Raw genomic sequence first — 57671 nt, forward strand, 5'->3', positions numbered from 1 at the left:
ATCCGTTAAAAGATAAAGTTGTTCCGCTTGCACCAAAATCGCCACCAATGCCGATAAATTATCATTATCCCCTACTTTAATTTCCGCCGTCGCCACCGCATCATTTTCATTAATGACCGGGATAATGTGATTATCCAAAAGGGCGTGTAACGTATCACGGGCATTGAGAAAACGCTCGCGATCTTCAATATCCGCACGGGTCAATAAAATCTGCCCGATATGAATATCGTAAATTGCAAATAATTTTTCCCAAGCCTGAATAAGTTGGCTTTGCCCGACTGCCGCTAATAATTGTTTGGAGGCAATGGTCGGAGGCAACGTAGGATGATTCAAATAATGACGACCTGCGGCAATCGCACCGGAGGTCACGATCACAATCCGAAAGCCCTCATGATGAAGTTGTGCGATCTGTCTGACAATTTCCATCATATGTGGCGAATTTAATTTCGGTGAACCTTGAGTTAAGGTGCTCGTACCAAATTTGACAACAATGGTTTTCTTGTTCATTTTTTCTCTATTTTAGCCTTAAAAAACGGCGTTTACGTTATCACTAAATTTATTAAAAAGCATTAATTTTATGCTGTGCTATGGTATATTTCCCAACTCAACAAGGAGTTTTTATGACATTCAGTTTAATTGTTGCCACCACGCTCAACGGCGTAATTGGCAAAGATAACCAAATGCCCTGGCACCTGCCAGCTGATCTTGCTTGGTTTAGAAAAAATACCACGGGGAAACCGGTCATTATGGGGCGTAAAACCTTTGAAAGTATTGGTCGCCCTCTGCCAAAACGGGTCAATATCGTATTATCTCGTCAGCCTTATAAATATGAAGGCATCATCTGGAAAAACAGCCTTGAAAGTGCGGTTGATTTTGTCAAAGATTCTGAAGAAATTATGCTGATTGGCGGCGGTGAACTCTTTAAGCAATATTTACCCCAAGCAGATAAACTCTATTTAACCCAAATTCAAGCCGAAATGGAGGGCGATACCTTTTTCCCAGTCTTAAATTGGGCAGAATGGCAGATTGAATTTGAAGAATACCGAGAGAAAGACGAGAACAATCCTTACGATTGTCGGTTTTTGATTTTAGTGAGAAAGTAAAAAAGTGCGGTAAAAATGACCGCACTTTTTGTATTTGAAATTTATTGTCTTGCGACAACTTTGCCATCGGCATAATCCACAGTAACAAGGCTGCTTGGGAGCAATTTACCGGAAAGGATTTGTTGTGCCAACGGATTCTCGATCTCTTGCTGAATCGCACGTTTTAACGGACGTGCGCCATAAACCGGGTCATAGCCCACTTCACCAATGAAATCAATGAGTGCTTCACTGAACACAATCTCATAACCACGGGTTTCCATACGTTTTGCCAAGCGTTCTAATTGGATACGAGCGATAGCTCGAATATTTTCTTTCGCAAGCGGATGGAATACCACGGTTTCATCAATACGGTTGATAAATTCCGGACGGAAATGTTGCCCCACCACCGACATCACGAGGTTTTTCATTTCATCATAGCCTTCACTTTGATGCTCCTGAATTAAATGGGAACCCAAGTTAGAGGTCATAATCACCACCGTATTACGGAAATCGACGGTTCTGCCTTGTCCATCGGTTAAACGCCCGTCATCCAACACTTGTAACAAGATATTGAAAACATCAGCGTGTGCTTTTTCCACTTCATCAAGCAAAATCACGGAATAAGGGCGACGGCGGACAGCCTCAGTTAAATAACCGCCTTCTTCATACCCCACATAACCCGGAGGCGCACCGACTAAACGGGAAACACTGTGTTTTTCCATAAATTCCGACATATCAATACGCACCATGGCATCGTCGCTGTCGAAGAGGAATTTTGCCAAGGTTTTACACAATTCCGTTTTCCCTACCCCCGTTGGACCAAGGAATAAGAACGAACCAATCGGACGATTCGGATCAGACAATCCTGCACGGCTACGGCGAATAGCATTGGCAACGGCATCCACCGCTTCATTCTGACCGATTACGCGTTTGTGTAATTCTTCTTCCATGCGCAACAGTTTTTCTTTTTCCCCTTCCATCATTTTAGACACAGGTATCCCTGTGGCTTTGGAAAGCACTTCTGCGATTTCTTCATCGGTCACACGATAACGCAATAAGCTCATTTCTTTGCCTTCGCTGGTTTCAGCTTGAGCCAGTTGTTTTTCCAATTCAGGAATACGTCCGTATTGGAGCTCCGACATTTTACTTAAATCACCGGCACGGCGGGCTTGCTCCATTTCGGTTTTCGCCGCATCAAGTGCTTGTTTAATATGTTGTGAACCGGAAAGTGTGGCTTTTTCGGATTTCCAAACTTCTTCCAATTCCGCATATTCACGTTCTTTGTCAGCCAGTTCTTTTTCTAAGGTTTCCAAACGTTTACGGCTCGCCTCATCTTCTTCTTTTTTCAAAGCTTGTTGCTCCAATTTCAGTTGGATAATACGACGTTCAAGACGATCGAGCGGTTCCGGTTTGGAATCAATTTCCATACGAATACTGGATGCCGCCTCATCAATTAAATCAATGGCTTTATCTGGTAATTGACGATCGGAAATATAACGATGTGAAAGGGTCGCCGCCGCCACAATCGCCGGGTCGGTAATATCCACATGGTGATGAATTTCATAGCGTTCTTTTAAACCACGCAAAATCGCAATGGTGTCTTCCACGCTCGGTTCGTCCACAAACACTTTTTGGAAACGGCGTTCCAATGCGGCATCTTTTTCGATATATTGACGATATTCGTCCAAGGTTGTCGCACCCACGCAATGCAATTCACCACGCGCCAAACTCGGTTTTAACAAGTTGCCGGCATCCATCGCACCGTCGGTTTTTCCTGCGCCCACCATGGTATGAATTTCATCAATAAACAGAATGACTCTACCCTCTTCTTTTGCCAATTCATTCAATACCGCTTTCAAACGCTCTTCGAATTCACCACGATATTTTGCGCCGGCAATCAACGCCCCCATATCTAAAGAGAGGACACGTTTATTTTTCAATCCTTCCGGCACTTCTCCATTGACAATACGCTGTGCCAAACCTTCTACAATCGCCGTTTTACCCACGCCCGGTTCACCAATTAAAACCGGATTATTTTTAGTCCGGCGTTGTAAAACTTGAATAGTGCGGCGGATTTCTTCATCACGTCCGATTACCGGATCAAGTTTGCCGCTTTCTGCCCGTTTTGTTAAATCAATGGTATATTTTTCAAGAGCTTGTCTGCTTTCTTCTGCATTTTGATCGTTCACGCTTTGTCCTCCACGAATTTGTTGAATCGCTTGCGCAATTTGTTCTTTTTTCGCACCGCACTTGGTTAAAATATCTTTTAACGAGCCCCGTTCTTCTAATGCGGCAAGCAAAAACAATTCACTTGAAATAAACTTATCTTGTCTTTGTTGAGCGAGTTTGTCGCATAAATTCAATAAGTTAAGTAATTGGCGGGAAATTTGCACATCGCCGCCATTGCCGGAAACCTGTGGCAATTTATTTAGCTCTTGATTTAATTCGTTACGCAATAAGGCAACATTTACCCCACTTGCGGTTAAAATCGGCGCAACGGAGCCGTCCTGTTGGTTTAAAAGTGCGGTCAATAAATGCACCGGTTCAATAAACTGATTATCTTTGCCAAGCGCAAGCGACTGTGCTTCACTCAAGGCTTTTTGGAATTTTGTGGTAAATTTTTCTATATTCATTTCTCTTTTCCCTATTCATTGATATTCAATTTGGCTTTCGCCGTTCACACAGGGTAAGTAAGATCATTTGAGATGATTTCAAGGGGAAAAATGAAATATTTTTGATTTTACCTATCAATTAAATTGAGATGATAGGTTTATCCAACCAAAATATCAAAGAGAGGCACATCCCAATGTTCAATAGGCAAAGCGTCAATTTGCTGACAAGCATGTGCCAAACCAATAGGAAGAAAGAATTTTTGTTGCCAATTCTGCAAGGTTCGATCATAAAAACCTCCACCCATACCGAGACGATTACCTTGTTTATCAAAGGCAACCAAGGGAGTAAAAAGAATATCCAACTCATTGATTGGTAAAACATTTTGAACATTCAATTTTGGCTCCCAAATACCAAAATGATTTTGCATCATCGGCGTGTCGGGCAAATAACGTAAAAAGAGCAAATGATTTTTCGCAAAAGGATGTAAGACGGGCAAAAATACCTTTTTATTTTTATCCCAAAGTTTTTTTATCAAATCTTGAGTGGAAATTTCACCGTCAAAAGAAAGGTATAATGCAATATTTTCTGCCTGACGACGTTCAATTAAATCAAGGGCTTGACGTGTAACGGCTTGTTCTGCCTGTTGCTGTTGAAGTGCGGTTAAACTCGCTCGCGTTTTTCGGATTTGACGACGAATTTGTTGGCGTTGTTGCTGAATGTTCATAGAGATAAAAAGAAAGAACCCGGAATGCCGTTGTGGGTGGCAGTCCTTGAACCCGATGGTTCAAGGAAATCGATAAGGTCATTTTCAGGTTTCTTAATTCCTTTATTTTTCAGGAGAAGAATAAAGGCAAAGCCTACACACCAATGACGGGAAACCGATTTATAAGATTTTAAGTATCGGCTCAGGGACATAACCCATTAGCGAACATTCCAGGAAATCTTTATGAGGTTATACTAACGAAAAGTAGGCATTTTTGCCAGACTTTATTTTTGAAATCTGCGATCTTGCTCACAAATTATTCTCTTGTTGAGAGAATGCTCCCCAATGAATGATCCAACTGCTGAATACGCGTTTTCAAAACATCTTCAATTTGCGCATTTTTATTTTTTTCCTGCGTAAGCTCAAAACTTAAATTCAACGCAACAATAGACAATACGCGATCAAGCTGAATCAATCCCGTTTTTTCTTTCATTTCGGAAACCAAGGCATCTAAATGGCGTGCGGCTTGGCGCAACGCATCTTCTTGATCCTGAGGTACATTTAAACGTAATACTTGCCCTAATACGACAATTTCAACCAGTTTTAATGACATTGTATTCCCTTTAATTGGTATTTTTGAGTGGGAAATATTATGCCATAGGCAAACTTTCCCGTCATATCTTTTACACGCAATCAGTGAGCCTAGCTGTTCGCGCCCTTTCTGAATTTACGTTATAATGCGCTCACTTTATCACATTGAATGAGATTTTTATGGCACAGATCGCAGCAAACCCACTGGTCTTAGTGGACGGTTCTTCTTATTTATATCGAGCGTTTCACGCATTCCCCCCATTAACCAATTCTGCCGGCGAACCAACCGGCGCAATGTATGGCGTATTAAATATGCTCAAAAGCCTGATTTCGCAGGTACAACCGAGCCATATTGCGGTGGTGTTTGATGCCAAAGGGAAAACTTTCCGTGACGAACTGTTCGAACAATACAAATCCCACCGCCCGCCCATGCCGGATGATCTCAGAAAGCAAATTCAACCTTTACACGATATGATTCGCGCCCTTGGCATTCCCCTTTTAGTGGTGGAGGGTGTAGAGGCTGACGATGTCATCGGAACCCTCGCCACGCAGGCTTCCCAAAAGGGTAAAAAAGTGCTGATCAGCACAGGCGATAAGGATATGGCGCAGCTGGTGGATGACAATATTATGCTCATCAATACGATGAACAATAGCTTATTAGATCGAGAAGGTGTCATTGAAAAATATGGTATTTCGCCGGAACTCATTATTGATTATCTGGCACTGATGGGCGATAGTTCGGATAACATTCCCGGTGTAGCCGGTGTGGGTGAGAAAACTGCGCTTGGGCTGTTGCAAGGAATTGGTAGTATGGCCGATATTTATGCCAATCTCGACAAAGTGGCCGAATTACCTATTCGTGGGTCGAAAAAGCTCGGCGAGAAATTATTGGCAGAAAAGCAAAATGCGGATTTGTCTTACACCCTTGCCACCATTAAAACCGATGTGGCATTAGATATCACGCCAGATGAATTATTACTCGGTGAAAGTGATAATGACCAGCTGATCGAATATTTCGGGCGCTATGAATTTAAACGCTGGCTGAGTGAAGTAATGAATGGCTCAGATTCTATCACACAGGCTAACGAGCAAGCGGTTAAAATCAATCCATATCAAGCCACACCAACTGTTTCTGCTGAAAGTGCGGTTGAAAATCAGCCTAAATTTCAAATTGATCGCAGCCAATATGAAACCCTTCTAACAGAAGCGGATTTAACCCGTTGGATTGAGAAATTATCAAAGGCTCATTTATTCGCCCTCGATACGGAAACAGATAGCCTGAATTATATGATAGCCAATCTCGTTGGGCTTTCTTTTGCCCTAGAAAATGGTGAGGCCGCTTACCTTCCGTTGCAATTGGATTATCTCGGTGCGCCAAAAACTCTTGAAAAAACCACCGCACTTTCCGCCCTCAAACCCATTCTTGAAAATGCCGACATAAAAAAAGTGGGACAAAATATCAAATATGATCTCACCATTTTGGCTCGCAACGGTATTGATGTGCGAGGTGTGGCATTTGATACCATGTTGGAATCCTATGTGTTGGATAGCACCGGTCGCCACAACATGGACGATCTCGCCAAACGCTATTTAGGACATCAAACTATCAGTTTTGAAGAGATCGCCGGCAAAGGGAAAAATCAACTGACTTTCAATCAAATCCCCTTAGAACAAGCAGCCGAATATGCAGCGGAAGATGCGGATGTCACCATGAAACTCCAGCAGGTTTTATGGGAAAAATTACAAGATAAACCGAGCCTAACCGCACTTTTTGAAAACATTGAATTGCCATTACTCAGTGTCCTTTCACACATGGAACGAACCGGTGTGTTAATTGACAGTGATGCATTGTTTATACAATCCAACGAAATCACCGCAAGATTGACCGCACTTGAAACGCAAGCCTATGAACTCGCCGGGCAAACCTTCAATCTCGCCTCCACCAAACAATTACAAGAGATTTTGTTTGATAAGTTGGGCTTACCGGTTTTACAAAAAACGCCAAAAGGTGCGCCATCCACAAACGAGGAAGTATTGGAAGAATTGGCTTATAGCCATGAATTACCCAAAGTCTTAGTGGAACATCGAGGCTTGAGCAAATTAAAATCCACCTACACGGATAAATTGCCGCAAATGGTGGATCCGAACACAGGACGTGTCCATACCTCCTACCATCAAGCCGTCACAGCCACAGGGCGTTTGTCCTCCAGCGATCCGAATTTACAAAATATTCCGATCCGCAATGAAGAAGGTCGCCGCATTCGTCAGGCTTTTATTGCGCGTGAAGGTTATTCTGTGGTGGCGGCCGACTATTCTCAAATTGAATTGCGTATTATGGCGCATTTATCTCAGGATCAAGGGTTGATTAACGCCTTTGCGCAAGGTAAAGACATTCACCGCTCCACCGCCGCGGAAATTTTCGGTGTGCCATTGGATAACGTCACAAACGAGCAACGCCGCAACGCCAAAGCTATTAACTTCGGCTTGATTTACGGTATGTCATCTTTCGGGCTTTCCCGCCAACTTGGAATTTCCCGTGCCGATGCGCAAAAATATATGGATTTATATTTCCAGCGTTATCCGGGCGTACAAACCTTTATGCAGGATATCCGCGAAAAAGCGAAAGCACAGGGCTATGTGGAAACCTTATTCGGTCGCCGTTTATATTTGCCGGATATTAACTCTAGCAACGCCATGCGCCGTAAAGGGGCAGAACGGGTTGCCATCAACGCGCCAATGCAAGGTACGGCGGCAGATATTATTAAACGAGCGATGATTAAACTTGATGAGCTTGTTCGCCACGACCCTGATATTGATATGATTATGCAAGTGCACGATGAATTAGTGTTTGAAGTGCGGTCGGAAAAAGTGGAATTTTTTAGCCAACTCATCAAACAAAATATGGAAACCGCCGCCGAATTGGTCGTGCCGCTTATTGTGGATGTAGGCGTAGGGAAAAATTGGGATGAAGCCCATTAATGTTCAATAAAGGCAAAATTATTCATAACTTAGTTTTTTGAAAAAGATGATGTACGAAGAAAGATTACAGCAAATTGAAAAACCACTACTTTATATTGTCAAACGTGATGTTGTCCCGGCACTTGGCTGCACCGAGCCGATTTCCCTCGCCCTCGCTTGTGCTACGGCAGCAAAATACTTAGGCAAAACCCCTAGCAAAATTGAGGCTAAAGTTTCCGCCAATTTGATGAAAAACGGTTTAGGTGTCGCCGTACCGGGAACAGGTATGGTGGGCTTGCCTATTGCAGCGGCAATCGGCGCCTTAGGTGGAGATCCTGACGGCGGGCTGGAGGTGTTAAAACAGATCACCGCACAACAGGTTTCAGCTGCAAAAGCCATGCTTGCGCAAAAACAGGTGAGTGTCGATATTCACCCAACGGAGCATATCCTCTACTCAGAAGCGGTGCTTTTCGCAGATGACGATTGGGTCAAGGTCGCTATTCAAGATCAACATACCAATGTGATTTTGATTGAAAAAAATGGCGAAATCCTCTTTGAAAAAACTGAAAATGAATGTGCCGATACTGATCCTTATGAAATTTTCAAACAAGTCACCGCACGTGAAATTTTTGAATTTTCCTGCGAAGTTGCCTTAGATAAAATTCGCTTTATCGGACAAGCCGGCGAACTCAATCGTGCCCTTTCCAATGAAGGCTTACGGGAAAATTACGGCTTACATATTGGGCGAACCTTGCGTAAACAAGTAGGGAGCGGTTTAATTTCAGACGATTTACTTAGCAAAATTATGATCGAAACCACGGCAGCTTCCGATGCCAGGATGGGCGGCGCTACCTTGCCTGCCATGAGTAATTCCGGTTCAGGAAATCAAGGTATTGCGGCGACTATGCCTGTGGTGGTCGCTGCCGATTATTTGAACGTCGATGAAGAAAAACGCCTCAGAGCCTTATTTTTATCACATTTAATGGCGATTTATATTCACAGTAAACTGCCGAAATTATCCGCACTTTGTGCCGTCACCACAGCTTCGATGGGAAGCTGCGCCGGCATTGCCTATTTGCTGACGGGGAAATTTGAAACCGCCAGCATGGGGATTTGCAGTATGATCGGCGATATCAGCGGCATTATTTGCGACGGTGCGGCAAATAGTTGTGCAATGAAAGTCTCCACCAGCGTGGCATCGGGTTATAAATCCGTGTTGATGGCAATGGATGAAACTCACGTGACCGGCAATGAAGGCATCGTTGAACACGATCTCGATCGCACTATCGACAACCTCTGTGCCATCGCCTCAAAAAGTATGCAAAATATCGATCGCCACGTCATTGAGATTATGGTGAACAAACCTTGCCCTTAGTTTTTTGTAAAAAATATCCCCAAAGGTTATATAACCAATTAAGGGGATTTTCCCAATAATGTTTGCAAAAGTTTAATTTATCCTACTAATCCAATTCACTGAGTAACTCTCAAGATAAACATTTCTCAATTTACGATAGTTTTTATAAATTAAAACCGTTGTTTTCTCTTGCAAAAGATTATTTTGTTTATTCATAAAATTGAAACAATTATTTTATATAAAACAAATGATTTATTGGCTTTATCTTTTTTAATTAATAGGAGTTATTATGAACAGAAGATCTTTTTTAAGTACCGCAGCTTTATTAGGCAGCTCAAGTATATTGACCTCCCCAACATTTGCAAATGAGCCCCAAAAAAGTATTTCTCAAAATGAATTTTTACCGACCGTAGGTACAGGCTATAAATTTGATTATGACGGGCAAGCGCTACGTTATCCCGGGAATTCAATTGTCAGCCATGTTCCTCAAGATACACAGTTTTATAAAAATTTAGTCGAACTTCAAAATGAGATTAAGCAAAGTGAACTTGGCGCATTACATACTTTCTTACCTAAAAATAGTTTTCACATCACTCTATTTAATGGCACAAATGAAAATCCGGCACAGCGAGAAAAAGCCGGTTTTTGGCCACGAGATCTAGCGAAAACAGCCTCAATAGAAGAAGTACATCTACACTATGTACAAAAACTCCAACAATTTAAGCCTGATTTACCTAAAGTCCTAAAATTTGCACCAACCGAATTATGGGGACCTTTTGATAAAGAGATGATTATTTTGGGAGTAGAATTAGTTGAAGGTCGAGAAAAAATTATCCAATTTCGTCAGCAATTAAGTGAATTATTACAAACTACGCGTAATCAACCGGATAAATTCCGCTTTCATATCACCTTAGCATACAACTGGAAAAAATATACACCGGATCAATTAGCCCGTGCTGAAACCCAAAGAAAAATTTGGTCTGACACGTTTAAACAACAAAATCCGTTACTTGAAATAGATACTGTGGAATTTACTATTTTTAACGATATGTTGGCTTATTCCCCATTATTAAAATACCACTTAAATACCTTAATCTAAGCGTATTTAGCAATAAAACGTATAAAAAACTATGGAATGATGACACATAATTTCTCTATGTTGTTCAAATAGTTATATTAGTACGAGAATTTGTAAATCCTATCTCAAGGAACAAATAGTGATGGTCTCACAATCTATATTTGAAAAGTGTAACAAGTTGAAGCCACACGGCTAAAAACAAATGATTTTCTAGCATAGTAAAATCCCAATTGAGCTAACACTCAATTGGGATTTTATCGGCTTTAGTAGGTTAAAAAACTAAATTAACGAAACCGGCACTTTCACCACAAGTTTCTTAATTTTTTCCGCTCTTCCGTTCACTAGGCAACAAGGTTTATGCGGTTCGTAAGGATAGAATACAGCAAACATTTTAGGCGTTAATGTTAGCGTAAATTTATTTTCAATTTCCGATGAGGTAAGCTGATAATCATCAGCCTCATTGTAGGCTTCATACTTTGTTAAATCCGGGTAAGTTGCGCCGACTTCGATGTTTTCCGTTCCACGAATCAGCACTTGTACGTCTAGATAGTCATGGTGCAATTCTGCTTTTTTACTGCTTGCATCTGCAGTTTCCGGTTCCATCACGTTCATATAAATTTGATCGTTAATATCATGACGACCGGTTTCTAAGGTATTGAGGTCTAATGTATTGAGATAATCGCACACTTGTGCAATCACTTTTGGCAAACCCACTTTAAAATTCGGGTTAGTTAGGCTGCTGATAATCATCTTCTCTCCTTATGAATGAATAAAACTCAGGCTATCATAACAAGTTGATGTTATGAAATAAAGTTACCAATCACTTAAAAACATCTGTATAATGTGCAAGTTTTATTTTCTGTATTAGCGTGCGGCTAACAAAAGAAATTTTTTCACAAAAGTGCGGTTAATTTTCTTAAAGATTTCTTTTGCTAGTCGCAATCTGGAAAATAAAGCATTGTTTTTAATATCAAAATCAAAGGAAAACATAGTGAATCCAATTGTTAAACAATTTAAATATGGTCAACACACTGTAACATTAGAAACCGGTGCGATTGCCCGTCAAGCCACTGCCGCTGTGATGGCAAGTATGGACGACACTAGCGTGTTCGTTACCGTTGTGGCGAAAAAAGATGTGAAAGAAGGTCAAGATTTCTTCCCATTAACCGTTAATTATCAAGAGCGCACTTATGCGGCAGGTCGTATTCCGGGTGGATTCTTCAAACGTGAAGGTCGCCCATCCGAAGGCGAAACCTTAATTGCCCGTTTAATCGACCGTCCTATCCGTCCATTATTCCCAGAAGGTTTCTTCAATGAAATCCAAGTTGTGGCGACCGTTGTTTCCGTCAACCCGCAAATCAGCCCGGATTTAGTGGCCATGATTGGTGCGTCTGCCGCATTATCCCTATCCGGTGTACCGTTTAACGGTCCTATCGGTGCGGCACGTGTTGGTTTTATCAACAATCAATTTGTGTTAAATCCAACCATGTCGGAACAAAAACAAAGCCGTTTGGATCTTGTTGTGGCAGGAACGGATAAGGCTGTATTAATGGTGGAATCCGAAGCGGACATTTTAACAGAAGAACAAATGTTATCTGCGGTGGTATTCGGTCATCAACAACAACAAGTGGTGATTGAAGCGATTAAAGAATTTACCGCAGAAGCGGGTAAACCTCGTTGGGATTGGGTTGCACCTGAGCCAAACACCGATTTAATCAATAAAGTAAAAGCCATTGCACAAACCCGTTTAGGTGATGCCTATCGCATTACTGAAAAACAAACCCGCTATGAGCAAATTGATGCGATTAAAGCGGATGTTATCGCACAAATTACCGCAGAAGATGAAGAAATCAGTGAAGGTAAAATCGTTGATATTTTCACCGCACTTGAAAGTCAAATCGTCCGTGGCCGTATCATTGCCGGTGAACCACGCATTGATGGTCGTACAGTTGATACCGTGCGTGCTTTAGATATTTGCACCGGGGTATTACCACGTACTCACGGTTCGGCAATTTTCACCCGTGGCGAAACTCAAGCCTTAGCGGTTGCCACGCTCGGTACTGAACGTGATGCACAAATTATTGATGAATTGACCGGTGAACGTTCCGATCATTTCTTATTCCACTATAATTTCCCTCCATATTCTGTGGGTGAAACCGGTATGATCGGTTCGCCAAAACGTCGTGAAATCGGTCATGGTCGTTTAGCAAAACGTGGTGTGGCTGCTGTCATGCCAACCCTTGCAGAGTTCCCTTATGTTGTGCGTGTAGTATCCGAAATCACTGAATCCAACGGTTCTTCTTCAATGGCATCGGTATGTGGCGCATCATTGGCGTTAATGGATGCAGGTGTGCCAATTAAAGCAGCGGTTGCCGGTATTGCAATGGGCTTGGTGAAAGAAGAAGAAAAATTCGTGGTACTTTCCGATATTCTGGGTGATGAAGATCATCTCGGTGATATGGACTTTAAAGTAGCAGGAACACGTGAAGGTGTGACCGCACTTCAAATGGACATTAAGATTGAAGGGATCACCCCGGAAATTATGCAAATTGCTTTAAATCAAGCGAAAAGTGCCCGTATGCATATTCTTGGTGTGATGGAACAAGCGATTCCGGCACCTCGTGCAGATATTTCTGATTACGCACCACGTATTCATACGATGAAGATCGATCCGAAGAAAATCAAAGATGTAATTGGTAAAGGCGGTGCGACTATCCGTGCACTAACCGAAGAAACCGGAACGTCAATTGATATTGATGACGACGGTACAGTGAAAATTGCCGCAGTTGATAACAACGCTGCGAAAAACGTGATGGTACGTATTGAAGAAATCGTTGCTGAAGTTGAAGCCGGTGCGGTTTATAAAGGTAAAGTTACCCGCTTGGCAGATTTCGGTGCATTCGTTGCTATCGTTGGCAATAAAGAAGGATTGGTTCACATTTCGCAAATCGCAGAAGAGCGTGTAGAAAAAGTGAGTGATTATCTTCAAGTCGGTCAAGAAGTCAGCGTAAAAGTAGTGGAAATTGATCGCCAAGGCCGTATTCGTCTGACAATGAAAGAACTTGCACCAAAACAAGACGCTGAAATAAACCAAGAAGATTCTACTGAAGAAGAACAAGAATAATCTTGGTAACACGATCAAAACTTGACGGTAAATGCCGTCAAGTTTTATAACTTCCAACAAATATTAGTACACAAGAAGAAAGCCAATGCAGTGTTTTCGACTATCTCGCCATTATTTAGCCTATTTATTTGGCTTATGTGCGGTATTGTTTCTTGCCGGCTGTGTCCAGTATAGAGGCGCTTTTGTGTCTAAAAATCATGTAATACTTGCCGAACAAAATCCGAACTTACACTTTGAACAAGAAGTGATGATTGTACGAATTAGCCAAGTATTATTAGTTGGAAAAATGAGTAATGAAGAACATGCCTCGCTGCATTTTGAACGTGGCGTTTTATACGACTCCCTAGGTTTATGGGGACTCGCACGTTATGATTTTACTCAAGCCCTTGCATTACAGCCTAGAATGGCTGCCGTGTATAATTATTTAGGGCTTTATCTATTACTTGAAGAAGATTATGACGGTGCATTGGAAACCTTCAATGCCGTGTTTGAATTAGATCCAAGTTATGACTACACCCACCTTAATCGTGGTTTAAATTTTTATTATGTAGGGCGTTATAATCTTGCCGAACAAGATTTCTTACGGTTCTACCAAACCGATACAACCGATCCTTATCGTGTTTTATGGTTGTATTTGAACGAACAAAAATTAAAACCGCAAGAAGCCCACAAAAACCTTGTCGAACGATCAAAAGGGCTATCAAAGGACTTCTGGGGTACAAATATCGTTCAATACTACTTAGGACATATTTCTTTGGAGGAATTACAGCAACGTGCCAGCGAATTCGCTGAAAATGCACAACAATATGCTGAAATTCTCACAGAAACCTATTTTTATCTAGCAAAACAAAAACTCAATGTAGGGCTGGTTGATGAAGCTGCGGCTTTATTTAAACTGGCTATGGCGAATCAGGTTTATAACTTTGTTGAGTATCGTTTTGCCTCTTTTGAGCTAATGAAACTAAAACCGGCTCAAACAGAACAGGAAAAAGAAGTACAAAGTGCGGTTACAAAAACAGAAAATTTTTAGACCGTACTTTATTCAACAGTTAAACCGAAAGCCCTCTTGAGCTTTCCTTTTTATATTCGAGTATTTTAATGACTGACAAAATCACTTTTAATGACTTAGGCTTACCTGAGTTCATCTTAAAAGCCGTTTCAGACTTAGGTTTTGAAACTCCCTCTCCAATTCAACAAGCCTGTATTCCTCACTTGCTCAACGGTAAAGACGTATTGGGTATGGCACAAACCGGCAGTGGTAAAACAGCGGCTTTCTCATTGCCTTTATTGGCTCAAATCAATACTAAAGCCAAACACCCACAAATGTTAGTAATGGCACCGACACGTGAACTTGCCATTCAAGTAGCGGATGCCTGCGATCAATTTATAAAACATATTCAAGGCATACGTGTTGTAACCCTTTACGGCGGACAACGTTACGATATTCAACTACGCGCATTAAAACAAGGTGCACAAGTGGTGGTGGGAACACCGGGTCGTATTCTTGATCATATTCGTCGGGGTACCTTAGATTTATCCGAACTTCGTTTCATTGTATTGGATGAAGCCGATGAAATGTTGCGTATGGGCTTTATTGACGACGTTGAAACCGTTATGGCTGAATTACCGGAACATCATCAAACCGCGCTTTTCTCTGCCACCATGCCGGAGCCGATTCGTCGTATTACTAAACGCTTTATGAATAATCCTGAAGAGGTAAAAATTAAAGTCAATAATGAGAATGCGCCGGATATTGAACAAAGTTGTTGGTATGTTAATGGTGTACGCAAAAATGAAGCGCTTCTTCGTTTCTTAGAAGTGGAAGATTTTGATGCGGCAATTATCTTTGCCCGCACCAAAACCGGCACATTAGACATTACCGAACTTTTGGAAAAAAACGGTTTCCGTTCCGCCGCACTTAATGGCGATATGACCCAACAACTACGTGAACAGACCCTTGATCGCTTACGTAATGGTAGCCTTGATATTGTTGTCGCCACAGATGTTGCTGCTCGTGGTATTGATATTGAGCGTATCAGTCTTGTAGTGAACTACGATATTCCGCTTGATGCCGAATCTTATGTTCACCGTATTGGCCGTACCGGTCGTGCCGGTCGTTCCGGTCGCGCATTATTATTTGTAGAACCACGCGAGCGTCGCTTACTACGCAATATTGAACACTTGATGAAAAAACCGATTAATGAAGTGGAACTACCGAATCATTTAATATTGCAAGAATGTCGTCGTAAAAAATTCGTGGCGAAAATCACCAAACAACTTGAGCATCATGATTTAGAGCAATATCGCAGTTTATTGGAAGATTTATTTACTGCTGATCAAGATCAAGAAGATATTGCAGCGGCAATGCTTATGTTGCTTCAAGGTAAACAAAAATTAATCCTTCCACCGGATCCACCAATGGAAAAACGCCGCCGTAATGATCGTGGCGAACGCCGTGATAACCCTCGTTCAGCAGAACGTCGTGGCGAGCGCAAAGGCTATGGTAATCCACAACCGATGGATTTATACCGCATTGAAGTCGGCAGAATGGATGGCGTTGAGGTTCGTCATATTGTTGGTGCAATTGCCAATGAAGGGGATATTAATAGTCGTTACATCGGTCACATTAAACTTTACGATGACTACACCACCGTGGAATTACCACAGGGTATGCCAAAAGAATTGCTCCAACAATTCGGCAAAACCCGCGTGCTAAATAAACAAATGAGAATGTCATTCTTAGGTGCGGTGAAATCAGAAGGTCATCGTAATAATGATGATTCCCGAGGTAAACGAAAAGGTCGTGGCAATGATTTTAGTCACGATGATCGCGGGCGTAAATTCAACGAAAAAAACAACCGCTCTTTTAACGAGAAACCGCGAAGAGAACGACGCGGTTAATCCTAATATCGGTAAGGGTAGAGATAGAATATATCCCTACCCTTTCTATTAGGAATAAAGAAATGAAAACATTCATTGCTATTATTCCAAATCAAGACTTAGAAGAAAAATAGCAAGAAGAACAATATAAAAATTGCGCTTGGTTGTTGGAGATTCACATCTATGAAAAATTAAATTATGATAATGAACCAAACTATGATGATAAAGTCGTTTCCAATATGAATAAAACACAGAAATTTATCAATGAAGTCTTTGATTCCATTGATTTTAAATACCATCTACTTGATGAATATGATGATATCAATCAGAAAAAACGTTGGCATCATTCATCGGATATAGATTAGCTATTTGATACGCTTATAAATAGGAACACATATTTGAAAGGTTTATTTTTACGTATTATCGCTGCACTTGCTCTGCTACTTTGGGCGGTTGATATGGTTTTTCCTTGGCAGAAAATAATGCAATCGGAAGAAAATCACTATACTACCATTAAATCACGAGGCAGCCTTATTGTTGGAACAATCAATAATCCTATTTATTATTTGATCGGTCCTGAGGGAGAATCCGGCTTAGAATATGAATTGGCAAAAAATTTTGCTGATTATTTAGGTGTTAAGCTGGAAATTAAAACCCTTGAGAATACAGATGCACTTTTTAATTCTCTCGAAAATAACCAAATTGATTTTGCCGCCGCCAATTTACTCTACCACCCTCGCCGCGCGGAACAATTCCAAATCGGTCCGGCTTATACCTCTGCATCTTGGCAACTGGTCTATAAAAAAGGAGAAAACCGACCAAAAGATTTAAGCCAAATACAACAAGAAATCACGATTGCCGGCGGGGAAGAACTTAATGAGTTATTGACCCAATTTAAGAAAAAATTTCCAGAGTTACAGTGGAAAAACAACAAGCAGCTCACACAAGAAGAATTATTAATTCAAGTTGCAGAAGGGAAAATTCCTTACACTATCGCCAATTCCATTGATGTCGCAACGACACAACAAATCCGCCCCAATCTTGCGATAGCCTTTGATTTAACAGATGAGGCTACCGTCCATTGGTACCTCGCCAATAATTCCTATAATGAACTGCAAGCCAGTTTATTAGATTTTATGAACAATGCTTTAGATACCGGTTTAATTGATCGCATTGAAGAAAAATATTTCCGTCATATTGCTCAATTTGATTATGTCGATAGCCGAGCCTATTTAGATGCTATTGAAAAAATTCTTCCACAATATCAACCGCTCTTTGAAAAATACAAAGGCTCGTTGGACTGGCGTCTATTGGCTGCGATGGCATATCAAGAGTCACACTGGAACCCGGATGCAACGTCGCCTACCGGAGTACGGGGAATGATGATGCTGACGAGAGATACCGCTGAACGAATGAAAATCAGCAATCGAACGGATCCGGAACAAAGTATCAAAGCGGGATCAGATTATTTACACTGGTTATTGACCCAAATACCTGACAGTATCGCCCAAGAAGATCGAATTTGGTATGCCCTTGCCGCCTATAATATGGGATTAGGTCATGTACTGGATGTACGTCGTTTAACAAAAAAATTAGGGGGAAATCCGGATAATTGGCTTGATGTAAAAAATAATTTACCCTTATTGGCAGAAAAACGTCATTATAATACTCTGAAGTATGGCTATGCCCGTGGTTATGAGGCCTACCAATATGTAGAAAATATCCGTCGCTATATGAAAAGCATTGTTAACTATCATCGTGTTCAGGAAAATCAGAACAATAATGATACTGAAACTGAAAATATCATGGAAAACAAACAAGAATAGGAGAGTAAGATGTTAAAACGCAAAACTTTTTTAAAAAAAATAAAATCCCGTGATATCTCCACTTCACGTAACTTACGTTTAAGACGATTAAAACATCGTAAACAAAAGCAATTTGAGCGCCATGCGATGCAATTTGTTATACAAGAAATTTATTGTTAAATAAAAACCGCACGCTTATTTCCAAAAGTGCGGTTGAATTTTAAGGAATTTACAAATAAAAGCCCCGATACTGATATCAGGGCTTTTATTCAATTATTTTGTTGCAGTAGGTACAACCAATTCAGGCTCTTCCGGCTTTTCTACTTTTGCAAACTGTTTATCCTTATTTGCATCAATAATTTGTTGGGTTTGGTTTGCCAAAGTGGCTAATCCCATTTTTTGATAGGCATCACGCATCAAGAATAAACCTTCATAAGTCGCTTGTGCATCAGGATATAATTGCAACATTCCTACTACTCGATTCGCCACCGCAACATCCGCATTACGCTTGGCATAGAATTTCGCAATTTCTAATTCGTGGCGTGCTAAAGAATCTTTAATATAAACCATACGGGCTAAGGCATCTTGTGAATAAGGACTATTAGGAAACGCACGTATTAAACTTTGGAAATTTGAAAATGCGGTTTTTAAAGAAGTCGTTTCACGTGTTGCGCGATCGATTCCAAAGAAATCCTGAATAGCATTATCCGCTGTTGCAACATTCGTTAAACCTGCCATATACACTGCATAATCACGATTCGGGCTTTGCGGGAATTGGTTCAAGAAATTATCTACCGTCACCAATACTGCAGTATATTCTTGCGACTTATAGTTTGCATAAATGAGATCCAACATGGCTTGTTCTTGATATGTGCTTCCCGGGAAACGTTCTGTTGTCGCATTTAAATAACGAATAGCTTCAGAATACCCTCCTTCTTGTAAAGAAGTGGCGCCTTTATTGTAAAGCTCATCTACCGATAATTGCTCAACTTCTTTGTTACCGCTTGAACAACCGATCACAGCAAATACTACAGCAAGCAAAGCCAATGATTTCATTTTACGCATTGTTTTTTCCTTAATTTTTACGAAAACTAATAAATAAGATACAATTAGCTGACATTGTATAGAACATTAATAAATAAGCCAACTTTTTAAACTTATTGAGATAAATTTTTATGCCACAAATAACCCTTTCGGCTGAAGTACAACCTGAACACATCGGACAGCGCTTAGACCAAACCCTTGCCGAGTTGTTCCCTGAATACTCCCGATCACGTCTAAAAACTTGGATTGAAGCAGATCTTGTGAAAATCAACGATCGCATTGCCAATATACCTCGTGAAAAAGTATTCGGCGGTGAACACATCAAAATCACCGTAGAGGTAGAAGATGAAACACGCTTTGAACCTGAGAACATTCCACTTAATATCGTCTATGAAGATGATGATATTATTGTGATTAATAAACCGAAAGATCTTGTTGTTCACCCCGGTGCGGGCAATCCGAACGGCACGGTATTGAATGCCCTGCTTTATCACTATCCGCCAATTGCCGAAGTACCACGGGCAGGTATTGTGCATCGTTTAGATAAAGATACTACCGGTCTAATGGTAGTGGCAAAAACAATTCCCGCCCAAACAAAACTGGTACGTGATTTACAAAAACGAAAAATTACCCGTGAATACGAAGCCGTTGCCTCCGGCATTATGACCAAAGGCGGTTCGGTTGATCAGCCAATGGCACGCCACGCGACTAAACGTACGCTTATGGCGGTTCACCCAATGGGAAAACCGGCGGTAACCCACTACCGTATTATGGAAAATTTTCGCAACTATACCCGCCTACGTTTACGTTTAGAAACGGGAAGAACCCATCAAATTCGTGTACACATGGCACATATTGCCCACCCACTATTAGGCGATCAAACTTATGGCGGTCGCCCTCGTCCGCCCAAAAATGCCAGTGAAAATTTTATGGAAGTCTTGCGTAATTTTAAACGTCAAGCTTTGCACGCCGTCATGTTACGTTTAGCACATCCTATTAGCGGTGAAATGATGGAATGGCACGCTCCTCTACCGGAGGATTTTGTCGAATTGCTTAATGCCCTAAAAGCGGATTATATTGAACACAAAGACAACTTGGATTATTAATATGCAAGCGATTTTTCCAAAATGGCAAGTTCCCTCTAATATTCGCGCTTTTACTACTACACGTGAAGGCGGGATAAGCAAAGCACCCTTTGAAAGTTTTAATTTAGGTGATCATGTGGGCGATGAAAAAAGTGCGGTCAAAACAAACCGCACTTTATTGGTGGAAAAATTCCATTTACCCCATTCCCCGTTATTTCTCACTCAAACCCACAGCACCAATGTCATTCAATTGCCCTACTCCGGTAATAATTTTGAAGCCGATGCGGTTTATACCAATCAACCTCATCAAGTATGCACGGTGATGACCGCCGATTGTTTGCCGGTACTTTTTACAACCAAACAAGGCAATGAAGTTGCTGCGGCTCACGCAGGTTGGCGTGGATTATGCGATGGAATATTGGAAGAAACAGTAAAATGTTTTCAAGCCCGGCCACAAGATATTATTGCTTGGCTCGGCCCTGCCATCGGACCTCGTGCATTTCAGGTGGGAAAAGAGGTGATTGAACAATTTATGTGCGTTGACCCTATTGCAGAGACCGCTTTCATCGCAGATCCATCTCAACAGGGAAAATATTTCGGCAATCTTTATCAGCTCGCTACACAACGCTTAAATAAATTGGGTATTACGGAAATTTCCGGTGGAGACTATTGCACCTTTAATGAAAAAGATCGCTTTTTCTCTTATCGGCGGGAAGGGAAAACCGGCAGAATGGCAAGTGTTATTTGGTTCGATTAGACATTGAGAGGTTTTCATTTAAACCTCACTCTCTCATCAAAAATCCGGGTTATTCTCAAACCAACTCTCTAAAATCAAACAGGCTGAAATGCCATCCACTTTACCCTTTTTCAATGCACGGAAACCGCCACGTTCAAAAATTTCACTCCGCGCTTCCGTTGTTGTAAGACGCTCATCTTGTAACGCCACTTTCACACCAAATCGTCCATTTAAGCGGTTGGCAAATTTCTTTGCTTTTAACGTGAGTTCTTGTTCGGTTCCGTCCATATTGAGTGGCAGCCCAACCACCACCACATCCGGTTTCCACTCTTGTAGGCATTTAGCAATGGCATCCCAATTAGGAATGCCATCTTGTGCTTTAAATGCCGGCAATGCTTGAGCCGTGCCGGTGATACTTTGCCCCACAGCACAGCCGATACTTTTCATCCCAAAATCAAAAGCGAGAGCGGTAATGTTCATTAACTATGCCCTACTTGTGAAGTCGCAAAATTATGCATATTGATGCCGAGCAATTGATTTGCCGCAAGATAGCGCTCTTCGTAAGGGGTATCAAATAAAATCCTATCATTTGACGGCACGACAAGCCACGCATTATCAGCGATTTCTTGTTCTAATTGCCCTGCCGACCAACCGGCACAACCCAATGCCACAAGGTACTTTTCCGGTGCTTGTAAAGAACCGAAGGTATCCACCACATCTGCCGAAGTAGTTAAGCTAAGATCATCGGTGATCTTATAGCTGTGCTGAAAATCAACGAGACTATTTTTATGAACAATAAAGCCACGTTCAGTATGCATTGGACCACCCGCCACCACCATCGCATCATCAAAAGTGCGGTCGTTTTTCATCATAAAATTTAATTTGTTATAAAGCTCCGCAATGCTGAGATCGGTGGGTTGATTAATCACAATTCCCATAGAACCTTGCTCATTATGTTCACAAACAAAAACGACCGTACGGTGAAAATAATCCGCCAGATGTGGCATGGCAATTAAAAGTTGTCCTTGTAAATCCATCATTCACCTAAATCTCCAAAACAAATTTGCAGTGCGCTAATCGCCGCTAAAGAGGCGGTTTCTGTGCGCAACACACGCTTTCCTAATAAAATTTCAGTAAAACCTTGCTGTTCCGTTTGGGCAATTTCATGCGGAGATAATCCGCCTTCAGAACCAATCAACAAGCGTACCCCTTCTTTTGGGATTATTGGCAAGGTTCTAATGGAATATTGGGCTCGGGGATGTAAATTCAACTTTAATGCGCCATCGTTTTCTGCGCACCAATCTTGTAATTTCATCAATGGACGAATTTCCGGGATCACATTTCTGCCACATTGCTCACAGGCAGCAATCGCAATTTTTTGCCATTGTTGGATTTTTTTATCCATGCGATCGCCATCTAATTTCACGCCACAGCGTTCCGACCAAAGCGGTGTAATCACATTCACGCCCAATTCAACGGATTTTTGAATAGTAAATTCCATACGCTCGCCACGAGAAATCACCTGCCCCAAATGAATTTTGAGGTTTGATTCTTTATCGACAAATTCACGCCCTAGAATGTCGACTTTCACCGATTTTTTACCGGCTTCAATAATGCGGGCAGGATAAATGTGGTTACTACCATCAAAAAGTTCAATTTGTTCGCCTTCAGTCATACGGAGCACTCGCCCAACGTGATTTGCCGCCTCATCAGAAAGTTGGCATTGAGTGCGATTTTCAAGAGCTTCGGGGTGATAAATTCGGGGTATGCGCATAATATATTGAAAGAGATAAAGTAAAAAGTGCGGTTGATTTAACCGCACTTTCTTGGGTTAATTAGAAAAACTGTGCGGTAAACGTTCCAGAATCGCACTCCAATAAGTGGCAGAACGCAAATTATGTTTGCGGATGCAATCTACCACAGCATCGGCATTACCTGCTTGGCAAATTTGCTGCAATTCCACATAAAATTGTTTAGTGAGTTCACGATGTTTTTCACAACTAAAAAAGAGTAAACCTATTTTTTGATATACACCTTTTAAACTATTGAAAATTAAACGATAAAAAGGTTTATTTGCCAATACGGTAAATTGACGAAAAACACGATAATCAAATTCAGTATAATCTTCCGCCGTATTTTTTAATTCATTTAAGTCATCAAACAGCATGGCAGATTGCTGAGGGGATTTTTTCACCGCTTCATAAATATAAAATTCCGACATTTTACTACGCAGCGATAGCATATTATCAATAATCAAAGGCGCTGAGCTTTGATCAAGCGTGATTAACGTTTCAATAATGCTCGGACTGGCGGTGTCCCAAATATTGTTTATTTTTGTCGGCTTGCCATGTTGAATAGTCAGCCAACCGTCACGTGCCAAACGCTGCAACACTTCGCGTAATGTCGTGCGGGTTACACCGATTTTCTCCGCAAGATCGCGTTCTGAAGGTAAATGAGTCCCGGCGGGAAACACATCCTCCCAAATACTTTTCACGATATATTCCTCAGCCAGTGCTGCCGGGCTTTGTGCTTTTAAAAGTGTATTTTCTGTATTCATAATCATCAGATGTTAGGAAAAAAACCTAACAAGATCAAAAAAATGTGACTTATTCAACAAATTTTTATTTTCGTTATTATCCTTTAAAGCACTCTATATTACAATGAGCGCATTATAAAAAAACAGGAGCCATTTATGACTTACACACAGGCCTTAATGAAAAATTTTCTTGGTGCAAGCCCGGATTGGTATAAGCTCGCCATCATCATTTTTCTAATTGCCAACCCAATTATTTTCTTTTTTATTAGCCCTTTCCTTGCCGGTTGGGTTTTAGTTGCCGAGTTTATTTTCACACTCGCCATGGCATTAAAATGCTATCCGTTGCAGCCGGGTGGATTACTTGCGATTGAGGCAATTATCATTGGCATGACAAATCCGGCCCATGTAAAAGCTGAAATTATGTCAAATTTTGAAGTTATCTTATTGTTGATGTTTATGGTTGCCGGCATTTATTTTATGAAACAACTCTTGTTGTTTGTGTTTACCCGATTGCTGGTCGCCATTGAATCTAAAATTACCCTTTCTTTAGCCTTCTGTCTCAGCGCCGCATTTTTATCCGCGTTTTTAGATGCGCTAACGGTCGTTGCTGTCATTATTAGTGTCGCTATGGGCTTTTATGGTGTCTATCACAAAGTCGCCTCAGGGAATAAATTAAATGATCTCGTTGACATCACTAACGATGATAAATTAGGCGATAAACGTGCTACATTAGAACAATTCCGTGCATTTTTAAGAAGTTTAATGATGCATGCCGGTGTCGGAACCGCACTCGGCGGTGTGATGACGATGGTGGGTGAACCACAAAATTTAATTATCGCAGAACAAGCAAATTGGAACTTTATTGAATTTTTCTTCCGTATGGCGCCCGTTACCTTGCCTGTTTTAGCCTGTGGTTTGCTCACTTGCTACTTAGTGGAAAAATTTAAATTATTCGGTTATGGCGCAAAACTTCCCCGTAAAGTCTGGGCTGTGTTGGCACGTTTAGATCGTAATAATACACAAAAAATGTCAAAGCAAGAGAAAATGAAGTTATTCTTCCAAGCTCTCATTGCGCTTTGGTTAGTTATTGGTCTCGCTTTCCACTTAGCTGCCGTAGGTTTAATCGGTTTAAGTGTAATCGTCCTCGCCACAGCGTTTACCGGCATTACAAATGAACACATTATCGGTAAGGCTTTCCAAGAATCCTTACCTTTTACCGCATTACTCGTGGTGTTCTTTACCGTCGTTGCCGTGATTATTGATCAAAAACTTTTCTCACCGATTATTCACTATGTGTTATCCGCAAGCGAAAGTACGCAACTTGTTTTATTCTATGCCTTTAACGGCTTACTCTCCGCTATTTCCGATAACGTTTTCGTAGCGACAGTATATATTAACGAGGTTAAAGCAGCGCTCACTAACGGTGTGATTAGCCCACATCAATTCGAATTACTTGCTGTGGCAATCAATACTGGAACAAACTTGCCATCTGTCGCAACGCCAAACGGTCAAGCGGCATTCTTGTTCTTATTAACCTCATCGCTTGCCCCATTAATTCGTCTCTCTTATGGCAGAATGGTTTACATGGCATTACCTTACACCCTTGTGCTATCCTTAGTGGGCTTATTTGCCATTGAATATATTTTACCGGCTGCCACCGTCTGGTTGGCAAATTTAGGACTAATTCAGCCAATTTAAGGAAAACATATGCTCGCATTATTTAAACAATTTTCAGAAAAACGCTCATCGTGGTTATTACTTGCATTTTCAAGTTTAGCCTTAGAATTGACCGCACTTTATTTCCAATACGGTATGGGGTTGCAACCCTGCGTGCTTTGTGTGTATGAGCGTTTGGCAATGAGTGGTTTATTTTTTGCGGGCATTATTGGTTTTCTCGCACCTCGTTCACTAATTGTGCGTTTAATCGCCCTTGCGTTAGGTTTATTTAGTGGCATTAAGGGGCTGATGATTTCCATCCGCCACCTTGATCTCCAAATGAACCCAGCCCCGTGGAAACAATGTGAATTTATCCCGAATTTCCCGGAAACCCTGCCCTTCCACCAATGGCTCCCAAGCATTTTCAACCCAACCGGTTCCTGTGATAACAGTCAGTGGTCGCTCTTCGGTATCACCATGGTGCAATGGTTAGTATTTATCTTTGCAGTATATGTGCTTATCCTTGTGGTCATACTGATTGCTCAGGTGAAGAAAAGCAGAAAGCAGAGAATGTTGTTTAATTAGGAAGTTTAAAGTATTTCTAAATTTGACGTTCCTAAAATTGTTTATTTTGGGAACTCATTAAGATAATGATATTTTATGAACTTAATCTTATTTATAGGCAAAATTTATGCAAAATATAGCACAACGCAATTATGTCATTAGTTTAACTACAGCACAAAAACGCCGAAAGCACATTGAAAATGAATTTGGCAAACAAAATATTCCTTTTGAATTTTTTGATGCTATAACCCTTGAGCAAATTCACCAAAAAGCTAATGAATTAAATATTGATATCTCAAATACTACCTTAACAAAAGGAGAAATTGCCTGTGCATTAAGCCATATTGCTTTATGGCATTTGGCAAAAGATCAAAAATTAGAGTACATCTGTATTTTTGAAGACGATATTTATCTAGGTGAAGATGCCAATAAATTACTTAATATTAATTACTTACCCCCAAATACACATATTTTAAAATTAGAAACAAATAAATATGATCGTTTACCTACAATATTTAAAACAGAAACTAAAATCCTTAATAGAAAATTGTTTAGATTAAAAAAGAGACATGCTGGTGCGGCAGGATATCTTGTAACTTCAAAGGGAATTAACTTCCTTATAGATTGTATCCATCAAGAAAATTTAACTATACCTATTGATGATCTTATATTTGGAAAATATTTAGCAGATGATCATTATCATGTCCTACAAATGACACCGGCTTTATGCATACAAGATTTTATACTGAATAAAGAAATTAAATTTGAAAGCTATTTAGAAAAAGAAAGACAAATCCGATACAAAAGTGAAGAAAGTGAGAAAAAAAGAAAGAAAATAAATTTATTTTTTAAAATATATAGAGAATTAACAAGACCTTTTAGAAAAAAGTTAGATAAAATTTTAAATGCCTATATCCCATTTAAATAAAATAAGAAGTTCTTATTCGCAACATAATTACACCATTAGTTTAACCAAGGTATAAAAACACCGAAAACACATTGAAAATGGGCTTGGTAACCCCATTCCCTTTAAATAAAGTGCGGTCAAAATTGACCGCACTTTTTATATCTCTCAAAAATTTTAATCGCTTTCCACATCGCCCAACAAGGCGGCATATTTCACCGTGTTCGGGCTGGATTCTAAGGCGATTTTTAGTGCCATCGTCAGGGGAACGGAGAGTAACATTCCCACTGTCCCCAACAGCCAGCCCCAAAATAAGAGGGAAAGGAAAACCACTAAAGTGGAAAGCCCAAGACGTTGCCCCATCATTTTGGGTTCAAGAATATTCCCAATCACCATATTGATGACAATCACTCCGGTCGTTACAGCAAAACCAATACCAAAACCATTCAATAATAGAGCCTGTACGATAATAGGAATGGCAGCAATGATCGAACCGATATTCGGAATATAATTGAGTAAGAAACTTAATGTTGCCCACAAAATGGCATATTGCACGCCACAAACCTCCAACAGAATAAACACTGCAATCCCTGTCAACAGGCTTGTGATCGTTTTAATTCCAAGGTAGCCAATCACCCCTTGTAAAATGCGATCAATATGACGCTCTTCCTTTTCCACATCATTCGGTGTAGAGCTTATCACTACAGCAAATTTGTGTTTCATTGTAGGGGCTTCAGAAAGCATAAAAATGACGACAAGCACTAAGACGAACACATTGCTCACCACACCAGAGAAATTAAGTAACACACGACTAACAAAATTCATAATGATACTTGGGTCGAAATGTTCCTGAACGGTCTCTCGTGAAAAAGAGAACGGTAAATTGAAACGTTGCGCCAACGCCATCAGGTCGTTCACTCGTTCGGAAAGCAAAATTTTATATTGAGGAATAGATTGGGTAAACTCCCGTGCGCTGCTATTAATCAATCCCAGCAAAAAGAAGAAAATGAGGGAAATCAAGATAAATAGCAATACCATCGCAAGCCAGTGGGGAATTCGGCGGACGGTCATTACCTTAATAATAGGAGAGCAAATAATAGCAATAAAAAGTGCCAACAAAAACGGCACTACGATTTCAGCTGCTAATTTAACGCCGGCTAAAATAATAATAACGGCGGCAATCCCCAACAAAGTGCGGTATAAATTTACATTATTTTCCACTAAATGGCTTCCTCATTTTCTTCACCGGTACGAATACGGATCACCCGCTCAACATCATAAACAAAAATTTTTCCATCGCCGATTTTGCCGGTTTGGCAGGTTTCAACAATGGTTTCAAGGCATTGTTCGAGTAAATCATCCGGGACGACGATTTCCATTTTCACTTTTGGTAGAAAATCCACCATATATTCTGCCCCACGATAAAGTTCCGTATGCCCTTTTTGGCGACCGAAACCTCGTACTTCGGTCACTGTCATCCCGCTAATGCCGATATCGGAAAGGTTTTCACGTACATCATCTAATTTAAAAGGGCGAATCATTGCTTCAATTTTTTTCATTTTATTTCTCCAAATTTTCCCGTCTTGCCGATTTTGGGCGGAAACTTTCAATCAGCTCAGGGTGGGTATCAATATACACTCCGTTAATGAGCTGTAAACAATAAGGCACAGCGCTGAAAATCCCTTTCACCAGCACGTTGCCTTCTTGGTCTTTCACCCCTTCTAAGGTTTCTTTAATTGCTTTAGGCTGTCCCGGTAGGTTTAAAATCAAGCTTTCTTTGCGAATCACACCAACTTGGCGGGATAAAATCGCCGTAGGAACAAAGTGTAAACTCACTTGACGCATTTGCTCTCCAAAACCGGGCATTTCACGATCAGCAACCGCTAAGGTGGCATCGGGGGTCACATCACGTTTTGCCGGTCCCGTTCCCCCTGTGGTTAACACAAGATGACAACCTTGTTCATCGACCAATTCTTTGAGAGTTTGCTCAATAATGCTTTGTTCGTCAGGAATTAATCGGGTTTCCACATAGAAAGGATCGATTAATGCCTTTTCTAACCAAGTCTGTAATTCGGGGATGCCCTGATCTTGATAAATGCCTGATGAAGCTCTGTCAGACACGGAAACAAGGCCGATTTTTAAAAGTGCGGTCATATTTTTCCTTAAATTTTTGTATCAAATCTTAATGTTTAAAATGGAAATAAAAGTGGAATTAAAAACACACTGACAACCATGACAATCAATGTAAAGGGCACACCAATTTTTAAAAAGTCACTAAATTTATATCCACCCGGCCCCATCACCATCGTATTCACCGGTGAAGATACCGGCGTCATAAAGGCAGCGGAAGCGGCAATGGCAACCACCATAGCAAAAGGAATAGGCGATACTTGAAGCTGTTGGGCTAACGAAATAGCAATAGGCGCAACCAAAATTGCCGTCGCAGTATTGGAAATAAACAATCCGACGACCGCGCAGAAAATAAATAACATCATCAGCACGAGGTGCATTCCCCAATTACCCATCAGCTGTAGCATTCCTTCCACCGCAAGTTGAATCCCGCCGGTTTTTTGTAATGCTGTGGCAAAGGGCATCATACCGATAATCAAAATTAAACTTGGCCAATGAATGGAATCATAAGCACTTTTTGCATCGACACAACGGAAATAGCCCAACATTAAACAACCGATGAGCGCTGCAATCACATTGGGTACAACACCGGATACCATTAATAACACCATCACCAACACGGAAAGGAGGGCTTGCGGTGCTTGGCTTTGTGCTGGTGCAACACGATCCATTTCTTTCGGATAGGTAAGCACCACAAAATCCTTGGTGCGGTTACGCATTTGTTGAATCACTTTCCAATCGCCAATAACGAGAATTAAATCACCAAGTTTATAAGGGGTACCGGAAAAGCTGTCGGAAATCAGCTCGCCATCCCGTTTGATCCCCACCACATTTAATCCATAGCGAGAACGAAATGCCAGCTCTTCTGTGGTTTTATCAATTAATGCAGACCCCGGCACTAAAGCTAACTCTGCCATTCCAATAGATTTCGCCTGCTCATCAAATGATTGAGATTTAATTTCTGCCGGTTCTAAATTATGGGTTTGACAGAACTCCGCTAAATTAAATTCTTGTTGACCAATATCAATCATCAAAATATCTTTTTCGTGAATTTCCGAGGTCGCAAGAGGCATCATATAAGTTGGGCGAAAACGTTTCCAGCGTTCAATCGCCAATACATTCAATCCATAGCTGGAGCGTAAATGTAATTCATCTAAGTTTTTACCGATAAAAGGTGAACCGGTACGCACTACAAAACGTTTAGTACGGTTACGCAGACCGTATTCATCAATCAGCTCCACCATGGAACGTTGATCATTTTCTTGATTTTCTGTCGTAACATTCGCACCAAGCCATCGGCGAGTGAGTAACATATAACCCATGCCTAATAATAAAATCACTAAGCCAATTGGTGTAAAGTCAAAAAAGTGTAAGCGTACGCCGGCATCTTTAATCAACTCAGCATTTACGACTAAGTTCGGTGCAGTGGCGATAAGTGTCATCATACCGCTTATCAAACCCGCCACACTCAACGGCATCATTAAACGTTTTGGGGAAAGATTCATTTGGCGACAAATCATCAATACGACAGGGATGAAAATCGCGACGACTCCGGTGGAACTCATAAACGCCCCTAACCCAGCCACGGCAAGCATCAGTAATACCAAAACTTTAGTTTCACTATTGCCGGCAAGTTTTAAGATCCCTTCACTCACTTGATAAGCCACGCCGGTACGCACTAGCCCTTCACCGATAATGAATAATAAGGCAATCAAAATAATATTCGGGTCACTAAAACCAGCGAAAATCTCATTAGTGGTTAAAATACCGCTCAAATAGAACGCCAACATCACCAAAAGTGCGACCGCATCCATTCTCACTTTATTTCTCACGAATAAAATCACGGCAACCGCTAACAAAGCAAGGGTCCAAAAAAGCGGGCTGACCCAAAGTGCATTGGTAAATATGGTATTCATCTCCTTTCCCTCATCTTTAGCGATTTTCTAATACTTTGCGAACCGGTGCGAAACTACGGCGGTGCTGTGGCAATGCGCCCAATTCGGCTAATTTTTCTAAGTGTAACTTGGTCGGATAGCCTTTATGTTGAGCAAACGCATATTCGGGATATTGACGATCTAAGGCTTCCATTTCCTGATCCCGTGCCACCTTTGCCAGAATGGAAGCCGCACTTATTTCCGCCACTAGACTATCGCCTTTCACAATGGCTTGGGCGGGAATAGTAAGATCTTTTGGAATTTTATTGCCGTCCACCAGCACAAAGTGCGGTTGAACTTTTAAGGATTTTACCGCCCGTGTCATCGCAAGTAAGGAGGCCTGTAAAATATTCAGTTCATCAATTTCTTCCGCTTCCGCACGCCCCAATGACCATGCAAGGGCTTTTTGTTTAATTTCTTCAGCAAGCGCAAGACGTTTTTTTTCCGTCAATTTTTTAGAATCGGCTAAGCCTTCAATGGGATGATTCGGATCTAAAATCACCGCCGCAGTTACTACCGCCCCTACTAAAGGGCCTCGTCCCACTTCATCAACACCGGCAATAAGTTCATAGCCTTGCGGATAGTCAAACATTTTGCTTTTCCTCTAATAAATCAATCACTGCTTGGGCTGCCTGTTTATCCGCATCACATTGGATTTGTTGGTGTAAATCCGTGAAACGTTGAATTAAAACGTGGCGATTTTTAACCGCACTTTCTTCGTCAGATAAATATACCGCCAGTTTTTCAGCAAGTAATGTGGGTTCACAATCTTCTTGAATCATCTCCGGCACGAGCATTTCATTAGCAAGTAAATTTGGTAGGGAAATATAGTCCGTTTTCACTAAGCGTTTTGCTAATAAATAAGTGAGAGGTTTCATTTTATAGCCCACCACCATCGGTGATTTACATAACATTGCCTCAAGAGCAGCGGTGCCGGAAGCCAATAATGTTGCTTGTGCGACCATCAACACTTGGCGTGCATTGCCGTCGATTAGATGTATGGCTAAATCCGGTGCAACTCGTGCCTTAATGGCTTCAAATTGTTGGCGACGCTTTTCATTCACTAAGGGAACAAGAAACTGTAAATCAGGAAATTGCGCCTTCAACAATAAGGCGGTTTTCAAAAAAGGATCAGCTAGAAATTCAACTTCCGAGCCCCGACTTCCTACCAGTATCGCTAAATAACGTTGCGTCGGATCAATATTGAGAAATTGGCACGCCTCAACTCGATTCGGTTTAAGGGGAATCGCATCTGCCATGGTGTGACCAACAAAACGGCAAGGCACGTTAAATTTATCATAAAAGGCTTTTTCAAAAGGCAAAAATGCCAATACTTGGTGGGTGGCTTTGGCGATTTTGTGAATTCGATTCTGACGCCATGCCCACACGGAAGGGCTAACATAATGAATCGTTTTAATGCCGTTGGCTTTGAGTTTTAGCTCAACATCTAAATTAAAATCCGGTGCATCAATACCGATATACACATCGGGCTTTTCATGCAACATGGTTTGAATCACCTTTTTACGGATTTTTAGCAAACGAGGTAAATGTCTCACCACTTCAGCCAATCCCATGACGGAAAGTTCTTCCATATCCACTAAAGTTTCGCAACCTTCGGCTAACATTTTAGGTCCGGCAATACCGATAAAACGGGCATTAGGATAATGGCTTTTCAGCTGGCGAATCAAGCCGGCGCCGAGAATATCACCTGAGATTTCGCCCGCAACCAAGGCGATAGTAAGATTTTCTTTATTCATTAAATTTATCCTAAAAAATAACCGCACTTTTAAGATTAAAGTGCGGTTGATTTAACACTAATTTCTTGGAAATCTCCGTTTCGAAAGGAGGATAAAAGTTCGTGATTAACGAATAATACCGCGCGTTGAGCGTTTGAAAAAATCGGTGAAAAAACTAATTGCGGAATCGGTTTCAGCGATTTGTTCAATCTCAGGGATGATTTCCTCAAGGGTTTTACCGCTACGGTAAATCATTTTATACACATTACGAATGGCGTGCATTGTCGGTTTATCAAATCCACGGCGTTTTAACCCTTCTAAATTCACACCAAACGGACGGGCATGGTTACCTTGTGCCATCACATAAGGTGGTACATCTTGGCTGACCATTGAGCCCCCACCTAACATCACGTGCGCCCCCACAATCACAAATTGATGAATGGCGGACATTCCCCCCACAATCACAAAATCATCTAATTCAACATGACCGGCAAGGGTCGCATTATTGGCTAAGATACAATTATTTTTAATTTGGCAATCGTGTGCCACATGGACGTTAATCATCAGCAGATTATTATTACCGATACGGGTTATACCGCCACCTTGAATCGTGCCCCGATGGATTGTGACGTGTTCGCGAATTCTATTGGCATTACCGATAATGGTTTTTGTCGCTTCGCCTTTATATTTTAAATCTTGGTTCACTTCACCAATACTGGCAAATTGATAAATTTCATTATCTTCACCAATCACTGTATCGCCACGCACAACTACGTGTGATTTCAGTACGGTACGTGCTTTAATCTCAACTGTACCTTCAACAATACAAAAAGGACCAATAAAAACCCCTTCACCTATAACTGCTCCTTCTTCAACGAGTGCCGTAGGGTGAATTTTTGCACTAGGATGGATCATATTTATCCCCTTATTATTAGCGACGTGCGCACATTAATTTCGCTTCACAAGCAATTTCGCCGTTAACGGTTGCAATACCGGTAAAGGCGGTAATTCCACGACGTTCCTTGATGACTTGAACATTTAATTCCATTTGATCTCCCGGTAACACAGGACGTTTAAAACGGGCTTCATCAATTCCTGCAAAATAGAATAATTCCCCACCTTTTAATTCATGGGTTTTGAATGCCAGAATTCCCATCGCCTGTGCAAGCGCTTCTAAAATCAATACTCCCGGTAAAATAGGTTCGCCGGGGAAGTGACCGGTAAAACAAGGTTCATTAACACTGATATTTTTAACGGCTTTTAGCCATTCGCCTTCCTTGAAATCCAACACGCGATCCACCAATAAGAATGGATAACGGTGTGGTAATAAAGTCATAATTTCTTTTGCTTCGATCACTCTTGATTGCTGTTCTGACACGTGGATACCTTTACAAATAAAAACTAAATTCCCATGAATTATACGATATTTATGGGTAAAAACAAAACGCACCACAAAAGTGCGGTGCGTTTTTAAAGCAGATTAACCGATTTTCTTTTCGAGCGCTTTCAAACGCTTATTCATTCCATCAATTCCCAACGTCAAAGCGGCGGTTTTCCGCCATTCTTTGTTTGTTTGCAACGGAATACCGGAAGAATAAACACCCGGTTCAGTAATTGGCCGCATCACCATCCCCATGCCGGTAATGGTCACCTTATCGCAGATTTCCATGTGACCATTGATCACACTTGCCCCGCCAATTAAACAGTAACGCCCTACCGTCAGGCTGCCAGCCATAATCACGCCACCGGCAACCGCTGTGCCTGTACCGATGTGAACATTATGAGCAATTTGGCAGAGATTATCGATAATCACGTTATCTTCTATCACTGTTGCATCCAATGCGCCTCGATCGATACAAGTACAAGCACCGATTTCAACATTGTTACCAATAATGACTTGTCCCACTTGAGGGATTTTAATCCAACGACCTCGATCATTGGCATACCCAAAACCATCACTACCAATCACCGCTCCGGATTGAATTAAACAGTTTTTACCAATTTCGACATCGTGATAGATGGTCACATTTGCCCAGAGTTGCGTGCCTGCAGCAATTTTTGTGTTTTTACCCACAAAGCAATTTGCACCGATAATTACGTTATCGCCTAATACAGCGCCTTCTTCAATAACGCTATTTGCCCCAATTGATACATTTTCACCTAAAGAAACACCTTCGGAAATAACCGCACTTGGCGCGATACCTTGTGCAGCTTTTGGTGTGGTATCCATATATTGGGCTAAAATTGCATAAGCCACATAAGGATCTTTGACGATGAGTAAATTGCTTTCTTTCGCACAAAATTCAACATCGGCTTCAGATACGACTAAAATGCCGGCTTTAGATTCTTTTAATAACGGACGAAATTTTGCATTGGAAATGAAAGTGAGTTGATGAGCTTGCGCTTTATCGAGAGGAGCGATATTTGCTACAACAACATCGGCGTTACCACGAAGGGTAGCGCCGATTTGATTAGCCAATTCTTGTAAAGAATAGGATTTTTGCATTATGAGAACCTATTATTTTTTCTCTTCTGCTTTGGCTGGCTCAGCCGCTTTTTCAGTTACAGGAATAGATTTTAATACCTCTTCGGTAATATCTTTGCCTTCTACTGCAAATACGACTGAATTTGCATCAAGAACGTAAGTATAACCTTTTGCTTTGGCTAAATTATTGGTTGCCACTTGGATGCTTTCTAATAATTTTGCACGCGCTTCTGCTTGACGTTTGTCGCTTTCTTCTTGGAATTCCGCTACTTTCTTATCTTGCTCTTGCATCAACTTAGTTAATGCAGCTTCTTCATTAGCACCAAATTTATTAATTTCTTGTTCACGTTTTTGAATTTCAGCTTGACGTAAACGCGGTGCATCTTTTTTCAATGCTTCAACCTTTGCTTCTACTTTTTTACGTGATGCAGCAATTTTGTTATCAATTTCTTTTTTGCTTGCAGCCAATTTATCTGCCGTCGGTTTCAATTCTGCATCTAATTTATCTGCAATAGCTTGGCGATCCGGATGATTTTGGAATAAATATCCTGCGTTAATAAATGCAATATTTTCATTTGCTGCGGCAAAACCTGATGCAAGCGCAATACCTACTGAAAGTGCGGTTACTTTTAAAACATTTTTCATTGAAATTTCCTTATTAGGTTAAGTAGTTAATCATGCTTGCACAGCGTAAACATTTGCTGTGCAAGTGTCTGTTTTGACTAAATAATAAATAAAAAGTTCGATTAAAAAGAACCACCAATGCTAAATTGGAATTGCTCTACATCGTCGTTTTCATATTTTTTGATCGGTTTAGCATAGGAGAATACCAACGGACCGATTGGCGATTGCCATTGGAAGCCTACCCCTGCAGATGTACGAATGCGACTTGGATCACTATAATCCGGCAAATTAGGGAATCTTGCTTTGTCCTGTGCCGTCCATTTTGTATTCCAAACGCTTGCCGCATCAACAAACAACGAGGTTCTTACCGAGTTTTGGCTCTTATCTGAAATAAATGGTGTAGGTACAATTAGTTCCATACTTGCAGTAGCAATTGCATTACCACCAACGATATCGCCATTACGGCCACAGTAATCAGCCTTACCACCCTGACAGTCATTGACATAGTAAATCGCCTCAGGACCTATTGCACCATACGCAAAACCACGTAGTGAGCCGATTCCCCCCGCCGTATAGTTTTGGTAGAACGGTAAACGTTTACCGCCAAAACCGTTTGCATAACCGGCTCCGGCTTTACCTGAAATCACCCAACGATGCTCACGATCAAGCGGATAGTAACCTTCAATATCTGCATTTAGTTTATAATATTTATTATCGGATCCCGGAATCGTGACACGACCACCAATATTTGCTCTTACCCCTTTAGTTGGAAAATAACCACGGTTTAGACTGTTATAATTCCACCCAAAAGATAAATCAAAATCATGAGATTTAATCCGAGGTTTCGATGATGTTGCATCAAAATTCATTGATTCCAAATAAAGGTCACGATTATATTCTTTAGAGAAGTTACTGATTTTATTATAAGTGTAACCTAATCCTATATAGTATGAGTTATTTTCATTGACCGGGAAGCCTAAAGTAACATTACCACCATAAGTCGTACGTTTATAGGTTGATGAAGTATCACTATCGGAGTTATCGTAAGTTTCATAGAACACGTTACCGCCTAAACTTACCCCATCTTTTGTAAAGTACGGTTCGGTGTAACCAAGGTTGATCGTCGTACCGTAATCATTACGGGAACCGGCTAAACTTACCGCAGCCCCTGTACCTAAAAAGTTATCCTGTTTAATGCTGGCTTGGTAACTGATACCGCTTTCCGTACCATAACCTACCCCGAAGTTAATACTACCTGTGTTACGCTCTTTTACTTTATACACAACATTAACTTCGTCATTGCTTCCTTCAATCGGAGCAACACGGCTTTCCACTGTTTCAAAGAAACCGGTTCTATCTAAACGGATTTTACCCAATTCAACTAACTGGGAGTTATACCAAGCTCCTTCTTGCTGACGCATTTCTTGACGTAATGTACTGTCGGCTGAAACCGTATTTCCTTCAAATTGGACTTGACGAACGGATAAACGACGACCCGCATCAACGACAAAAGTTAGTGCGATTGTTTTATTCACATCATCAAATGTTGGCGCACTGTTGACGGTTGCACTACCATAACCACGCTCACCCAGTTTTGCTTTGATGGCATTTTCAACATCGGTAACATCCGCTCTGCTAAAAGTTTCATTCAAGTGAAGGCTGTTTAATAACGGCTGCAATTCCTCTGCCATTCCACCTAAATTACCGACAATACGTGCACTGGCTAAATCGTATTTTTCACCTTCATTAATATCGATTGTCACTTCCGCTTTGGTTTGCTCATCATTTAGCTTCACATCAGTATTGGTAACATGCGCTTTAGCATAACCATTGTTTTGATAGTACTGTTGGATCGATTGCAAATCTTTATCAAATTGAGTTGCATCAAATTTGTTACCCCATAGTTTCCACCATGCATCCGGTTGCAAGTCCATTTGTTCTTGTAATGTACTGCTGGAAACCGCTTTATTGCCGTTAAAGGTGACGGATTTTAATTTTGCCGTATCATCTTCATCAATTTGAAGATTAATCTCCGCACGATTATTTGGCAGCGTATTCACAATCGCATCGACCTTCGCATTATAACGTCCTATGCTTTTGTAGTGTTCTCTCACACCTTTAACGAACTCGTCAAGTTTCGCACGATTCAGTACATCACCGGCTTTGAAACCATTCGCATCCAGATTTTGTTTTAATGCTTCCGTTGGAATTAAGGAATTACCTTTAATATGCACTTCCGAAATAATCGGTTTAGCAATTACGCTTACCACAAGAGAATCACCGTCACGATAAGCTTTCACATCATCAAATCGACCACTTACGAATAAATTGCGAACAATATTTGCCACATCGTTATCAGTCACACGTTGACCTGAACGAACCGGCAAACTCGCGAGAATTTGTTGTTCTAATTCACCCTGAACGCCATCAACGCGAATGTTTTTTGCCAAGAAAGGGGCAGCAAACACGCTTGCTGTCGTACCGAATAATAAACTTGCGATTAGAAGTTTTTTCATCGACTGTATCCTATTTACTATAAAAATTTATAAACGTAAGAAATCGTTGAAAAGTGCAAATACCATTAAGGTTAATAGCAATGCCGCACCAATGCGATAACTTAAATTTTGTACCTGCTCGGAAACAGGATTTCCTTTAATACCTTCTGCTGCCAAAAACACCAAATGTCCACCATCCAGTACCGGCAACGGAAATAAATTCATAATACCTAAATTGACGCTGATTAACGCCATAAAGCTCAGGAAATAAATCCACCCTACACTTGATGAAGCGCCTGCACCTTTTGCAATCGAAATCGGACCGCTTAAATTATTTAAAGAAAGATCACCGGTAAATAATTTGCCAATCACTTTAACGGTTAACCAAGACAATTGCGCCGTTTTTTCTACACTTTTCGACAGGGCGTCAAGAATACCATATTTTAATTCTGTTCGATACTGCTCGCCAACATTTAAAAAGGTTGGGCTTATCCCCACAAACCAACGATCCTCTTTATTTTTTTCCGGTTGCACCGTTTTGTCAAAAATATTGCCGTCACGTTCAACTTTCAAAGAAATAGGTTGGCCTTGTTCGACCAGTTTTACAAACTCCTGCCATGAAAGTGCGGTCAAATTTTCATTTAAAATTTTATCCCCCACTTGCAAACCGGCTTTTTGAGCTGGGGAATGATCCACGACTTTTGATAGCGTCATCTCTACTTTCGCACGAACAGGGATCATTCCCAAAGATTCAAAAGCGCTTTCTTTTTCCGGATCAAAGCTCCAATCGGATAAATCCAAACGTTTTTCATAGGTGACACTTGAACCAAAAGGCGAAAAACCAATCTCCACTTGAGATTCCCCTAGCTTTGTCGCTAATAGCATATTAATGGTTTCCCAATCCGGTGCTTCTTGTCCATCAATTGTCATAATTTGTGAATTGGCTTCGATTTTTGCTTGCGCTGCGATGGAATTTTGCGTGACACTCTCAATCACCGGTTTTACACTTGGCATCCCGACAGAATAAATTACCCAATACGCCACGATAGCAAAAATAAAATTAGCTAATGGGCCCGCAGCAATAATAAATGCACGTTGTAATACCGATTTTTGATCAAATGCCTGAGATTTTAACGACAAGGGAACGTCTTCAGCCCGTCCGTCCAGCATTTTAACGTAGCCACCCAATGGGATCATTGACAAGGCAAATTCTGTTCCCTGTTTATCAGTACGCCGCCAAAGTACTTTACCAAAACCGATAGAAAAACGATGTACTTTTACACCGCACTTTCGTGCCGCCCAAAAATGGCCGTATTCATGAACAGCCACTAACACGGAAATGGCAATCAGAAAAGAACCTAGTGACCACAAAAATGACATTATCAATTCCTATAAGACAAAGAAATAAAAGTAGGTAAAAAAGGGAACTGCCGCCGTTAAACTGTCAATACGATCCAAAATACCGCCATGACCGGGAATAAGTTGGCTACTGTCCTTGATACCTGATTCACGCTTAAACATACTTTCTGTTAAATCACCTAAAATTGAAATCGCAACTGTCGCCACCGAGAGAATGACAAATCCTGTCATTGCACGGTTGCCAAGCAAGGTTTCTCGAGAAAAATAAATAAAAACACATGCGAGAATAACAGCGGTAATCAAACCACCAAAAACGCCTTCCCAAGTTTTACCCGGTGAAACTTTTGGTGCGAGTTTATGTTTACCAAAAGCACGACCGGCGAAATACGCCCCGGAATCCGCCGCCCAAACCAACACGAACACATAAAGCAGTAAAAATAAGCCGTGATGAGGATCTTGCGTATAATGATCCAAACGCAATCGCAAAACGGCAGCAATGAAAGGAATTAAGGTTGCGAACGCAAACAATAAATGGATCGGCTTATTTTTGCCCCAATATTTTGCGGAGTTGGGATAAGTGATGACTAACAATAACGCAATGCCCCACCAAACCACGGAATTAAGTAATATAAACGGCAGATAATTTTCAAAAACACGTCCGGCATTTAAATAATCGCCTTCGGTAAAAAGCCATAAAAAAATAAAAGCACCGAGAAATGCGCTAATACACAAACGGGCGAGAAGTTGTTTAAAACGGGCAAATTGTGTCCATTCCCATACGCCCAATGTCGCCACCAATCCCAAAGCCAAAGCAAAATAAAAAGGGGTAAATAAGAACAAGGCACAAAGTACCAATGCAATAAGCACAATAGCCGATAATACACGTTCTTTAAGCATAATTTCTCCGCTTATTCTGTCCCGCCAAAACGGCGATGACGTTGTTGATAACTCGCAATGGCTTGATTAAAATCTTTCTCACTAAAATCCGGCCATAAAACATCTAAAAAACACAGTTCCGCATAAGCAATTTGCCAAAGCAAAAAATTGCTAATACGCTGTTCACCGCTGGTACGAATTAATAAATCCACTTGAGGCTGATCTTGAGTAACAAGGTGTTGCTGGAAATATTGCTCGGTGATATCTTCCGTCTGTATCTCATTATTTTTTACTTTATCCGCAATTTGTTTAGCCGCCTGTACAATATCCCAACAACCACCATAATTTGCGGCGATATTCAGCGTAAGTGCGGTATTTTTTTCAGTCAGTTCTTCAGCTTTTCTAATTTTCTCTCGCAATTTTTCACTAAACCGTGATGTATCACCAATGATTTTTAGGCGAATATCATTTTTATGTAATTTCTTGACTTCACGATCCAAGGCTTGCATAAAAAGCGTCATCAACGAACTGACTTCCTGTTCCGGACGGTTCCAATTTTCACTGCTGAAGGCATAAAGGGTTAACACTTTCACGCCAATTTGACGAGCATAAGTGACGGCACGGCGAACCGCCGCTACCCCATTCGTATGCCCAAAAATACGCAATTTATTTTGTTGTTTCGCCCAACGCCCATTGCCATCCATAATAATCGCAACGTGTTCAGGGATATTATTCTTATCAAGTTCTATCATAAAAAATAAGATTATTTTTGACCGCTCTTTTAGCGATGCATAATTAACGATTCTGCAAGTATGCGAGCGTTTTTATCCACCTCAAGCACATCATCAATAGAAGAAATCATTGTAGGTGACATTTTTAAAACCGATTCTTGATTAATATATGCGATATCGGTAAATGAAATACGTCCTTCTAAAAAAGCCTGTACCGCAATTTCATTAGCGGCATTCATTGCCGTTGTCGCATATTGCCCCTCGGCAAAAGCCTCTATCGCCAGTTTTAAATTCGGATAGCGATTAAAATCAGGCTCGATAAAAGTTAATTCTTTGATTTTAAAGAAGTCCAAAGGTTCAACACCGGCAAAGGTACGTTGAGGATAAGACATGGTTTCGGCAATCGGGGTTCTCATATCAGGATTACCCATTTGCGCAATGACAGAACCATCCACATAACGCACCATAGAATGAATGATGGATTGTGGGTGAATAATCACCTCCATTTCATCTGCGTTTGCATTGAATAACCAACGGGCTTCAATATATTCCAACCCTTTATTCATCATTGTGGCGGAATCTACGGAAATTTTTTTCCCCATTGACCAATTCGGGTGAGCGACCGCTTGCTCTGGCGTGATATGTTTAAACTCATTTAATGGAGTATAACGAAAAGGGCCGCCAGAGCCGGTTAGAAGGATTTTACTAATGCCTAACTCGGCTAATGGGCAAAAACCGATTTTTTGTTGTGCGTCAGGCGGTAAAGATTGAAAAATCGCATTATGTTCGCTATCCACCGGCAATAAAGTGGCATTATGCTGTTTCAAGGCATCGATAAAAATTTTTCCACAGGTTACCAATGCTTCTTTATTAGCTAGCAACACGCGTTTTCCTGCCTTTATTGCAGATAACGTCGGCAATAAACCTGCCGCACCGACAATCGCCGCCATCACCTGATCGGCATCAGGGTGTGCAGCTAATTCGCAAATCGCTTTTTGCCCCGCTAATACTTCTGTTACAATCCCTTGTGCTGAAAGCTTTTCACGCAAAATATTAGCGGCGGTCACATCATCAAGGGCAGCAAAGTGCGGTCGAAATTTCACACATTTTTCAAACATTGATTCAACGCTCTTTCCACCTACGAGGGCAAAAGCATGATATTTTTCAGGATTATGTTCAATTACCGACAGGGTACTTTGTCCAATCGAACCCGTCGCACCAAGAATCACAATATTTTGTTTTTGCATAAATTTTTGACCGCACTTTATATTCAATAAAAAGGACGCCCATGCGTCCTTTATTTCGCTATTCAGATTATTTTTGTGTCAAAGATACTTGGAAAATAATAGAAAAAGATACATCCGCAACAAGATCAGATTGAGTATTCTTCACAATTAATTCACCGGATATCTTTGTGCCTCTATGTCATCACCACTAAAAATCTAATAGCTCTTTTTCCTTCTCTGCTAAAACTTCATCAACTTTTTTAATAAATTGATCGGTAATTTTTTGAATATCTTCTTCCGCTTTATGTTGTTCGTTTTCGCTGATTTCTTTATCTTTTAGCAATGCTTTGATTTTATCATTCGCATCACGGCGGACATTACGGATCGCAACTTTGCCTTGCTCACCTTCAGCCTTAACGATTTTAATTAAATCACGGCGGCGTTCTTCCGTTAATGGAGGAAGCGGTACGCGAATCGTCGTACCGGCAGAAGACGGATTTAAACCGAGATCGGAAGTTAAAATCGCTTTTTCCACCGCACTGATTAATGAACGATCAAATACTGTTACAGCAAGAGTACGTGCATCTTCCGCCACCACATTGGCTAATTGACGAAGTGGCGTAGCTGCACCATAGTATTCTACTTGGATTGCATCTAATAAACTTGGTTGAGCACGACCTGTACGAATTTTGGCAATATGACCTTTTAACGCTTCAAGGCTTTTATCCATACGATCTTGTGCATCTTTTTTAATTTCATTAATCATTTATTCTGTTCCTTTTAGTAAAAATTAAAAACGCAATGATTGTACTCAATTCCATTGCGTTTTCCTAGTTCAATTCACTAATCCTATTCAATTAACAAATAGTCGTACCTTCCGTTGTACCAAGTACAACATTACGTAATGCACCAGGTTTAACCATATTAAACACACGAATCGGCATACCGTGATCACGGGCTAAAGTAAATGCGGCTAAATCCATTACCTGTAATTCTTTATCAATCACTTCGGCATAAGTAAGATTTTGGTACAACTTCGCTTGTGGATTTTTCGCTGGATCACAATCATACACCCCATCGACTTTGGTTGCTTTCAACACGACATCGGCTTCAATTTCAATTCCACGCAAACAGGCCGCAGAATCCGTCGTGAAAAATGGGCTACCCGTTCCGGCAGAGAAAATCACCACGCGTTTTTCCCGTAACATTTTAATTGCTTCCGACCAGTTATAGGTATCGCAAATACCGTTTAACTGAAAAGCAGACATTAACTTTGCATTCACATCCGCACGGTGTAACGCATCACGCATCGCCAAACCATTCATCACAGTCGCAAGCATTCCCATATGGTCACCTACCACACGGTTCATACCGGCTTTCGCCAATTTTGCGCCACGGAATAAATTTCCCCCACCTAACACGACACCAACTTCTACACCCATTTCGACTAATTCTTTGATCTCTAACGCCATACGATCGAGAATTGACGGGTCAATACCAAACCCTTCGTCACCTTGTAATGCTTCACCGCTTAATTTCAATAAAATACGTTTGTAAATTGGTTGGCTCATTATCTTTTCCTTTTGGGCTAAAAAAATTGGTTTATTTTATAGAATAACTGTGCAAGAGTGAAGATATTAAAGATGGAAATTCTTATTGAAAACTGGATAATAGGCGCATTTATTTCCTCCTAGAGATAGTATGAATACGCCAAAAATACTACAGATTTTAACCGCACTTTGGATTTTTATTTGTGCCATGGTGGCGGGTTATTTCATATTAATGGGTTCAGGTATGTTTCCTCAGCCCGATATTGGGCTGATTTTACTCGCGACCACCCTTATTCTTTTATTGAGCAACAGTAAAAAAACATTCTATTTTATTTTGTTGCCGATCGCTTGTGTTCATGCCATTTATGCCCCTGTCGGTCTCAATTTCGGTGCTCCGAGTTATCAATATATTGCTTCCGTTTTTGCGACGGATATGCTGGAAACTAAAGAATTTTTATTGCAAATTCCACTGACTAGCTACCTCATTGCCTTTTCTATTCCAATATTGGTGTTTTTACAGTATAAAAGTGCGGTCAAATTTGGCATTAAATTTTACCGTAACAAAACCTTTATCACACTGGCAGCATTACTCTTTGCTTACCATCTTCCCCTTGCCGATCCCGTGAAAGAAAGCGTCAATTCAACTGTAAAAATTTACGATGAAGTCAATAAACTCAAACAAATGTCGCACTCGGATAACTGGGGAAAATCAACGTTAGAACATTCCCGATACGATGATTATGTGCTAATTATCGGCGAAAGTGCGCGCCAAGATTATCATCATGCCTATGGTTATCCCGTGGGAAATACGCCTTTTATGTCCAATGCCAAAGGGACGCTGATTAATGGGCTTCACTCTGCCGGTACCAATACGATTGCATCTTTACGCTTAATGCTTACGCTACCAAACAAAGAAAAATGGGAACCGAATTATGATTTAAGTTTAGTCGATCTCATCAAATCTGCCGACATTAAAACCTATTGGCTATCCAATCAAGGGCTACTGGGGGAATTTGATACACCGGTCTCCTCTCTTGCTGCAAAATCCGATGAAACCTTTTTCTTGAAAAAAGGGGGGAGTTTTAATTCCACCAACTATAGTGATTTTGATTTATTACCAAAATTCGTCCAAATACTGGAAAATCCTATAGAAGGTAAGCGTTTTATTGTATTACATATTTATGGCTCACATCCGCTAGCTTGCGATCGCTTAGAAGACTATCCGAAAATTTTTAAGGACAATGAAATCACATCTAAATATGCTTATTTGAACTGTTACATTTCTTCCATCAAAAAAACTGATGAATTTTTAAAACGCGTTTATGAGCAATTACAAGAAAACGCCCAAAAAAATCACCGCACTTTTTCAATGATTTACTTTGCCGATCACGGCTTATGCCATCAACAAGATGAAAAAAATAATGTGATGTTGTTCAACCAAAACTGCTTTAGCCGTAGCCATCACAATGTTCCATTATTTAAAATTGCATCTGATGATACTGAACGTAAAGAATATAAGGCATTTAAATCCGGTTTAAATTTTGTAGAGGGAATTGCAAGTTGGATAGGTATCAAAAATCCAAAACTCACCAGGGAAGAAGATTTATTTTCCCCTGAAATGGATAAAGACGATTTTGGCTTGCAAAAACGGATCGATGAGAAATACGAAAAAGGAGATGATCCCGCTATTGATATTCGTCCAAAACGTAAGTAATAAAAAAGCCGATAAATTAATATCGGCTTTTTTAATCTTTAAAATAGAAGAATTAAGCATTACCACCGGTAATTTTTGCCACTTCTGCTGCGAAATCTTCTTCTACTTTTTCAATACCTTCACCTACTTCTAAACGAATGAAATTAGAAACTGAGGTATTCACTGATTTTAAGTAATCACCCACAGATTGAGAAGGATCCATAACGAATGCTTGACCGGTTAAAGAAACTTCACCGGTGAATTTCTTCATACGACCTTCAACCATTTTTTCTGCGATTTCTTTTGGTTTACCGGAATTAATTGCGATGTCGATTTGGATTTGACGCTCGTGTTCCACTACTTCAGCAGAAACGTCTTCCGGATTGACGAAATCAGGTTTAGATGCTGCAACGTGCATCGCCACTTTTTTCAATTCTTCAACTGAACCTTCACCGGCAACTAATACACCGATTTTCGCACCGTGTAAGTATTGAGCGATCACATTACCTTCTAAGTAAGCTACACGGCGGATTGTCATATTTTCACCGATTTTCGCTACTAATGCCGCACGTTTTTCTTCAAATTGTGCTTGTAATTGTTCAATAGTGGTGCCTTTATTTGCTGCCGCGTAATCAGCTACTTCATTTGCTAACGCTAAGAAACCGCCATCTTTTGCCACAAAGTCGGTTTCACAGTTCATTTCCACTAATACACCGAAACCGGTTTCAACACGTGCAATGATAACGCCTTCAGCTGCTACACGACCCGCTTTTTTCGCTGCTTTTGCTTGGCCTGATTTACGCATATTATCGATAGCTAATTCAATATCACCGTTCGCTTCAACTAATGCTTTTTTACATTCCATCATACCGGCACCGGTACGTTCACGAAGTTCTTTTACTAATGCTGCTGTGATTTCAGCCATTTTTCCAATCCTCTGTCTGAAAGTGCGGTTATTTTTCACCGAACTTTTTAGATAAAAATACAGGGGCAATTTCTCGCCCCTGTGCCAATTAATCGTTTGATTAATAAGGGCTTTCGCCTTATTGCAAAACTTAAATTATTCCGCTTCTGCCGCAGCGACTAATTCTTCAGTAACCGCTGCTTCGTTACCACGACCTTCTTTTACTGCGGCAGCTGCTGCCGTTAAGTAAAGTTGAATCGCACGGGTTGCATCGTCGTTACCCGGGATAACGAAATCAACGCCGGCAGGTGTAGAGTTTGTATCAACGATAGCAAATACAGGGATACCAAGATTATTCGCTTCTTTCACTGCGATGTGTTCGTGGTCAGCACCGATTACGAATAACGCATCCGGTAAACCACCCATATCTTTGATACCGCCAAGACTTAATTCAAGTTTTTCCATCTCACGGGTACGCATTAACGCTTCTTTTTTGGTTAATTTATCGAAGGTACCGTCTTGAGATTGAGCTTCTAAATCTTTTAAACGTTTAATTGATTGACGTACTGTTTTCCAGTTAGTCAACATACCACCTAACCAACGGTGGTTTACATAATATTGTTGACAGTCTAATGCTGCAGCTTGAACGGCTTCAGACGCAGCACGCTTTGTACCAACGAAAAGTACTTTACCGTTATTGCTTGCAATACGGGTTAATTCCGCTAATGCTTCATTGAATAATGGTAAGGTTTTTTCAAGGTTGATGATGTGAACACCATTACGTGCACCAAAAATGAAAGGTTTCATTTGTGGATTCCAGTAACGGGTTTGGTGTCCGAAGTGTACGCCTGCGTTGATCATATCGCGCATTGAAACTTGTGCCATAATATTTTCCTTTTAATTGGGGTTGAGCCTCCACATATCAGCTCATCGACCGTTTGGCACCCCGATGAAGCCTTGATGATATGTGTGTGTTATTTAAGTTAAAAATTCACTCTTTTTTATGGAAAAAAGAGCGGTGCGATTTATACCATAAAGTGCGGTTAAATTCTAGTTTATTTTTATTTGGAAATATGTGATCCGTGAATAAATTCATTCACAACGAATGACGATTTCACGGGGCTTGGATTATTCTGTCATCATTGTTTAAGGCATCGGAAAAACGGCACCTAATCCCACCGCCTGTTGTGCACCGGTAACATCAGGTAAATTACCCGTTTGATGATTCATTCTTCGATAAGCCAACCATGCAAAAGCAGCTGCCTCCACATAATCTGCATCCATACCAAATTCGTTGGTCGTGTAGATTTCCCAGTTTCGTAAACTGTTTGCAAGGCGCTGCATAATGAATTTATTTTTTGCGCCTCCACCACAAACCAACAGCCGTTTTGGCAAAGTGGTACTGATATTATTTAGGCTTGCGCTAATGCTCCTAACCGTAAACTCCACCAAGGTTGCCTGTATATCCTGTGGTAAAAGTGCGGTTGAATTTGTAGCAATATGTTGAATTTTTTGCTCCAACCAAGACAAATTAAATAATTCCCGCCCTGTACTTTTAGGTGGAGGTTGTTGGAAAAAAGGCTCGTCTAACAGGTAATCCAATAATTCTTCATTGCATTGTCCGGTTGCCGCCCATTCACCATTTTTGTCATAGGGTACGCCAAGATGCTTTTCGATCCACAGATCAAGTAATGTGTTGCCCGTACCGGTATCAAACCCCATAATAGGCTGGTTCGGGATCAGCAAGGATACATTGCTTATTCCGCCAATATTCAACACTACGGTGGCATAATTCGGGTCAAAAAAAACAGCCTGATGGAATGCCGGCACAAGCGGTGCGCCTTGTCCGCCGAATGCCATATCCTTACGGCGAAAATCTCCGACTGTTGTTATATTGGTACGAGCGGCGAGCAAATTCATATCGCCAATTTGCATTGTGAAAGGAAATTTCCCTTGCGGTGAATGCCATATCGTTTGTCCATGGCAGCCGATAGCTTGAATATGTTCAGTTGGGATCTGCCTGGATTGTAGAAAATGGTTTACGCAGTCTGCATAAAGCAAGCCAAGTTGATGATCTAGCTCTCCCAACTGTTGTAATGTCGTTTCACCTGATCGCACAAGTGCGGTAATTTTTTCACGTAAATCATTTGGCATAGGCGTAAAATCCGATGCCACCAATTTTGGTTTAGGTAAACTAAAATCCACTAACGCAATATCTACGCCATCCAAACTCGTACCGGACATGATTCCGATATAATATTTCGCATTCATTTTAATTGAGTATATATGGCAAAGGTTGAAGGGTCAGAATACAATCGTCTTTCGGCAAACGGAAAGTTTGAGTCGTATCAATATCATTATTCATCACCACTTGTAACCACAAAACGCCATCAATATTAACCGCACTTATAATTGTACCGGTTTTACGCCAGTGGCTTTCAAGCTGCATTTCAATTTCACTACCGATTTCCGGTATGTCTTGAGTTTCACCTTTTAGAACGAACATCGCACGCTTGTTTGCACCACGATACTTGGCTCGTGCGACTGTTTCCTGTCCAATATAACAACCTTTAGTAAAAGAAACGGCTTGCTCAATGGCTTGTAAATTCATTGCCTGAGGAATAAATTCATTTTGCATTTTTGCGCTCAAATGAGGAATTCCGGCTTGTATATCCGCAAGATCCCACTCTTGTTCATCGGCATTGAAACTCACCGCCAATGAGGTTTCATTGAGTAAAATCGCTCGCTGCTCATCAATTTCCAGTGTGAAGAGCGGTTGAATTTTGCTACATTTTTCACCGATTACCCCAACAATCTGCCAATCGCGTAAATCAAAGCTGACTTTGGAAAACACCGCATACTTTTTCAATGCTTCCAGTGCACTTGGTAATAAATCCTTTCTCACTAATAAAAAAAACTGTTCACTACTGACTTTCAATAAACGAAAAATTGCATTCACTTTACCCTTCGGATCGCAGTGTGCGGTGATCGTAGTTGCACCACCGGCCAATCCCACCACATCAGTAGTAAGTTGTCCCTGCAAATATTTTTCGGCATCGCTGCCCTGTGCTTCTATCAGTTGATATTGATTTAGTTGAATAAATTGAGCCATCCCGTTCCCCTATTCTAAATTCTGAATTTGCTCACGCATTTGCTCGATTAATACTTTTAATTCAACCGCTGACGCTGTGATATCCGCATTGATAGATTTAGATGCTAATGTATTGGATTCACGGTTAAGTTCTTGCATCATAAAATCCAATTTACGCCCAACAGCCCCACCTTTTTTTAGGATATTTGCGGTTTCTTTTACGTGCATTTGCAAGCGATCAAGCTCCTCTGCGACATCCACTCGCTGTGCCAATAAAACCATCTCCTGTTCGACTCGCTGTGGATCAAGGCTAATTTTTGCTTCTTCAAAACGCTGTAATAAACGCTCGCGTTGCCATTGTAAAACCGCCGGCATTTGTGACCGCACTTTATCTGTCTCGACCCCAATAGCATCTAAGCGTTGTTGAATGAGCCTTTGTAATTTCTCCCCTTCGCGACCACGCATATCAATAAACTCTTTCAGCAGCTCATCAAAAGCATTCAATAAATCTTGGCTAATCTTATCTAAATCCTGTTCCGGCGCTTCTACTACACCGGGATAACGTAATACATCCGTTAAATTAATTTCACCCTCGCCTGCCTGCGCTTTAATCCATTGCAAAGATTGAATCACTTGGCTTGCCAATTCCCGATTAATATTAAGTTCGCTATTGGTTTGCTTTTTGCTTTCAATACGCAAAGAACATTCAATTTTACCACGGGTCAAACTTTGACGAAGTTTTTCACGTAAAGCGTTCTCCAAACCGCGAAATTGTTCCGGTAATCGAAAGAAATTTTCCAAATAACGCTGGTTCACCGAACGAATTTCCCATACCGCATCTCCCCAATCTTTTTTCAATTCGAGGCGAGCAAAGGCCGTCATACTATAAATCATAAGAGCTCCCAATTTTATTGTCTTAGTCGATTTGTCGGTTATTGTAACGAGAAAGTGAAATGATTTCTAAAAATATTTCTATAAATAAGATGTTTACAGGTTGTAAATTTTAAAATACAATCTTTGTAAATTTTAAGTTACACCCAAGGAATAAAAATGAACAAAACTGTTGGCAGTACATTGCTGGTTTCCGGCACGATGATTGGTGCAGGGATGCTGGCAATGCCCCTAACTTCCGCCGGAATCGGTTTCGGTTTCACGCTAGTTTTACTATTAGCACTTTGGGCATTGCTCACTTTTACGGCTTTATTGTTTGTGGAACTTTACCAAACCGCTGAAAGCGATGCAGGTATCGGCACACTGGCAGAACAATATTTCGGAAAATTTGGGCGTATCGTTGCTACTGCTGTACTCATTATCTTTTTATATGCTTTAATTGCAGCATACGTGAGCGGTGGTGGTTCCTTATTAAAGGATTTATTGCCGGAAAGCTTTGGTAATAAAGTGAGTATCTTATTATTCACAATCGTTTTTGGCTCATTTATTGTGATCGGTACACACAGCGTGGATAAAATTAATCGCCTATTATTTTTTGTGATGCTTGCCGCATTTGTGATCGTACTCGGATTAATGCTGCCGGAAATTAAGATGGATAATTTATTAGCCATGCCGATCGATAATGCCCTGATCATTTCAGCCAGCCCGGTATTTTTTACTGCTTTCGGTTTCCACGGTTCTATCCCAAGTTTGAATAAATACTTAGGTGGAAATGTGAAAGCTTTGCGTATTTCGATTTTAGTCGGTTCGAGCATTACGCTCGGAGCTTATATTTTGTGGCAACTTTCTACACACGGCTTGCTCACGCAAAATGAATTTTTACAAATATTAAAAGAAGATGCTACATTGAATGGTTTAGTAAAAGCGACCCTTGCTATCACCGGTAGCAATGTGATCACAAGTGCGGTCAAATTATTCTCCACTTTAGCTTTGGTGACATCTTTCTTAGGTGTAGGGTTAGGTTTATTAGAGTGTATCGAGGATTTATTAAAACGATCTTTTAATATTTCCACAGGGCGAATTTCTCTTGGCTTGCTCACTTTTATTCCGCCCCTTGCTTTCGCTTTATTCTATCCGGAAGGTTTCATCTTAGCATTAGGTTATGCCGGTCAGATGTTTGCTTTTTATGCTGTGGTATTGCCGGTCAGCCTTGTATGGAAAGCCCGTCGCATTCACTCATCGCTTCCATACCGTGTATGGGGAGGCAATTTCACCTTGTTTGTGGTACTCGTACTTGGTGTGGTGATTACGTCTATTCCATTTGCAATCCGTGCCGGTTATCTACCTTTTGTCGTAGGTTGATAAAACAAGGTGAAATTCGACCGCACTTTCGGTCTTATTTCAGCACCTCAAATTAAATTTGGGGTGCGATTTTATTTGTACTCATAAGGAATATTTATTTTTTATATGAGATAAAAAAGGCAACCTTTCGGTTGCCTTTTATCGTTTCAATAAGCTTAATTATGCATCCAAGCATCTAAGAAACTACGCAAAATCTCTGAACGACTTGGATGACGAAGTTTACGTAAAGCTTTTGCTTCAATTTGACGAATACGTTCACGCGTTACATCAAATTGTTTACCCACTTCTTCAAGGGTATGGTCAGTATTCATATCAATACCAAAACGCATACGCAATACCTTCGCCTCACGTGGTGTTAACCCTTCCAATACATCTTGTATCGCCACTCTCAAGCTCTGCGCTGTAGCAGAATCCAACGGCGATTCAAGGGTATTATCTTCAATAAAATCACCTAAATGTGAATCATCGTCATCACCGATTGGCGTTTCCATAGAAATCGGTTCTTTAGCGATTTTCAATACCTTACGAATTTTATCTTCCGGCATTCCCATACGATCCGCCAATTCTTCAGGTGTCGCTTCACGCCCCATTTCTTGCAACATTTGGCGAGAAATACGATTCAGTTTATTGATTGTTTCAATCATATGGACCGGAATACGAATAGTACGCGCCTGATCCGCAATAGAGCGTGTAATGGCTTGACGAATCCACCAAGTGGCATAAGTAGAAAACTTATAACCGCGGCGATATTCAAATTTATCCACCGCTTTCATTAAACCGATATTACCTTCTTGAATTAAATCCAAAAATTGCAAGCCACGGTTGGTATATTTTTTAGCGATAGAAATCACCAAACGTAAGTTTGCTTCTACCATTTCTTTTTTTGCACGACGTGCTTTTTGTTCACCACGTGCCACGGCATCACAAATTGTACGCATCTGTTGGATCGTCAATTTTGAGTTTTCCTCAAATGCGACTAAATTTGCCAGAGCCTGACGAACTCGATCTTCATATTTCGTTAGGCGTTTTGCCCATGGCTTAGAAGATTTCAACGCTTTATCCAACCAAGCATCACTACTTCCGAATTTAATAATAATGGTTTCAAATTCATCTTTCGGCATACCTGCAATATCAACCAAAACTTTCTGTAATTGACGTTCTTCCGCACGCACACGTTTCATGATGTTTTTTATCGATAAAACAAGCTGATCAAATTGTTTCGGAACAAGACGGAATTGTTTAAAAATCTCTGCCAGTATAAGCACTTGCTCTTGTGCTTTTTTATGGTTACGACCATATTTGGTAATAGTCGCAAGGGTTTTTGTGTGTTGTTCTTTCAGTGCTGTAAATTTTTCACGGGCAACTTCAGGATCAATGCTGTTATCCGAATCACTCTTATCTGAAGAAGAATCCCCTTCCTCTTCTTCCTCTTCACTATCATCCACATCGCTTGTCTCATAGCTTTCTTCGTCTTCATCAAAGTCTTCTGATAGCTCAGGGGTCTCTTCTTCAATCGCGTTCGGATCCACAAAACCGGTAATAAGATCAGCCAGGCGAACCTGTCCTTCTTCCACTTGATCATATTGTGCCAACAAATCTGAAAGTGCCTCCGGATAGGCTGCGATTGAAGTTTGAACTTCATCAATCCCTTCTTCAATACGTTTAGCGATACTAATTTCATCTTCACGGGTCAGCAAATCTACCGTTCCCATTTCCCGCATATACATACGGACAGGGTCGGTAGTACGACCAATTTCAGATTCCACATTCGATAAAATTTGTGTGGCTTCTTCCACCGCATCTTCATCCGGGATGGTATCGTTTAAAATCATGTCATCACTTTCCGGCGGTTCATCCAACACCGGAATACCTGCATCATTTTGCAAGGTTTGGAGTAATTTATCGTAATATTCTGGGTCAATCACATCTTCCGGCAATAAGTCGTTAATTTCCGCATAGGTTAAATAGCCTTGCGTACGACCTAATTCCATCAGTTGTTCAATTTGCTCTGAATATTGTTCAGCAGTAGATTGTTGGTTTTGTTCCATTTTCATACCCGTGTCGCATTATTTTATGGATGAATTTTTCGCTTAAGCGAAAGATTTTATCATTGTTACTGAGGATTAACTAACTGTTTTTTCTGTTCTTCTTTACTCGTAAGTAGTGTGACAAGCATTTGTCTTTCTTGCTCTGTTAATCCTTCAGATCGTTCCTTAGCAATGAGCATTTCAATATTCCGCTCAATAGCCTGAATGTTCAAACGGCGATAATTTTGTGAAAAAGCATTAATAATTTCCGTATCATCTAGTAAATGCTCCCAAGTTGCCAAAATTTCAAGGGGACGGCTATATTCCGTATCACGGAAATATTCCAAGATTTGTCCAATTGTAATACCTTCCCGTTCTCGACAAAGTGCGGTCAATTTTTCTAATAAATCGTAACCGGCTTCCGCGCGCAGTGCAACAAGACCAGATTCAGTAATACGATTAACCAAATGCGTATTTTGCAATAAAAGTGAGATCAATACACGCATTGGTGTTTGCTTCATTTTAGGTTGTGAATCAACAATCTTTGTCTTGTGATTTTCCACTTGTTTTGGAATTAAACTCTCTAGTTGCGATTCGTTAAAAATGCCCAATTTTTGAGCTAACGTATTACGTAAAGACAGACGCAATGCGTCACCCGGAATTTGTCGAATCAATGGTACGGCAAGTGCTACCAACTTACTCCGTCCCTCTTTAGTGGAAAAATCCACTTGCGGATTTAAATGAGCAAACAAGAATTCCGTGAGTGATTGTGCACTTTCGATATACTCTTCAAATTTTGCTTTACCGTATTGACGAATGTAGGTATCAGGATCTTCACCATCCGGCAAAAAAATAAATTTAATTTGTCGCCCGTCTTCCAAATAAGGTAAAGCATTTTCTAATGCACGCCATGCCGCATCCCGCCCGGCTCTGTCGCCGTCATAACAACAGATTATCTGTTCGGTGGAGCGAAAAAGCAGCTGAATTTGTTCCGATGTTGTCGAAGTCCCGAGAGAGGCAACCGCATAATCCACACCAAACTGAGCTAACGCCACAACATCCATATAGCCTTCCACCACCAACAGTTTTTGCGGTTCATCATTCATCTGTAGTGCTTCATATAAACCGTAAAGTTCACTACCTTTATGATAAGTAATGGTTTCCGGTGAATTTAGATATTTTGGCTTCTCATCACCCAAAACCCGCCCGCCGAATGCCACCGTGCGCCCACGCTTATCCCGTATAGGAAACATAATCCGATTACGAAATTTATCATACACATTACCACGATCATTACGGGAAAGCATACCGAGATCGAGCAATTTTTGCTGTTCTTCACGGTTTACCGAAAACTTGCGTAGAACGCTATCCATCGCATTCGGCACAAAACCGATTTGAAATCGTTCAATCACTTCGGCTGAAAGCCCACGCTGTTGCAGATAGCTTTGCGCCGGAATATTCAAGGGTAATTGTGTTTGGTAAAATTTAGCAATTTCTTGCATTAATTCATATAGATTACGTTTGGTTTGATAATTTGCTTGTGGTCGTTGATTAGCCGAATGACTACGTTTTTCATAAGGTACTTCCAACCCGGCCATTGCCGCAAGCTCTTCAATAGCTTCGACAAATTCCAATTTATCATAATCCATCAAAAAGGAAATCGCATTACCGTGCGCACCACAGCCGAAACAATGGTAAAACTGTTTTTTTTCACTCACCGTAAAAGACGGTGTTTTTTCGTGGTGGAAAGGGCAACAAGCTTGGTAGTCCCGCCCGGCTTTCTTAAGCTTTATACGAGAATTAATCACATCAATAATATTGGATTTTGTCAGCAAATCATCAATAAACGGGCGTGGAATTAAGCCTTTCATCGCTTTTGCCTCCTTGAATATGATGTGAAAGTGCGGTTAATTTTTTTGATATTTTTTACATTATTTGAAAGTAACAAAACCGTGATGCCAAAGGAATCACGGTTTGCGTTAACTCGAGTTAAAAATACTATAAATTAGTATAAACGGGTGTTGCGCGCATTTTCACGAGCATTACGTTTAGCGTGACGTTTAGCAAGTGTTGCTTTTTCACGTTTACGAACTGTCGTTGGTTTTTCGTAGAATTCACGAGCGCGAACTTCCGCTAGGATACCAGCTTTTTCGCAAGAGCGTTTGAAACGACGTAAAGCTACGTCAAATGATTCGTTTTCACGTACTTTAATTACAGGCATAAGCCAATCACCTCAATGAGTTTAATTTAATTGCAATTTTAAATTTTATTTCTGCCGCAAATGCGACAAATTTAATAAAGGTCGCAATTCTAATCTACTTTTGGGGCAAAAGTAAAGAGGAGAATACGCAACCTCATTGAATTTGGCTGTTTCAACTGGCTAAAAACAGCTAAACAAGGTAAAATCACGCCTCATTTTAGAAAGTAAATTAAGAAAATCAATGAGAATCTTGGGAATTGAAACCTCCTGTGATGAAACGGGTGTAGCAATTTATGATGAAGAGAAAGGTTTAGTTGCGAATCAACTTTATACACAAATTGCACTTCACGCAGATTATGGCGGTGTAGTGCCGGAACTCGCCTCACGCGATCATATCCGAAAAACGATCCCATTAATTCAGGCAGCCCTAGCTGAAGCAAACTTAACCGCCGACCAAATTGACGGCGTGGCTTACACCAGCGGACCGGGGCTCGTAGGCGCATTATTAGTGGGCTCGACTATCGCCCGCTCCCTTGCCTATGCGTGGAATGTGCCGGCAATCGGCGTACATCATATGGAAGGTCATTTGCTTGCGCCAATGTTGGACGAAAATCAACCGCACTTTCCGTTTATTGCTTTATTAGTTTCGGGCGGACATACCCAATTAGTACAAGTAGAAGGAGTGGGAAAATACAACGTCATTGGTGAATCTATTGACGATGCCGCGGGTGAGGCCTTTGATAAAACCGCTAAATTACTTGGTTTAGATTACCCTGGCGGAGCTGCATTATCTCGCTTAGCCGAAAAAGGATCACCAACCCGCTTTACATTTCCACGCCCAATGACAGATCGCCCGGGGTTGGATTTTAGCTTTTCCGGCTTAAAAACTTCTGCTGCCAATACGGTAAATCAAGCGATTAAAGAAGAAGGCGAATTAACGGAACAAACCAAAGCGGATATTGCCTACGCCTTTCAAGATGCGGTTATCGATACATTGGCGATAAAATGCAAACGCGCCTTAAAAGAAACCGGTTATCGGCGTTTAGTCATCGCCGGAGGGGTAAGTGCAAACAAAAAATTGCGTGAAACTTTGGCTGAAATGATGAAAGATTTAAAAGGTGAAGTGTTTTATCCTCAACCTCAATTTTGTACTGACAATGGCGCAATGATTGCCTACACCGGCTTTTTACGTTTAAAACAAGGTCAGCACGATGAATTGGAGATAGAGGTTAAACCTCGCTGGCCAATGACAGAACTCTCCACCATTTAAGGAACAAACATGAAAGATATTAAATTCCGAGCCATGCGTGCTGCCGGTATTGCTTGCTTTACTGTATTAGTCATGATTGGCGTATGGGTTTTTACCACACCGAGTGATGAAATTGTCAATCTTCTGACTCTAGTTGGTCAACAACTAGGTGGAGGCACGACTTACGGTGCTTTTTTGCTCTCTGCATTTCCTCCTTTTGCCGGTTTCTTGGTTTATCACATTTGGAAATGGGTAATTAAATAATGGCAAAATTATATTTTTATTATTCCACCATGAATGCCGGTAAGTCCACTACCTTACTGCAATCCTCCTATAACTACCGCGAACGCAATATGAATACGCTGGTTTATACGGCAGCTATTGATGATCGTTTT

General features: G+C 40.9%; 55 protein-coding genes and 1 other RNA gene (2 of these 56 running past the window's edge). 20 read left to right on the top strand and 36 right to left on the bottom strand.

Going from position 1 to position 57671, the window contains the following annotated elements:
• A protein-coding gene (proB, locus tag BKG94_RS03910; protein WP_077434407.1) for a glutamate 5-kinase crosses the window boundary here: on the bottom strand, positions 1–507 show its 5' end (the start). It extends 597 nt beyond the left edge of the window; the window shows 507 of its 1104 coding nt (coding positions 1–507); the start codon lies at positions 505–507; its stop codon lies off the left edge, out of view.
• 113 nt (positions 508–620) lie between these two features.
• Between proB and folA the strand changes: the two genes are divergently transcribed.
• Entirely contained in the window at positions 621–1103 is a 483-nt protein-coding gene (gene folA / locus BKG94_RS03915) for a type 3 dihydrofolate reductase (RefSeq protein WP_077434409.1), read from the top strand.
• Positions 1104–1144: 41 nt separating this feature from the next.
• On the opposite strand, the gene clpB is transcribed toward folA, so the two are convergent.
• The 4 genes from clpB to BKG94_RS03935 all read right to left on the bottom strand — a co-directional run bounded on the left by clpB (position 1145) and on the right by BKG94_RS03935 (position 5011).
• On the bottom strand, positions 1145–3715 hold the full coding sequence (gene clpB, locus BKG94_RS03920; protein ID WP_077434411.1) for an ATP-dependent chaperone ClpB: 2571 nt from the start codon (positions 3713–3715) through the stop codon (positions 1145–1147).
• 137 nt (positions 3716–3852) lie between these two features.
• Entirely contained in the window at positions 3853–4419 is a 567-nt protein-coding gene (locus BKG94_RS03925; protein ID WP_077434551.1) for a 5-formyltetrahydrofolate cyclo-ligase, read from the bottom strand.
• A gap of 12 nt (positions 4420–4431) precedes the next feature.
• Positions 4432–4638: non-coding RNA, 6S RNA (gene ssrS, locus BKG94_RS03930), on the bottom strand.
• A gap of 76 nt (positions 4639–4714) precedes the next feature.
• Positions 4715–5011 (bottom strand): cell division protein ZapA, encoded by a 297-nt coding sequence (locus tag BKG94_RS03935; protein ID WP_077434413.1) that lies wholly within the window; start codon positions 5009–5011, stop codon positions 4715–4717.
• 158 nt (positions 5012–5169) lie between these two features.
• Between BKG94_RS03935 and polA the strand changes: the two genes are divergently transcribed.
• The 3 genes from polA (at position 5170) to BKG94_RS03950 (ending at position 10400) form a co-directional block, all read left to right on the top strand.
• Positions 5170–7968, top strand: coding sequence for a DNA polymerase I (gene polA / locus BKG94_RS03940; protein WP_077434415.1), 2799 nt, complete (start codon positions 5170–5172; stop codon positions 7966–7968).
• Between the two features lie 49 nt (positions 7969–8017).
• On the top strand, positions 8018–9322 hold the full coding sequence (locus tag BKG94_RS03945) for an L-cysteine desulfidase family protein (protein WP_077434417.1): 1305 nt from the start codon (positions 8018–8020) through the stop codon (positions 9320–9322).
• Positions 9323–9590: 268 nt separating this feature from the next.
• Positions 9591–10400: a DUF1868 domain-containing protein gene (locus BKG94_RS03950; protein ID WP_077434419.1), complete on the top strand. Its 810-nt coding sequence runs from the start codon at positions 9591–9593 to the stop codon at positions 10398–10400.
• Positions 10401–10658: 258 nt separating this feature from the next.
• Here the strand turns inward: BKG94_RS03950 and nanQ are convergent, their stop codons facing one another.
• Positions 10659–11129, bottom strand: coding sequence for an N-acetylneuraminate anomerase (gene nanQ, locus BKG94_RS03955; protein WP_077434421.1), 471 nt, complete (start codon positions 11127–11129; stop codon positions 10659–10661).
• Between the two features lie 241 nt (positions 11130–11370).
• Here nanQ and pnp point away from each other — a divergent pair, with 241 nt between their 5' ends.
• The 6 genes from pnp to BKG94_RS09990 all read left to right on the top strand — a co-directional run bounded on the left by pnp (position 11371) and on the right by BKG94_RS09990 (position 18368).
• Positions 11371–13503, top strand: coding sequence for a polyribonucleotide nucleotidyltransferase (pnp, locus tag BKG94_RS03960; RefSeq protein WP_077434423.1), 2133 nt, complete (start codon positions 11371–11373; stop codon positions 13501–13503).
• Positions 13504–13588: 85 nt separating this feature from the next.
• On the top strand, positions 13589–14533 hold the full coding sequence (gene nlpI / locus BKG94_RS03965) for a lipoprotein NlpI (protein WP_077434425.1): 945 nt from the start codon (positions 13589–13591) through the stop codon (positions 14531–14533).
• A 68-nt stretch (positions 14534–14601) separates the two neighbouring features.
• Complete coding sequence (locus BKG94_RS03970; protein ID WP_077434427.1) at positions 14602–16404, top strand: DEAD/DEAH box helicase; 1803 nt, start codon at positions 14602–14604, stop codon at positions 16402–16404.
• Positions 16405–16622: 218 nt separating this feature from the next.
• Positions 16623–16748, top strand: coding sequence for a hypothetical protein (locus BKG94_RS10080; protein ID WP_279626247.1), 126 nt, complete (start codon positions 16623–16625; stop codon positions 16746–16748).
• 33 nt (positions 16749–16781) lie between these two features.
• On the top strand, positions 16782–18209 hold the full coding sequence (gene mltF / locus BKG94_RS03980) for a membrane-bound lytic murein transglycosylase MltF (protein WP_077434431.1): 1428 nt from the start codon (positions 16782–16784) through the stop codon (positions 18207–18209).
• 9 nt (positions 18210–18218) lie between these two features.
• Positions 18219–18368 carry a hypothetical protein gene (locus BKG94_RS09990; protein ID WP_167377231.1) on the top strand — a complete coding sequence of 50 codons (150 nt, stop codon included), beginning with the start codon at positions 18219–18221 and terminating at the stop codon, positions 18366–18368.
• 93 nt (positions 18369–18461) lie between these two features.
• Here BKG94_RS09990 and BKG94_RS03985 read toward each other — a convergent pair whose 3' ends face one another.
• Entirely contained in the window at positions 18462–19253 is a 792-nt protein-coding gene (locus BKG94_RS03985) for an outer membrane protein assembly factor BamD (protein WP_077434433.1), read from the bottom strand.
• A gap of 110 nt (positions 19254–19363) precedes the next feature.
• Here BKG94_RS03985 and rluD point away from each other — a divergent pair, with 110 nt between their 5' ends.
• Both rluD and pgeF read left to right on the top strand, forming a co-directional pair.
• Complete coding sequence (gene rluD / locus BKG94_RS03990; RefSeq protein ID WP_077434435.1) at positions 19364–20338, top strand: 23S rRNA pseudouridine(1911/1915/1917) synthase RluD; 975 nt, start codon at positions 19364–19366, stop codon at positions 20336–20338.
• Position 20339: 1 nt separating this feature from the next.
• The gene (gene pgeF, locus BKG94_RS03995; protein WP_077434437.1) at positions 20340–21074 is read left to right on the top strand and encodes a peptidoglycan editing factor PgeF; all 735 of its coding nucleotides are present in this window, start codon (positions 20340–20342) and stop codon (positions 21072–21074) included.
• A gap of 36 nt (positions 21075–21110) precedes the next feature.
• On the opposite strand, the gene ruvX is transcribed toward pgeF, so the two are convergent.
• The 4 genes from ruvX to fadR are packed head-to-tail and all read right to left on the bottom strand — an operon-like array spanning position 21111 to position 23610.
• A complete protein-coding gene (ruvX, locus tag BKG94_RS04000; protein ID WP_077434439.1) occupies positions 21111–21533 on the bottom strand; it encodes a Holliday junction resolvase RuvX in 423 nt (140 codons plus the stop codon).
• A complete protein-coding gene (locus BKG94_RS04005) occupies positions 21533–22093 on the bottom strand; it encodes a YqgE/AlgH family protein (RefSeq protein ID WP_077434441.1) in 561 nt (186 codons plus the stop codon). The genes ruvX and BKG94_RS04005 overlap by 1 nt, the downstream gene beginning before the upstream one ends.
• Positions 22090–22827, bottom strand: coding sequence for a 16S rRNA (uracil(1498)-N(3))-methyltransferase (rsmE, locus tag BKG94_RS04010; RefSeq protein WP_077434553.1), 738 nt, complete (start codon positions 22825–22827; stop codon positions 22090–22092). The genes BKG94_RS04005 and rsmE overlap by 4 nt, the downstream gene beginning before the upstream one ends.
• A gap of 57 nt (positions 22828–22884) precedes the next feature.
• Positions 22885–23610: a fatty acid metabolism transcriptional regulator FadR gene (gene fadR, locus BKG94_RS04015; RefSeq protein ID WP_077434555.1), complete on the bottom strand. Its 726-nt coding sequence runs from the start codon at positions 23608–23610 to the stop codon at positions 22885–22887.
• A gap of 135 nt (positions 23611–23745) precedes the next feature.
• Between fadR and nhaB the strand changes: the two genes are divergently transcribed.
• The 3 genes from nhaB (at position 23746) to BKG94_RS04030 (ending at position 26737) form a co-directional block, all read left to right on the top strand.
• Positions 23746–25287, top strand: a complete 1542-nt coding sequence (gene nhaB, locus BKG94_RS04020) for a Na(+)/H(+) antiporter NhaB (protein WP_077434443.1) — start codon at positions 23746–23748, stop codon at positions 25285–25287.
• Between the two features lie 9 nt (positions 25288–25296).
• Positions 25297–25830 carry a disulfide bond formation protein DsbB gene (gene dsbB / locus BKG94_RS04025; RefSeq protein WP_077434445.1) on the top strand — a complete coding sequence of 178 codons (534 nt, stop codon included), beginning with the start codon at positions 25297–25299 and terminating at the stop codon, positions 25828–25830.
• Between the two features lie 106 nt (positions 25831–25936).
• Positions 25937–26737: a glycosyltransferase family 25 protein gene (locus tag BKG94_RS04030; RefSeq protein WP_077434447.1), complete on the top strand. Its 801-nt coding sequence runs from the start codon at positions 25937–25939 to the stop codon at positions 26735–26737.
• Between the two features lie 153 nt (positions 26738–26890).
• Here BKG94_RS04030 and BKG94_RS04035 read toward each other — a convergent pair whose 3' ends face one another.
• From BKG94_RS04035 to pyrH, 17 genes are all read right to left on the bottom strand, one after another.
• A complete protein-coding gene (locus tag BKG94_RS04035; protein WP_077434449.1) occupies positions 26891–27934 on the bottom strand; it encodes an AI-2E family transporter in 1044 nt (347 codons plus the stop codon).
• A complete protein-coding gene (gene glnB, locus BKG94_RS04040) occupies positions 27934–28272 on the bottom strand; it encodes a nitrogen regulatory protein P-II (RefSeq protein WP_077415422.1) in 339 nt (112 codons plus the stop codon). The genes BKG94_RS04035 and glnB overlap by 1 nt, the downstream gene beginning before the upstream one ends.
• Before the next feature lies 1 nt (position 28273).
• Complete coding sequence (gene mog, locus BKG94_RS04045; RefSeq protein WP_077434451.1) at positions 28274–28867, bottom strand: molybdopterin adenylyltransferase; 594 nt, start codon at positions 28865–28867, stop codon at positions 28274–28276.
• 35 nt (positions 28868–28902) lie between these two features.
• A complete protein-coding gene (locus tag BKG94_RS04050; RefSeq protein WP_077434453.1) occupies positions 28903–30759 on the bottom strand; it encodes an SLC13 family permease in 1857 nt (618 codons plus the stop codon).
• 16 nt (positions 30760–30775) lie between these two features.
• Positions 30776–31369 carry a ribonuclease HII gene (gene rnhB / locus BKG94_RS04055; protein WP_077434455.1) on the bottom strand — a complete coding sequence of 198 codons (594 nt, stop codon included), beginning with the start codon at positions 31367–31369 and terminating at the stop codon, positions 30776–30778.
• Positions 31362–32534 carry a lipid-A-disaccharide synthase gene (lpxB, locus tag BKG94_RS04060; protein WP_077434457.1) on the bottom strand — a complete coding sequence of 391 codons (1173 nt, stop codon included), beginning with the start codon at positions 32532–32534 and terminating at the stop codon, positions 31362–31364. Before lpxB ends, rnhB begins: the two co-directional genes overlap by 8 nt.
• A gap of 105 nt (positions 32535–32639) precedes the next feature.
• Entirely contained in the window at positions 32640–33428 is a 789-nt protein-coding gene (lpxA, locus tag BKG94_RS04065) for an acyl-ACP--UDP-N-acetylglucosamine O-acyltransferase (protein ID WP_077434459.1), read from the bottom strand.
• A gap of 16 nt (positions 33429–33444) precedes the next feature.
• On the bottom strand, positions 33445–33891 hold the full coding sequence (fabZ, locus tag BKG94_RS04070; RefSeq protein ID WP_077434461.1) for a 3-hydroxyacyl-ACP dehydratase FabZ: 447 nt from the start codon (positions 33889–33891) through the stop codon (positions 33445–33447).
• 102 nt (positions 33892–33993) lie between these two features.
• Positions 33994–35019, bottom strand: coding sequence for a UDP-3-O-(3-hydroxymyristoyl)glucosamine N-acyltransferase (lpxD, locus tag BKG94_RS04075; RefSeq protein ID WP_077434463.1), 1026 nt, complete (start codon positions 35017–35019; stop codon positions 33994–33996).
• Positions 35020–35031: 12 nt separating this feature from the next.
• The gene (locus BKG94_RS04080; RefSeq protein ID WP_077434465.1) at positions 35032–35643 is read right to left on the bottom strand and encodes an OmpH/Skp family outer membrane protein; all 612 of its coding nucleotides are present in this window, start codon (positions 35641–35643) and stop codon (positions 35032–35034) included.
• Positions 35644–35744: 101 nt separating this feature from the next.
• Entirely contained in the window at positions 35745–38138 is a 2394-nt protein-coding gene (bamA, locus tag BKG94_RS04085) for an outer membrane protein assembly factor BamA (RefSeq protein ID WP_077434467.1), read from the bottom strand.
• Between the two features lie 27 nt (positions 38139–38165).
• Positions 38166–39497 carry a sigma E protease regulator RseP gene (rseP, locus tag BKG94_RS04090; RefSeq protein ID WP_077434469.1) on the bottom strand — a complete coding sequence of 444 codons (1332 nt, stop codon included), beginning with the start codon at positions 39495–39497 and terminating at the stop codon, positions 38166–38168.
• Positions 39498–39506: 9 nt separating this feature from the next.
• Positions 39507–40373 carry a phosphatidate cytidylyltransferase gene (locus tag BKG94_RS04095; protein ID WP_077434471.1) on the bottom strand — a complete coding sequence of 289 codons (867 nt, stop codon included), beginning with the start codon at positions 40371–40373 and terminating at the stop codon, positions 39507–39509.
• An 11-nt stretch (positions 40374–40384) separates the two neighbouring features.
• Positions 40385–41104, bottom strand: coding sequence for a polyprenyl diphosphate synthase (gene uppS, locus BKG94_RS04100; protein WP_077434473.1), 720 nt, complete (start codon positions 41102–41104; stop codon positions 40385–40387).
• A 29-nt stretch (positions 41105–41133) separates the two neighbouring features.
• Positions 41134–42330 (bottom strand): 1-deoxy-D-xylulose-5-phosphate reductoisomerase, encoded by a 1197-nt coding sequence (gene ispC, locus BKG94_RS04105; protein WP_077434475.1) that lies wholly within the window; start codon positions 42328–42330, stop codon positions 41134–41136.
• A 187-nt stretch (positions 42331–42517) separates the two neighbouring features.
• A complete protein-coding gene (frr, locus tag BKG94_RS04110) occupies positions 42518–43075 on the bottom strand; it encodes a ribosome recycling factor (protein WP_077434477.1) in 558 nt (185 codons plus the stop codon).
• A gap of 91 nt (positions 43076–43166) precedes the next feature.
• Positions 43167–43880, bottom strand: coding sequence for a UMP kinase (gene pyrH / locus BKG94_RS04115; RefSeq protein ID WP_077434479.1), 714 nt, complete (start codon positions 43878–43880; stop codon positions 43167–43169).
• A gap of 130 nt (positions 43881–44010) precedes the next feature.
• Here pyrH and BKG94_RS04120 point away from each other — a divergent pair, with 130 nt between their 5' ends.
• A complete protein-coding gene (locus BKG94_RS04120) occupies positions 44011–45573 on the top strand; it encodes a phosphoethanolamine transferase (RefSeq protein WP_077434481.1) in 1563 nt (520 codons plus the stop codon).
• A 52-nt stretch (positions 45574–45625) separates the two neighbouring features.
• Here BKG94_RS04120 and tsf read toward each other — a convergent pair whose 3' ends face one another.
• The 5 genes from tsf to BKG94_RS04145 all read right to left on the bottom strand — a co-directional run bounded on the left by tsf (position 45626) and on the right by BKG94_RS04145 (position 50441).
• Positions 45626–46477 carry a translation elongation factor Ts gene (gene tsf / locus BKG94_RS04125; protein WP_077434483.1) on the bottom strand — a complete coding sequence of 284 codons (852 nt, stop codon included), beginning with the start codon at positions 46475–46477 and terminating at the stop codon, positions 45626–45628.
• Positions 46478–46612: 135 nt separating this feature from the next.
• On the bottom strand, positions 46613–47341 hold the full coding sequence (gene rpsB, locus BKG94_RS04130) for a 30S ribosomal protein S2 (protein ID WP_077434485.1): 729 nt from the start codon (positions 47339–47341) through the stop codon (positions 46613–46615).
• A gap of 261 nt (positions 47342–47602) precedes the next feature.
• On the bottom strand, positions 47603–48727 hold the full coding sequence (locus BKG94_RS04135; protein WP_077434487.1) for an anhydro-N-acetylmuramic acid kinase: 1125 nt from the start codon (positions 48725–48727) through the stop codon (positions 47603–47605).
• Between the two features lies 1 nt (position 48728).
• A complete protein-coding gene (gene ygfZ, locus BKG94_RS04140) occupies positions 48729–49568 on the bottom strand; it encodes a CAF17-like 4Fe-4S cluster assembly/insertion protein YgfZ (RefSeq protein ID WP_077434489.1) in 840 nt (279 codons plus the stop codon).
• Between the two features lie 9 nt (positions 49569–49577).
• Positions 49578–50441, bottom strand: a complete 864-nt coding sequence (locus BKG94_RS04145; protein ID WP_077434491.1) for a YicC/YloC family endoribonuclease — start codon at positions 50439–50441, stop codon at positions 49578–49580.
• Positions 50442–50597: 156 nt separating this feature from the next.
• Here BKG94_RS04145 and BKG94_RS04150 point away from each other — a divergent pair, with 156 nt between their 5' ends.
• Positions 50598–51800 (top strand): aromatic amino acid transport family protein, encoded by a 1203-nt coding sequence (locus BKG94_RS04150; RefSeq protein ID WP_077434493.1) that lies wholly within the window; start codon positions 50598–50600, stop codon positions 51798–51800.
• Positions 51801–51955: 155 nt separating this feature from the next.
• Here the strand turns inward: BKG94_RS04150 and rpoD are convergent, their stop codons facing one another.
• From rpoD to rpsU, 3 genes are all read right to left on the bottom strand, one after another.
• Positions 51956–53848, bottom strand: a complete 1893-nt coding sequence (gene rpoD, locus BKG94_RS04155) for an RNA polymerase sigma factor RpoD (RefSeq protein WP_077434557.1) — start codon at positions 53846–53848, stop codon at positions 51956–51958.
• Between the two features lie 65 nt (positions 53849–53913).
• Positions 53914–55698 (bottom strand): DNA primase, encoded by a 1785-nt coding sequence (gene dnaG / locus BKG94_RS04160; protein ID WP_077434495.1) that lies wholly within the window; start codon positions 55696–55698, stop codon positions 53914–53916.
• Between the two features lie 134 nt (positions 55699–55832).
• Positions 55833–56048, bottom strand: a complete 216-nt coding sequence (rpsU, locus tag BKG94_RS04165) for a 30S ribosomal protein S21 (protein WP_018356521.1) — start codon at positions 56046–56048, stop codon at positions 55833–55835.
• A 220-nt stretch (positions 56049–56268) separates the two neighbouring features.
• Between rpsU and tsaD the strand changes: the two genes are divergently transcribed.
• The 3 genes in view from tsaD to BKG94_RS04180 are tightly spaced (at most 9 nt apart) and all read left to right on the top strand, a layout consistent with a single transcriptional unit that may run on beyond the window.
• On the top strand, positions 56269–57297 hold the full coding sequence (gene tsaD, locus BKG94_RS04170; protein ID WP_077434497.1) for a tRNA (adenosine(37)-N6)-threonylcarbamoyltransferase complex transferase subunit TsaD: 1029 nt from the start codon (positions 56269–56271) through the stop codon (positions 57295–57297).
• Between the two features lie 9 nt (positions 57298–57306).
• Positions 57307–57540 (top strand): hypothetical protein, encoded by a 234-nt coding sequence (locus BKG94_RS04175; protein WP_077434499.1) that lies wholly within the window; start codon positions 57307–57309, stop codon positions 57538–57540.
• Positions 57540–57671: the beginning of a thymidine kinase gene (locus tag BKG94_RS04180; RefSeq protein WP_077434501.1), read on the top strand. It continues 450 nt past the right edge of the window; 132 of the gene's 582 nt are visible here — the first part of the coding sequence; the start codon lies at positions 57540–57542; its stop codon lies off the right edge, out of view. The genes BKG94_RS04175 and BKG94_RS04180 overlap by 1 nt, the downstream gene beginning before the upstream one ends.

This window comes from Rodentibacter ratti (assembly GCF_002000485.1).
Taxonomy (GTDB): Bacteria; Pseudomonadota; Gammaproteobacteria; order Enterobacterales; family Pasteurellaceae; genus Rodentibacter; species Rodentibacter ratti.

Excerpts from the sequence above, each read along its gene's own strand:
- rpoD (WP_077434557.1), bottom strand. The coding sequence starts at position 53,848 with ATGGAACAAAACCAACAATCTACTGCTGAACAATATTCAGAGCAAATT.
- polA (WP_077434415.1), top strand. The coding sequence starts at position 5,170 with ATGGCACAGATCGCAGCAAACCCACTGGTCTTAGTGGACGGTTCTTCT.
- folA (WP_077434409.1), top strand. The coding sequence starts at position 621 with ATGACATTCAGTTTAATTGTTGCCACCACGCTCAACGGCGTAATTGGC.
- lpxD (WP_077434463.1), bottom strand. The coding sequence starts at position 35,019 with ATGCAAAAATCCTATTCTTTACAAGAATTGGCTAATCAAATCGGCGCT.
- pyrH (WP_077434479.1), bottom strand. The coding sequence starts at position 43,880 with ATGAGCCAACCAATTTACAAACGTATTTTATTGAAATTAAGCGGTGAA.
- rpsB (WP_077434485.1), bottom strand. The coding sequence starts at position 47,341 with ATGGCACAAGTTTCAATGCGCGATATGATCAACGCAGGCGTACACTTC.
- BKG94_RS04135 (WP_077434487.1), bottom strand. The coding sequence starts at position 48,727 with ATGAATGCGAAATATTATATCGGAATCATGTCCGGTACGAGTTTGGAT.
- BKG94_RS03950 (WP_077434419.1), top strand. The coding sequence starts at position 9,591 with ATGAACAGAAGATCTTTTTTAAGTACCGCAGCTTTATTAGGCAGCTCA.
- ygfZ (WP_077434489.1), bottom strand. The coding sequence starts at position 49,568 with ATGGCTCAATTTATTCAACTAAATCAATATCAACTGATAGAAGCACAG.
- BKG94_RS04030 (WP_077434447.1), top strand. The coding sequence starts at position 25,937 with ATGCAAAATATAGCACAACGCAATTATGTCATTAGTTTAACTACAGCA.
- BKG94_RS03985 (WP_077434433.1), bottom strand. The coding sequence starts at position 19,253 with ATGCGTAAAATGAAATCATTGGCTTTGCTTGCTGTAGTATTTGCTGTG.
- BKG94_RS10080 (WP_279626247.1), top strand. The coding sequence starts at position 16,623 with ATGAATAAAACACAGAAATTTATCAATGAAGTCTTTGATTCCATTGAT.
- BKG94_RS04050 (WP_077434453.1), bottom strand. The coding sequence starts at position 30,759 with ATGAATACCATATTTACCAATGCACTTTGGGTCAGCCCGCTTTTTTGG.
- BKG94_RS04150 (WP_077434493.1), top strand. The coding sequence starts at position 50,598 with ATGAACAAAACTGTTGGCAGTACATTGCTGGTTTCCGGCACGATGATT.
- BKG94_RS03935 (WP_077434413.1), bottom strand. The coding sequence starts at position 5,011 with ATGTCATTAAAACTGGTTGAAATTGTCGTATTAGGGCAAGTATTACGT.
- BKG94_RS03970 (WP_077434427.1), top strand. The coding sequence starts at position 14,602 with ATGACTGACAAAATCACTTTTAATGACTTAGGCTTACCTGAGTTCATC.
- dnaG (WP_077434495.1), bottom strand. The coding sequence starts at position 55,698 with ATGAAAGGCTTAATTCCACGCCCGTTTATTGATGATTTGCTGACAAAA.
- nanQ (WP_077434421.1), bottom strand. The coding sequence starts at position 11,129 with ATGATTATCAGCAGCCTAACTAACCCGAATTTTAAAGTGGGTTTGCCA.
- rnhB (WP_077434455.1), bottom strand. The coding sequence starts at position 31,369 with ATGTTTGACTATCCGCAAGGCTATGAACTTATTGCCGGTGTTGATGAA.
- lpxB (WP_077434457.1), bottom strand. The coding sequence starts at position 32,534 with ATGAATAAAGAAAATCTTACTATCGCCTTGGTTGCGGGCGAAATCTCA.
- BKG94_RS04145 (WP_077434491.1), bottom strand. The coding sequence starts at position 50,441 with ATGATTTATAGTATGACGGCCTTTGCTCGCCTCGAATTGAAAAAAGAT.
- clpB (WP_077434411.1), bottom strand. The coding sequence starts at position 3,715 with ATGAATATAGAAAAATTTACCACAAAATTCCAAAAAGCCTTGAGTGAA.
- frr (WP_077434477.1), bottom strand. The coding sequence starts at position 43,075 with ATGATTAATGAAATTAAAAAAGATGCACAAGATCGTATGGATAAAAGC.
- nhaB (WP_077434443.1), top strand. The coding sequence starts at position 23,746 with ATGACTTACACACAGGCCTTAATGAAAAATTTTCTTGGTGCAAGCCCG.
- mog (WP_077434451.1), bottom strand. The coding sequence starts at position 28,867 with ATGACCGCACTTTTAAAAATCGGCCTTGTTTCCGTGTCTGACAGAGCT.
- tsf (WP_077434483.1), bottom strand. The coding sequence starts at position 46,477 with ATGGCTGAAATCACAGCAGCATTAGTAAAAGAACTTCGTGAACGTACC.
- ispC (WP_077434475.1), bottom strand. The coding sequence starts at position 42,330 with ATGCAAAAACAAAATATTGTGATTCTTGGTGCGACGGGTTCGATTGGA.
- fadR (WP_077434555.1), bottom strand. The coding sequence starts at position 23,610 with ATGAATACAGAAAATACACTTTTAAAAGCACAAAGCCCGGCAGCACTG.
- BKG94_RS04095 (WP_077434471.1), bottom strand. The coding sequence starts at position 40,373 with ATGCTTAAAGAACGTGTATTATCGGCTATTGTGCTTATTGCATTGGTA.
- pgeF (WP_077434437.1), top strand. The coding sequence starts at position 20,340 with ATGCAAGCGATTTTTCCAAAATGGCAAGTTCCCTCTAATATTCGCGCT.
- uppS (WP_077434473.1), bottom strand. The coding sequence starts at position 41,104 with ATGATAGAACTTGATAAGAATAATATCCCTGAACACGTTGCGATTATT.
- rsmE (WP_077434553.1), bottom strand. The coding sequence starts at position 22,827 with ATGCGCATACCCCGAATTTATCACCCCGAAGCTCTTGAAAATCGCACT.
- BKG94_RS09990 (WP_167377231.1), top strand. The coding sequence starts at position 18,219 with ATGTTAAAACGCAAAACTTTTTTAAAAAAAATAAAATCCCGTGATATC.
- rseP (WP_077434469.1), bottom strand. The coding sequence starts at position 39,497 with ATGTCATTTTTGTGGTCACTAGGTTCTTTTCTGATTGCCATTTCCGTG.
- BKG94_RS04005 (WP_077434441.1), bottom strand. The coding sequence starts at position 22,093 with ATGATGGATTTACAAGGACAACTTTTAATTGCCATGCCACATCTGGCG.
- ruvX (WP_077434439.1), bottom strand. The coding sequence starts at position 21,533 with ATGAACATTACCGCTCTCGCTTTTGATTTTGGGATGAAAAGTATCGGC.
- BKG94_RS04080 (WP_077434465.1), bottom strand. The coding sequence starts at position 35,643 with ATGAAAAATGTTTTAAAAGTAACCGCACTTTCAGTAGGTATTGCGCTT.
- lpxA (WP_077434459.1), bottom strand. The coding sequence starts at position 33,428 with ATGATCCATCCTAGTGCAAAAATTCACCCTACGGCACTCGTTGAAGAA.
- tsaD (WP_077434497.1), top strand. The coding sequence starts at position 56,269 with ATGAGAATCTTGGGAATTGAAACCTCCTGTGATGAAACGGGTGTAGCA.
- dsbB (WP_077434445.1), top strand. The coding sequence starts at position 25,297 with ATGCTCGCATTATTTAAACAATTTTCAGAAAAACGCTCATCGTGGTTA.
- rpsU (WP_018356521.1), bottom strand. The coding sequence starts at position 56,048 with ATGCCTGTAATTAAAGTACGTGAAAACGAATCATTTGACGTAGCTTTA.
- glnB (WP_077415422.1), bottom strand. The coding sequence starts at position 28,272 with ATGAAAAAAATTGAAGCAATGATTCGCCCTTTTAAATTAGATGATGTA.
- nlpI (WP_077434425.1), top strand. The coding sequence starts at position 13,589 with ATGCAGTGTTTTCGACTATCTCGCCATTATTTAGCCTATTTATTTGGC.
- bamA (WP_077434467.1), bottom strand. The coding sequence starts at position 38,138 with ATGAAAAAACTTCTAATCGCAAGTTTATTATTCGGTACGACAGCAAGC.
- BKG94_RS03945 (WP_077434417.1), top strand. The coding sequence starts at position 8,018 with ATGTACGAAGAAAGATTACAGCAAATTGAAAAACCACTACTTTATATT.
- BKG94_RS04120 (WP_077434481.1), top strand. The coding sequence starts at position 44,011 with ATGAATACGCCAAAAATACTACAGATTTTAACCGCACTTTGGATTTTT.
- rluD (WP_077434435.1), top strand. The coding sequence starts at position 19,364 with ATGCCACAAATAACCCTTTCGGCTGAAGTACAACCTGAACACATCGGA.
- BKG94_RS04175 (WP_077434499.1), top strand. The coding sequence starts at position 57,307 with ATGAAAGATATTAAATTCCGAGCCATGCGTGCTGCCGGTATTGCTTGC.
- BKG94_RS03925 (WP_077434551.1), bottom strand. The coding sequence starts at position 4,419 with ATGAACATTCAGCAACAACGCCAACAAATTCGTCGTCAAATCCGAAAA.